Raw genomic sequence first — 57,671 nt, 5'->3', positions numbered from 1 at the left:
GCGGCGAGCGCGGTGGGGACGGACGGCCCGTAGGCGACGAGCGTGGCGTCTGTGCCGGGACGGGCAACAGCCGCGCGGCCCTCGGTGGAGGTTCCGGCGTCGTGCTCTGCTCGCAAGGCACCCAAGTCAACCTGGTCCTTGGACCAGTAGAGCTTCTTGGGTTCCATGAACATCACGGGGTCATCAGAGTCGATAGCTTCGCGGAGCATCCGGTATCCGTCGGCCACGGTGGCCGGCGTATAGACCTTGAGGCCGGCGGTGTGGGCGTAATAGGACTCGGAAGAGTCGCAGTGGTGCTCCACTCCCCCGATGCCGCCGGCGTAGGGAACACGGATCACCAAAGGCATTTTGAGCTTGCCCTTGGTGCGGTTGTGCATCTTGGCCACGTGGCTGACGATCTGCTCGAAGGCCGGGTAGGCGAAGGCGTCGAACTGCATTTCGATGACAGGGCGCATGCCGTTGATAGCCATGCCCACTGCCATGCCGACGATGCCGGATTCTGCCAACGGGGTGTCGAAGCAGCGCTGTTCGCCGAACTCGGCCATGAGGCCGTCGGTGATACGGAAGACGCCGCCCAGCATTCCCACGTCTTCGCCGAAGACCAGGACGGAAGAGTCGGCGCGCATGGCATCGGCCATGGCCGTGTTCAGCGCCTTGGCCATGGTGAGGCTTTGCGGGCCGGTGGCTTCGGCAGTGGCCGCGGCGGAAGCGGCGGCGCTGGCGGTGGCTGCGCTGACGTTGCCGTTAACGGTGGTGGTGACGGTCATTTTCCGCTCTCCTCTCGTGCGAGTTCGCTGGCGAGCATCTCGGACTGTTCTTTCAACTGCGGGGTTTGCTTGGCGAAGACGTACTTGAAGAGGTCAAGCGGCTGGACGGGGACGTCCTCGCCCAGGCCTTCGCGGAGCTGGGTGGCGACGGTTTCGGCGTGCTCAGCAATCCTGTTGCTGGCCTCATCGTCGAGGAGACCATTGTCCGTGAGGTACGACTTCATACGCGCCAGCGGATCCTTTGCCTGCCATTCGGCGACTTCGCTGTCCGGGCGGTAGCGGGTAGCGTCGTCGGCGTTGGTGTGGGCCTGCATGCGGTAGGTGTGGGCTTCGATCAGCAACGGTCCTGAGCCGTCGCGGGCCAGCTTCACGGCACGGTCCATCACGGCGAGCAGCGCCACGAGGTCGTTACCGTCAACGCGCTCACCGGCCATGCCGTAGCCAACAGCCTTGTGGGCCAGCGACGGTGCCACGGACTGGTGGCTGAGCGGTACGGAGATGGCGTATTTGTTGTTCTGGACGAAGAAGATGACGGGAAGGTGGAAGACGGCGGCGAAGTTCAGGGCCTCGTGGAAGTCGCCCTCGCTGGTGGCGCCGTCGCCGCACATCGCCATCACAACGGTGTTTTCACCGCGCAGCTTGGCAGCGTGGGCGACGCCCACGGCGTGCAGCAATTGGGTGGTGAGCGGGGTGCACTGGATGCCCACGTTGTGCTCGGTGGGGTCGTACCCGCCGTGCCAGTCGCCGCGGAAAATGGTCATCACCTCAACGGGGTCCACCCCGCGGGTCATGACGGCGACGGCATCACGGTAGGTGGGAAAAAGCCAGTCCCCCTCGCTAAGGCACATGGCAGCTGCCACCTGGCAGGCTTCCTGGCCGTGGCTTGAGGGGTAGACGGCCATACGGCCCTGCCTGACGAGCGCAGAGTTCTGGTCGTTAACGCGGCGGCCGACGACGAGCTGCTCGTACGCGGCCATCAGTTCAGCATCGCTGGGCGTGGGGTATTCATGGCCGGGTTCGGTGCCTTGCTCGTCATGGGAGCGGAGGGTGCCGTCCGGGTTCACCATTTGGATCTGGTGCCGGGCGGGAAGCATGTAGTCCTCAACGCTGATGCCGAATTTTGTCCGAACGTCAGCAGCTTGGTCCTCTACAACCGTTTCCGGCGCAGAGTGGTCTGCGTGGATCGTCATTGGTCCGTCCTTCTCTAGCCACTATGTGCTTCCAGTATGTTCCCCCGCGATATTTCGTATCCAGCTTTCGGCTGAATCATGGAAGACCTTGCCTAAAATGGGTATTCTGAAAGACAGATTGCAATTGTGAGCTGGGTAACGTGCCCTTGCTGTAGACGGTTTGGAGAGCGCATGAGTGAGGCCGAGGCGGAGCAGACTGCCATACCCCTGGACAACGTGGACCGGGACATCATCCGCGAACTCACCACCGACGGCCGCATGTCCATCACGCAGGTGGCCGAGAACGTCCACATCAGCCGCGCCCACGCGTACTCCCGCATTGCCCGGCTCACCGGCGAGGGCGTGCTGACCAAGTTCACTGCCTTGGTTGACCCCATCAAGGCAGGCCTACGGTCTTCTGCCTACGTGACGCTGAAGGTTCAGCAACATTCGTGGCGCGAACTGAAGGAACAACTGCGGGCCATTCCCGAGGTTCACCACATTGCACTGGTGGGTGGGGACTTTGACGTCATTCTTCTGGTGCGTGCTACGGACAACATCCATCTCCGCCGTGTGATCTTCGACCAATTGCAGTCCATGGACGGTGTGCTGGATACCCAGACTTTCCTTGTGTTTGAGGATGTTGACACCCGCTAGGCGCTCCCGGCGGCTCCTGGCTGGGAGAGGGCACCCATTTCCGAACCTTAGACTGTCCCCGTGCCCCTCAAAACTGCCCCCGCTACGCGCGTCATGGGCGTTGTTGTTGGGGCATGCTTCTTGGCGGTATTTCTCTGGCTGATCGCAGCGTTTCAATTCTTCTACAACCCGCCTCAGGCGACGCCCCACCGCACCGACGCGATCGTTGTCCTGGGTGGCATGAGCAAGGAACGGTTACCGGTGGCGTTGGAATTGCAGGAGAAACTGGATATACCCGTTCTGGTCGTCTCAACCACCGGCTTGGCCGGCAACGTGGAAGGGGACGCACTATGCCAGGAGAACGCGGGCGAAGGCGATCCTGATCTTGTGTGCTTCCGTCCGTCTCCGTTGAACACCAGGGGTGAGGCTGAGGCTTTGCGCGGATTGATTGCGGATCATGGCTGGAAATCCGTGACCGTGGTGACGTCTGAATATCACCTCATGCGTGCAGGCACCCTGATTGGCCAGTGCACGTCCGCCGAGGTGCAGATGGTTGGATCTAAGCCGGACCTTTCCTCGGGCGCGTGGATTGACCGGTTCGTGATCGAAACGGGCGGATTGATCGACACCTGGATGCGGCCGGAGTGCTCTTCTCACTAAGGTAGTGGAAGGAACAGTTCGATAACCGGCCTTACAGCCGCCATCCAGGGAAGGTACAAACGGTGAGTCAAGAACCCGCGCGTCCGCTTCCGGCTGGTCGCCATTTCAAGCGCCGCCGGTTCGGACTCCGGCTCTTTTCGGGTTCTGTCCGAGCAACAACCACCCATCCTCGACCATCGTCTGCCGCAACCCCGATAGTCCAGACAAAGGCCTACGAACTGCAGCAGTTTAAGCGCCGAGTGGCCCTGGTTCTCGTAGTCCTGGTCGTTGTCGCCGTCCCAACATTGATAGTTGCCTTGATTTTTGCCGGCTAGAGCCCAGACGGTTCCGAATCCGCTCGGATTCTGGCTCAGCGTTGCGCTCAGATAGGATGTGAAGGTCTCTGTCTGCCGCAAAATCGCTCTATGGGGGAAAATCGTGCCCAGCATCATGCCCATTTTTGGTACCCGTCCGGAAGCCATCAAGATGGCGCCCATTGTCCACGCACTCCACGAATCGGCAGAGTTCGATTGCATCGTCACGGTAACTGGTCAGCACCGTGAGATGTTGGACCAGGTCAACGAATTGTTCGGCATCACGCCCGACCACGATCTCGACATTCTTCAGCCCGGCCAGTCCCTCTCTGACATCATGACCCGCACCATCACCGGTCTTGACAAACTTTTCGCCGAAAAGAAGCCTGACGCTGTCATCGTTCAGGGTGACACGACGACTTCAACAGCTGGCGCCATCGCAGCGTTTTATCACGGCATCCCCGTAGTCCATGTCGAGGCTGGACTCCGCAGTGGCAATTTGTACTCTCCCTTCCCCGAAGAAGCCAACCGTAAGATCACCAGTCAGATCACGGCGCTCCACTTGGCTCCCACGTCGACCAGTCGAGCAAACCTTCTCGCTGAAGGTGTGCCTGCTAAGGACATCGTTGTCACCGGTAACTCTGTTATTGACGCGTTGTTCACCACGGTAGACAAGAAAATTCCCTTTACTGACCCCCAATTGGAGGAACTTGCGGCCAGTGGCCAAAAGATTCTCTTGGTCACGACACACCGCCGCGAAAACCAGGGCGACGCAATGCGCGGCGTTGGCCGTGCGCTTGCCCGAATTGCCGACGCCGAGCCAAACCTCGTCATCGTGCTGCCGGCTCATAAGAATCCCGTCGTGAGGGAAGCCGTTCTGCCTGCGCTGGATGGCAAGCCGAACGTGATTGTGACCGAACCACTGGCATACGGAGAATTCACTCGAATGCTCTCAATGGCCCACATCGTCCTCACGGACTCCGGTGGAGTCCAGGAGGAGGCACCCAGCCTTGGCAAGCCCGTGCTTGTGATGCGCGAAAACACTGAGCGTCCTGAGGCCGTTGTTGCCGGCACGGTTACCCTCATCGGTACTGATGAGGAAAAGATTGTTGCAGAAGTTGACCGCCTGCTGAACGACCCGCTTCACTTCGACGCGATGGCCAACGCGGTGAACCCGTATGGCGACGGTCGCGCTTCAGAACGCACTGTCGCCGCTATCGCTGAGCTACTCGGAGTTGGCCAGCGAATCGATGAATTCGGCATGACAGTTTCCGTCTAACACCACCATATTGGTGATAGGGCCGTCACACACTTTACTGTGAGTTGACGGCCCTTTCTTTTGCTTGAATATTTCTGTCAAGTCATTGAGTTTCGCCTGCTACCCCGTCATTCTTTTGCCATAGGTCCAAGGTCTCACCCTACGAGCCCAAGGATCCTCCGTGGAAAAGTTCAGGTCCAAAACATCCACTGCCAGCACACTGACCGCCCGTCATGTCGCCGCAAGCCTTCTGGCCGCATTTGTCCTGGTGGCAGGTTCCGTTCATGGAACAGCGGCCCAAGCGGCAGCACCCCCTGTATACCCCATTAGTGGCTATTTCATTTTTGGGAGCAGCAGCGACGCCATAAATGCACAAAAACTCTCTGACATCAAAGCCGTTGGCGGGGACACTGTCCTCACCTTTGGTTCGCGCATTAAGCCAGCCACTTTGAGCGATATCCCCGCCGATTGCACGATTAACGGAACGAACTGCGCTCAAGCTGCAGCATCGGGCATAAAGGTCAACCGGTACTTTACATACTCGGACAGCGCATTGTGGGGAACGCCTTCGCATGTTTGCCCTCGCGATGTTTCCCTCACGGGCAACGGCAAGCCATTCACTGTGCTCGTACTTCCAAACCAAGGCAGCAACTGCACGTCATCGAATGGACTCTACGATGTGGTGGTCGTTAGCGGTGCGACCGCAGCCGGTACTTCCGGCGTGAACATCTCATTAGCAAAAACAGCTACATCGCTGGGCATGAAATACTACGCCGGGATGCCCTTGCCGGTGGCACGCACCGACTACGGCTATCTGCCGGATGTCAGTTACCTTCCAGCGTTTACTCAGTTCACGGATCGTTTTCTGCGTTACCAATCCAAGGTGATCAATGTTTCAGGACTGGGTGGCTTCTACTTGTCCTACGAGATGCCAGTCACCAGCGGCTCAACATTTGACCCTATATTGAACATCTACCGAATCCAGAACCAAGCCATTGCCCGGCTACATCCGGATCGTGGCGCGATTGTGAGTCCCTATTTGGATGGAAGATATAACGTAGGTCTTACGACTACCCAAGTCCGCGATGGTGCTGAAAAAATTGCAAACACGGCCGGCAATAACCATCTCTCCATCGCTATCCAGGATGGAATGGGAACAGGCAAATCTGGGGCATTCTTCGGAAACGAAGCAAATAGCCCGGTGGATCAGTATGCGGCCTCCATCGTCGGAAGTGGGTCGTGGGGAAGCAAATACCAAGCGCCCATCCGCGACTACTTCGCGGCTGCTGCAGAAGGAGTCGACGGCACAGGCGCCGAGCTATGGGCGAATCTGGAGGGCATGGCCCCCCTGACCAGCCAAAACCCATGCGATACCAATACCAGGGGCCAGTCAACGAAAGCGCGAATTGACCGTCAACTCCAGCAACTGGGCAACGTTCCCATGAAGGTAATCTCTTACATGTGGGACGGCTTCTACACTTGCCAAGGCGTCTGGGGGCCTCTGTCCGATCGAATGAAGGCCGGAAACACCACACCCGTCATCACAGATTCGATCTTCTACGGCAATGGGAATGTTCTGGTCACGGGGCACAATTTGAGTGGCGGGACTGTGAACATTAAGTGGACGGACACCGCCGGCCGGACCTACGAAAAGACCGTTACCGCTTCCAGTTATAACCCAGATTATGGTGAGCAGCGCGGCATCAATCCACGGCTCGAGTCCGTAATTGCCAGCCTGGGTGCCACCTCTCTGGGTATCGGCAAGTACTACATGATTAACGTGACCAACGGTTCAGGCGTGAAGAATGACGCCTACTACTCCGACCGCGGTTAAATAGCAAAGGCGTCTTCTACCCTTAACAGGGTAGAAGACGCCTTTGTGGTACCAGCAGTAGAGACTAGTGGGAGAACGTGCCGTTCCCCGAGCCCCAGGCCGACGTAGAAACCGTCACCAACGAATTAACATTCTCCAAGGCGGCCACCCACTCCAAATTGCTGACCTCCGCCGAGGGAAATGCCCCCGGGCGGACCTTCAAAGACTTGGAAGCCGGAAGAATCGCGAAGGACACTTCAGGATTCTTCTGGTTCTTGGGAACGTGGATCCGCAAGTTCCGCGTTGCCGGAGACTGCTTGAGCACCTCAGTGTATGCGGTTGAACCGCCCACATTGACGATGAGCTTGTAAAGGCCCGCCGACTCCTCGCTTACACCGTGCGCGACCGTCGCCACCAAGTCCGTGCCCTTGCCCTTGATGCGTTCGTGCGTTACTGCCACGGATCTCTGGTCATGGCCCAAGGTCCAGCTAAGGTTCTGCTCGACGCAAGGAAATCCGCTCGTCTCTTGTTTGGTGTCGGGCGCAATTGTTTCCTCGACGAAGATCCGCTCCAGAAGTCCGGCGAACCTTTGTTCTGCATTCAAGGGTCCCAAGACCGTTGCCCGGGCCGCCGTTAGAATTCTTGAGGTGCTCGCATTGGAAGATGCAAGCCTGGCTAGTTTCATCGCCAGCTCGCCCTTCTCCCGCACAGACACCGATGCTGTTCCAGCGGGGCAGATATTCATGGTGCCTACACCGCGTGGAACTACCACCAAAGAGCCCGATGCCAGGGCAAACGGCAATGCCTCCGAAGGCAAGGGACCAGGAATGCTGGCATCGAATGGTGCGACAATAACCGTGGCCTTCAGGGCTGCGGCCAAGGCCTCAAGGTCATTGAATTCCTGCGGTGACTCCTCAATGAAGAGCTCCATCGAGGGCCAGTCGGACAAGTCGCGGAAAGCTGCGGCCTGCTTGGTGAAATGCAGCCGTCGCTTGCCTGCAACGACTACGCGCTGTTGGCGCTCGCGAACTCGGTCCGTTGCCATCCGGAATGAACGGTCTGCAAGATGCGGCAAGTACTCGACAGTCTCGAAACCGTCACCCAACAACCCGGCGGCAACGGTTTCGTTAAGGACGCCGAGGTAGTCCACTCTGGACGCCAAGCGCTTAACTTTCTCGCTGCTGTTGGAATACTCAGCACCAATCACTGCCAACCTGACGCCCGCATCGAGCAGTTGATCCCTCCCTGCCTGTGTTATGCCACAGTCAAGCCCAGAAACGATCAGTAGCTCAGGCAGGTCCTTCACGGACTGAATGAATTTTGCAGCGTTGATGACAAATTTGAACTCACCATTGGGGTCCGGCACCAAAACGCTCTTGTACTTGGCAAGGTCCAGCGCTTGCGCGTTGTGGCCCAACGTTTGGAGTGCGCGCATGGCAACGGAAGATGTTGAGGTTACTCTGCGGAAGCCGACGCCAAGAACTGCAATTGAGCGCTCCGTTGAAGGGGCACTGATTTCGATGTGCTCTCGCGCGGTTGAGACCTCCCCTGAACCTAATGGCTCGGCACTCTCGCGGCCAGCCTCGACGGCGTCAAACTGCGTAAACCAAAGACTACGCTCGGTGGCATCCAAGCCCGTCCACGAATCGTCCGAAAGCACGGACTCCAATGCCATGACCCGGGCAGCGGCAGAGTAGTTCCGAAGGAAACGATCGTGCGTCGCTCGGCTCAAATCCTCCAGTGAAGGAGACGCGAGCACAGACCTAATCTTGGAATCCAGTTCGGCAATAGAGTCAACGCAGATTATTTCAGGAAAGGACGCCAGGTCCTCAGCGTCTGGTACCACAGACACGATCGGAATACCCATCGCGGCGTACTGGATGACGCGGCTCGGATACTGGAAGAAGCCGAGCTTGTCCAGGCCGTCAAACCATGTTTCGAGGCCTTGGTGATCTCGGAAGTACTGAGGAATGTTGATAGCAAGAGCAGTTCTGGCACCGGCCTCAACTACTTCCTCATCGCTATCTAGGAAGCCACCACCGATGTGATAGTAGTCCCGCCCCACGTTGCCATGGATCCGAATACTTGACGACAGCGAACCGAGGTCGAAGTACCTTGTACGGCGAACTTCGTCGTGGACGTTGCCCAAGAACATCGCGTCCGATTCCCGTGGCTGTGAGCCGAATACGTACGGAAACGCCGTTTGATCTGTCCAGAATGGAAAGTTAACCCCCGTCGGACGCCCGAACATGGATTCGTAGAAGTCCAAGACCCTGGCGGTTCCGCAGTGCAGCACCACGTCGTAGCTTTCTACTACAGGACCATACGAAAGGTCCCACAGTACTGGGTCATCAGACAGCCATGCCACCAAGCGTGCACCGGTGCGTTTAGCCCGCTCCAACAAGGGCATGGGCAAACTGGCGGGACGGAACACAAAGATCACGTCGGGACGGAAGTCGATGACCTTGTCCAACGTGGCGTTGAGGACGTGCAGTTGGCCAGGACCAGTAGCGAATTTGTAACCGTGTCCGACCTTGCCGGTGTTCAGAACCGTATGACCGGCTGCCACCAAAGCCCGCTCAAGTGAGCTAGCAACGTGCGTTTCGACAATGCCATCAAACAAAGCAATTTTCATGATGTTTCCCTAAACCGTCCAGGACGGATCTGAACTGGTAGATGCCTCACGAACGTTGAACCGATCCGCAATAGCGACCAGTTCCGAAGACTCGTACACAGTGCCAGGTGCCAAGGCTTCCTGCACCAGCAGCGGTTTCCAGCCGGCAGATACAGGTGCAATCCAGGCCCCCGAGAGAACGCCGAAGCTTTCAGTGTCTTCTGGCCAACTATCACCGAGGTAATCGCTATCGGCTTTATGTGAACTCGCGGTGACTGCCTTGCCCGTAACGCGCGGCTGGGCATCGTGAAGTGTGTATAGCTTCAAGTCGCCGACGTAGTTGGGGGCGTAATCAAACGCTTCCGACAGAACGGCTATAAACCTCGTTTGTGGCTGGAAGTTCTCGATGTCTTGCGGAGTCCGCAGGATGATTGTCGCTTCAGACAGGCCTCGTCGCTGCAAAACGGCCCGGATTTGGCTGTCCTCTGGACCAACCCGGCAGACAACCACGATGCTGGAGAGCTCAACAGTCTGTTCCTTTGCTTGGCTGATGAGCCGTTCCAAGGATGCCAACGACGACGCGACCAAAACAGCGGTGACATCCTCTTGGGGCACCCTCCACTCAAGCCCGGCCATGCCGTAGATCTGCTGCATTCTGTGGGCGTAAGTGTGCTGCTGCAGGGTCCTACGCCATGCCCTATGGGTCGCCCGCTCGCGGAATACGTGGTCACCCACTAGCCGCCCGAGAACTTCCCGTGCCTCGGGCTGGGTCCGGACTGTGAAGACCTCGTCGGCAGCATATGCTCCTGAAATGGCCTCTGACTCGACGCTGACAACAGCCGTTTTGCTGCTGCTGAGCTCAAAGATTCGGCGCGCACACATGCTCTTCGATTGGGGGACGGAATTGACGTTAAGGAAGACCTTGTGGTGACCATAGGCCCGGACCATTGCCTCATAAGGCAGCGATCCCACCACGAAGTGGGCATAGGATTCGGGGAAGGCATAATTTGGATCGCCACCGAGCGCCCGAGAATATATCGAGAAGCCAAGTTCCGCCGAAGGGGGAAACAGCAGATCCATTTGTTCCCGGCGCTCCGGGAATTTGTGTGCAAAATACTGGCCGGCAAAAGCTATATTTCCGACACTCGACTGAGGATCGCGCAGAGGCCTGTGAATTCTCGGCTGCGCTGCGAAGGGTAGTGTTGCCACGTTGTCATGGCCCGCAGCGGACGAGTACGCCTCGATCAACGACTCCTCGGACGTGAGGATAACGTCGAACTCCTTTGCTGCTGGCAGGAATTCCTCAAAGTGGGGCGGATCCTCTTTATTCCAAAAAACCGTAGGAATTCCCTGCTGACGGCAGGCTTGGATCAACGCATAGAAGGCAGGCTTAGGACCGCTGGGCCCAGTGATCTGATAGGCCCAATCGCCGTCATTTCCATTCCAAGCCGACTCGATCAGCATGATATCGGGGCGAAGACGCTCTAGGGCTTCGGAGTAGTCCTTTGTGGAGATCGGCCAGAGGCGGGCTTCCGGAGCGAAGCACTGCGTGGAGAATTCATCCAGCACCACACCTACCGAGGGGAGCTCCCTTGTGGAATCAGGTAGGGCGTAGGAAATATCCAGACCAAATGAGGCATTAACGAGGTTAAACAGGCCATGGTGGACGTCGCTCGAGTTCATCACTTTCACGCTCCAATCAATTCTGCATGGTTGTACGATTTCGACAAGCTTTTGACAAAAAATCGGGGGTGGGCTTGCAAAAATGCCTGTACTGCGGGACGGACATCAATAGCTGTTGAGTCGACAATAATCACAGGCGTTTTGGGTCGGAGCCAGTTGAAGTAGAGTGCCGGGATGCTGTTAGCGAGTGTTTCACCGGAAGAAATTCCGCCGAAATCGATAACGACAATGTCAGCCGAGTGGGCAGTGATGCCTGAAAGTGAAGCGGCTGGGACTGGACTGGAAGGCAGGAGCTGGCAACTTGCCATTTCCTTGGCCTGGGCAGCACCAGAAACTGCGCGGAAAGCAGCCAATTCTCGGTCTGACTCCACTAACCCTGCTACACGGGAAGGGCGGGGCTGGAGATGAGCCAGGCAGTTTGCAATCCATGCCGTCGAGATTCCGGATCCCACGTGCACTGCAGTAGTCGGCAAATGATGACTAAGGGCCTCAAAAATGCCGTTCGCGGCGGCCACCGAGATGTTACGGCCATCGGTGTGTCGAGTCATCCCAACCCAGTCGCGAATCTGTTCCGTTGGAAAGTGGAACTCTGTTGCCGCCGAGTGCTTGGAGGGGCCCGCAGTGGTGGCCAGCTTAGCCACATCAGCTTCATTCAGACGAACACGCCTATCGATTGAGTCTGCCGATTTCGCGATTCCGGCCAGGTTCTGGGTCTGTTCCGATGTTTTTTGCGTACTCTGTCGTACAGCTGCAAGCGAACGGCGAAGAGTGAACGTTCCCTCAAAAAGGACTGGAACAGCGATAGCTATCCCCGTAACAACGATAAAAATGCCCAGGTTTTTGGTTTCAACGAAGTGGATCAGGCCTCCGGCAAAAATCAGAGCACCGATCGCCAGACCCAGGATCCCTCTGGGCGTTCGTAAAAATCTAGTTAGCGGTGAGTCACTCTTAGGTCTTAACATTCTGCAATGCTCCGTGAAGTCGTTTCGTGCATCGAACTGCTCTGGGACGTATTAAATTTTCTAAGCCAAACCGGCGACCGACAGAACGCGACTCGCGTCCGGCAACATCTGCCTGCAAGTCGTAGTCATGAACCGCGGCGTGCTGCCCCGGGGCAGGACAGCAGACTGGGCCAAGGCGACGTACAGCTATTCGCGTACGCGCCTTCCTCGACTGGTTGAGGCATCCATTCCATCAAGATTCGGCGCGGTAAATCCGAGTCCTTTAAGTCCAGCAGCCCAGTCATCGCTTACTGCAATATTCAAGACGTCGGTTATGAGTGCCTTAGGCGGAGCCGCGTGCCCGTCGCCCCAATCGTCCCCCATCAATTCAAATACAGCGTTACTGTAGTGCAAATTCTCAACAAATGGATCTCGGTGCCCATTGATGTGAAATGTGTCCATGCTGTTTTGCATGTAGGCAACGGTGTTGTCTACTGGTTTGCTGTACACCTCAACTAGATCCGTTGTAACGCTGTGAGGAAGTCTTTCCATGGCGTCGCTTCCCGTGACCTCAAAGCAGGTCGCAGCAAAATTGGCTACAGGATCCGGCTCATACCGAGCGATATTAGTCTGGGGATTGGCCACGATCGCGAGTGAGCCCGCGAACTGGGACGAATAGTAAAGAGAAGCGAAGCCGCCCCCAGAAGTGCCGAAGAAGACCAGCTTTTCGCTGCCAAAGGACGAAACGATCTTAGCGATGATGTCCTGCAGAATTTGCTGGAGGCGTTGCTTTGAGTTGCCTACATACCAACTGAGGTTCATTGTTGAACTAATGATCAGGCTGGGATCGGATATGAAGATCCTGTTGACGTCCACATCGCGGGAGACTCCCAACCCAGCAATCATTGGAAGTCTGTATTCCGGGCGGACGGCTCCATGCAAAAAAACCGCTGTCGTCTTGTGCCCACGGTTTTGGACCAAGACATCAATAGGAAGTCCGCCATGGTCAATCACGTGGTAGCCGCCACTTATGCTGCGGGCGGCTAGGAATGCGCCAATGGAGGGATAGCCTGTGATCGCATGAACTTTGGGATCAATATTTCTTGCGCGGGTCATTCTCTACTTTCATGTCTATCGCTCCTGGGGAAGGCAAGCAACTCGAACGGTTGTTGGATCCTAGACAGCCGCGGCGGCTGGAGTGGGTTCACGAGTCAGGGCACCCCGGGTATCAATGACAATTTTGCCGGCCAGAAGTTCGGGCGATATTGCTTTGACGTCATCGTGATCAACTAAGACAACCACTACGTCAGAACGCTTCACGGACTCTTCGATCGAGACAAGCTCCACGTTGTTGCGCCCAGCCAACTGCTTGGGCAATTCCTCGACGTGCGGTTCGGCGACGTTGATGCGGCGGTCCGAGAGAGCCTCGGCCAGGTGTGCTGCGATCTCAATTGCCGGCGATTCGCGGAGGTCGTCGATGTTTGCCTTGAATGCAAGTCCCAAGACCGAAACCTCGGCAGTAGCGGGAAGCGACTCGAGTGATGCCACGACCTGCTGGAAGACCCACTCCGGCTTTGCATCGTTGACTTCACGGGCAGTCCGAATGAGCCTGGACTCTTCCGGTGCAGCTGCAACAATGAACCACGGGTCAACTGCAATGCAGTGGCCGCCAACGCCGGGTCCCGGCTGCAGGATGTTCACCCGCGGATGGTGGTTGGCCAAACGGATGAGCTCCCACACATCGATGCCGAGCTTATCGCTGATAACGGAGAGCTCGTTGGCGAACGCAATGTTGACGTCACGGTAGGAATTCTCTACCAACTTTGCCATCTCCGCTGTAACAGCATCGGTGGTGAGGATTTCGCCTTGGCAGAACACCGCGTAGAGGTGTTTAGCTGTTTCGGCGGCCTCGGCCGTCATGCCTCCAACAATCCTGTCGTTAGTCACGAGTTCGATCATGACTCGTCCTGGAAGTACACGTTCGGGGCAGTGGGCAACCAGGATTGCAGGCTTCGAGTCGGCACCGTCAAGGCTCAAGTCCGGGCGCAAGTTCAAGATGTAGTTGGCCATGTGTTCGGTGGCGCCTGGAGGGGAAGTGGACTCCAGAATCAGAAGCTCCCCCCCTTGCAACTGGGGTGCAATACCGCGCGCCGCAGACTCAATGTAGCTCAAGTCCGCCGAACGGTCTTCCCTAAACGGTGTGGGTACTGCCACGATGTAGGCCTCTGCCTGCGGCGTCAAGGTGCTGGCGCTCAAGTTGCCTTGGCTTACCGCACCCGCCACATGCACACCTAGGTCGGGCTCGACGAAAGGAACCTGACCTGCATTCACGGCGTCCACCGTGCGCTGGTTGACGTCAACGCCGATGACCTCGACGCCATTTGTTGCCAAGATGGCTGCGGTTGGCAGTCCGATGTAGCCCAATCCGATGACGGCTACGCGATTAATGGTGTTCAACGCAATGCTCCCCACATTTGTGTTTATGATTTTTCTAAAGAGTGACGTGTTCTGTGGGATTCCCCCAGAACTGGATCTCCCCGGAGGCGAGGAGCTCATCGTCGGAGGCGGTCCAGGTGTGACCCGACCCACCCCGGTGTTGGTAGTAGTTATATCGGTCTGAGGAATAGATCTTTCCTCCGGACTCAACGATGGCCTTGAGAAACTCTGTGTCTTCCCCGCGGTTAATGTCGCCGAAACGATGCTGTTCGAAGACTTCGCGACGGGCCATAATAGTGGGGCCCATCACCATGTGGCTGAACCGGTGCTCCATATGGTCAAATCTGAATACTGCAGCGTTTCGGCTGGCTATGTACATGAAATGGGCCAGCTTGCCAACGACGTCGGCACCGGAATACATCAACGCGTGCAGTTGGTCCGACAGATAGTTGGGCCCGTAGTAGTCGTCGTCGTCCATCTTGGTCAATACGGCATGGTTCGCCGCACTGGCACAAACATTGAGGCAAGCTCCCAGACTGGTGGTCTCCGGTTCCTGAAGCAGGACCAGGTTCCTCACGTCGTATTTCTCCTGCAGAGCACGGATTTCACTCTTGCCAGGTGTAAATCCGTGAGTCAAAAGGACCAGCTCGACCTCGACTCCGCGTTGGGCCCCAATTGTCCTAAAGACGTGTTCCAGCTGATGCGGCCGAATGGTAGACACAAGGGCGCTAACGGGCTTGGCAATGATGGGTCGCCGGCGGTGTGGCAAGGCGAGCTCAAGGACGTGCTCGGCGCGGTGTGCATACGTGTGCTCAGCCCAAATCCGGCGTTGCGCCAAGTGGACAGAGCGGTCGTTAAGTTCCGGGCTGCGTATGAGCGCTTTAATGACATCTGCCGCTTGTTCGGACGTAGATACGCTGTGTATCTCTCCGTCGGGGAAGAACCGCGGAATGGCATGGCTCCCTGTCGTCACGACAGGAGTACCAGAAGCCGATATTTCGAAGATACGTCGGGCGCACATGCTCGGAGAATCCACAACGGAGTTAACATTTAGAAACACCTTGTAGGCCTTGTAAGCCGTGAGCATCCGGTCGTAGTCCAATGCCCCCACGACGTGCTTGTCATAGGGAGCCGGGAACTGATAGTTCGGCTCCCCGCCTAACTGGCGAGAGAAGATCTCCAGACCGGTCCTAAGTCTGTCCGAACCTTCGATGGCTCCGTCTAGAAGCAAGCGCATCTGTTCTCGACGCTCTGGATATTTATGCGCAAAGTACATACCAGCGAATGCTACGTCGCGGGCGTGCCTGCCCTCCGCCGGACGGACCGGATTGTGAATGACCGGCTGCGCAGCGAATGGAAGCACAGAGATTCGGTCATGCCCTAGAGCTTTGCGATACTCGGGAATTTTGTTCTCATCTGAGGTGAAGACGACATCAAACTCTCTGGCCGCTGGCAGGAAGTCCTCGAAGTGTGGTGGATCTTCCTTGTTCCAAAAGACCGTTGGTACGTCGTTTTCACGGCACCAACGCAAGAGACCGAGAATTTCGGTCTTTGGCCCTGAGGTGCCAGTCAACTGGTACTTCCAGGAGCCGCCATTGCCGTTCCAGGCGGACTCCACGAACAGGAAGTCAATGCGCTTCTCCTGGAGATCACTCAGCCAGGTGTCCTTCTTGAGAAGAACGATCTCCCACTCATACGCGAACGCTCGTGCGGAGAAATCATCCAAGATCACGCCTACTCTGAGATCTGCCCTGCGTGGGGACCAAGAGGGGAACTCGAATGGCTCAAAAGACAGCGAACGACCGTCCTTGTTGCGGACCATGGTTCCCTTAGCAGTGCCAAAAGTGCCAGCGGACTGCGCTTTCTGGCGCCGATACCACTGCCGCAGTTGCGAGAGGCCACCTTTACGTAGGTGCCATGCCGCCGTTCTTAGCGAGGTTGAACTCCGCGTCATGCCCGGCTCCTGCGCATCTTACTTCTAGCCAAAACTTCGGTCATCTGAAGATTCGCACGCGCTTCATCCCTAATTGTGGCAGCGGACAAGTTGTTGCCCTTCGCCAGTTGGCCAGTGAAATCCTGATAGGCCCTGACAGTTTCAGCAGGATCACCGTCCATGATGAGATGGCCTTTATCCAACCAGATAACCCGGGTACACATCTTGGTGATGGTGTCCAGCGAGTGGCTGACGAGGAAGACGCAGCCAGCCTGTTCTCGAAGTTGATCCATTCGTCGCTTGCTGCGGTCGCCAAACTGGGCATCACCGGTGTTCAGGGCCTCGTCCACGAGAAGAATCTCAGGGTCGATGCTCGCCGCAATTGCGAAGCGCAACCTTGAAGCCATTCCGGAAGAATATGACTTCATCGGCAAATAAATGGAATCTTCCAGCCCGCAGAGCTCGACGATGCTCGCAAACTTTTGGTCGATTTCCTGCCGACTCATCCCCATGGCAAGGCAGCCCAGCACAACGTTCTGGTGCCCGGACAAGTCAGGCATGAGGGCCGCGTTGACGCCCAACATGATAGGCGTACTGGAAGCAAAGACAGCGCCCGAAGATGGTCGGACCTGTCCGCTGATGAGCTTCATCAGCGTGCTCTTTCCGGAACCGTTCCGACCAATGATTCCCACGGACTCGCCTCGTTCAACAACTAGAGACAGCTCGTAGAGAGCACGCACAGTGACCGTGTTGGGTCTACGCCCCAACCTGCTCATGAAACTGGTATCCCGGCGTTCTTGGGCGACCGCCTCTGAATCCGTTGTGACCACCCTGTACTCCATGGCGGCCCGGTCCACCACTACACATGGATGCCCTTCAACGTCTAGGACCTGCTCAGCCGCGACCATAAGATTCCTCCCCCTGCCAGAAGAAGACGAGTCCGACCAAAAGCGCGCCCAGCGCCCAGACTGCGAGGGTCGCCCAGGACTGCCAGGTAGGAGGCTGGGCATAGAGAATGCAATTGCGAAGTATGTCAATGACGTTGAAGAGCGGATTCATCTTCAAAACAGCGAGCAATTCCGGATGCGTTACGAAGCGCTCGTACGAATAGAAAATGGCGGAGCCGTACATCCACGCACGCATGAAGAACGGCAGCAAATGCGTCGCGTCATGGACCCGCGAGATGATGCGCGCCAAGATCAACCCAACGCCAAGGTTGAAGAGCGCCTGAAGCAGTAGAGCCGGAATGATTAGCACCCACAGCCAGGTAATTTTCTCCACTGGCGGGATCAACACGATGATCAGGAGCATAGCTAGGATCAGGGGTACGTTTGCCATCATTTCCCTGATATTCAGGCCAATGGGCAACGTAGCGCGTGGGAAGTTGAACGCTTGAACCACGGACTTGTTGCTGTGAATGGATCTGGCGCCGCTGGTGATGGCACCAGAGGTTCCTTGGAAGATAAAAATTCCGATAACCAGGTAGCCAACGTAATTCTCAATGCCACCGCTTGTTTGTAGCAGCAACCCAAAGATCACGTAATAGGTCAGTCCGTTGAAAATCGGGTTGAGCAGGAGCCAAGCGCTGCCCAAGCGGTCACGACGAGTACCGCTCTGGACTCTCGCCCGGGCGTCGTAATAAATAAACTCCCGGAAGTCCCAAAGCTGTACAAGATAGTCCAAGAAGCCAGGGCGCGCGCCGACGCGCGTCAAGCGCCGCATATCCACAGCCAGCGGCTGCACCACTGCTGGCTCTGGCAAAAGTGCCTTTTTCGCCGACATCAGCGGACCCTCCTCCTATAGTTAGACGCCAAAGTTTCATAAGCTTGGCCGTACGCCTGAGCGTTGGCCTGCCACGTCCTCGTTGCTAATACGTACTCCCTGCCGGCGATTCCCATCCGCCGACGCATTCCTTCATCCTCCAGCAACTCCAACAGAACTTCCGCCAGCCGCTCAGGGTCCTCGGCCTTGGTCATCCTGCCGTTGACGCCGTCTTGCACTATTTCCCGGAGAGCATCCAGGTCACTGGCCACGACCGGCCGAGCGGAGGCGAGTGCCTCCACGGGCTTCAGCGGCGTTACAGCCTGGGTCACTGCCGAATTCTTCCGAGGCACTACGAAAACATCCAATGCCAAGTGAAAAAGACGCGCCTGTTCAGGACGAACCCGCCCTGTGAAGATGGTTCGATCTGAAAGTCCCAAACGCTGTACTTGGTCCTTGAGTCCAGGAGCGGCCGTGCCATCCCCTACCAAGACCAGCTTCAACTTTGGCAGCCGTGGCGCTAGCAGCGCAAATGCTGTGACGAGGTCGTCCAAGCCTTCGTAGCCGACAAGGCTACTGACGGTCCCTATATAGAGGTCGTCTGGTTCCAGGCCCAGAGCCTGCCGCGCTACTCCATGGTCCAGCGGTGTTGTGAGATAGGCGCCCCCAACAGCATTGGGGCTGATCAGGATCTTGTCCTCCGGAACACCGATGGCGGCGATGTTCTTCTTCATGGACTCGCCAAGGGTGACAACCAAGTCAGCCGTGTGCATTACATCGGATTCTCGTGCAGAAAAGAGCTCGTACCGTTCGCTGCTGCGGGCTGCTTCATCGCGGCTGGATGCCCACGTATCTGCCAACTGCCCACGGACTTCGTAGACCCACGGAACTTCCAGAGCATTGGCCACTTCCCGAGCCACAAGTCCGTTAACAAAGTGTGTAGTGGTGTGAATTATCGAAGGCCTGAATCCACGGGCAATGGTGAGAAGCGCGGACGCCTGCTGCTGTAAGCGGCCGTCCATGGTGCTGGCTATACGGCCAGGAAGAATCCGCTCGTATCGGACCCCGTCCACGATGTCCCGCTTCCTGGCGGTCAGCGCTCCAATCTGAACGGGGTACCCCAAACGAGTGGCTGCCAGAGTCTCCCAGCCGGCTTCCTGCTGTGCAATCAAGATGGAATGGGCCCGCCGCGCGTATCCGCTTCCCGTGTGGGGTACCGAGTTTGTCAGCAGGTGGAGCACTCGACGCGGTTCCGCTTCCACCGGCGCCGCCGGCAGTGCTGGACTCCAGCCGCTGAACACCTTGAGCTCCGACTCGAGCCGCCGCCGTTGTTTCTCCATGCTGCCTGTTCGCCCTTGAAGGACAGCGATAGCTCCGCTCATATCGCCGTCATACCATCTGCGTCTGGCCACGGCCGCTGGTGTCCGCGTAGAGCTGCCAGCCATCCTCAGGAGAGTGTCTGCCCATTGAGGCTGGCCCGCTGCGACAGCGACCTCAGCAGCTTTACGGGCGGGCTCTGCTTCGACGCCTGACGCTTGCAAGGTCTCAAAGCGACGGATAAGTCCCGCTTCCTGTCCCGCGGCAAGGCTGGCCAACAGGAAGAGAGGTCGACCTGACGACGGCGAAAGCCTTGAGAGGAAGCGTGCAACAGGCCTTGTGAAACCAGGCGGCAGCTTTCTCAAGAATTGAAGTACCAAGACAAACGGGGCCTCGGTTATGTGCTCAGAAATAGTTCCAGCAGTCAGCCTGACATTGCGAAGGAATTGGATCACGACGAGTGCTCCCGGTCTGGGATGGAGCCCGGACGCACAACAGCAGAGATTGCCTCCATGTATTTGACCGCTAGCTGAGCGTAATCTGCGTTGTCGCGAACCCACTCACGTCCACTGGCGCCGGACGCCAACCGACCACGGTCTGCTGCGAGCTCACGCCACAATTGCGCCACGGCCTCAGGGTTCGCGGGTACGACGTCGCCCCCTCCAGCCTCGAGGATGATCCGTTCAGCCTCACCCCGCACGATGGCTGTGACGTGCCTGCCGATAGCAAGGACTTCATACGTCTTGGACGGCACTGTGGTCTCAAAAGACTTCCAGTCGTCGCGGAGGGAAACGATGCACGTGTCCGCCGCACGGTATTTTTCCACCACTTCTGGCCCTTGAAGGGAGGGAAAGAACGTCACCGGTGCGTTCAGTTCACGTGCCAACTTCACCAACTGGGGGCGGCTGGTGCCATGGCCGACAAGAGTCAGATGGAAGGCGTCACCTAAGAGTGCGCTCGCGCGGATGAGTATATCCAAGCGCTGGCTTTTGCCGTGGTTGCCTAGGTAAAGGGCGTGGAAGGTGTCGCGCTGCGTTGCGGGCGGTTCCAGAAACGGTATTGAGTTGAGATCGAGTCCGTTGCTTACAGTGACCACATTTTGCAGGCCCCGATCCCGCAGCGTGTCCGCAAAGCCCTCTGTCACTGTCACCACCAGATCCGCCCGCTGTTGCACGTATTCCACAACGCGCTCAACTAGGCTTTTCACGCTGCCTTGGACCATTCGTGCATCTCGCGCGAGATCCGGCCAGGCGTCTCGCATCTCGACAATTAATGGCACCCTGCGCAATTTGGAGAGGACGTATCCAGTGGCCAGCGTAGGGAGACTCGGCGCAGTGGCAAGAATTGCATCTGGTTTCTTGCCACCCAGCCCTGCGGGAACGGACATGACAGCCGAAAAAAGCTGATCTACGAAACGCGCCAAGGACGATGTGCCCAAGTGTCGCAAGTACGGAACACGGCGGATCGTTTCCCCGTGGGGTCCGTTTTGATGTGAAAAGGCAATCCCAGCCTCCCGGCGGGGCAGGTTGCGTCGGCCGTTGGGATAATGCGCCACCGGAGCCACGACATCGACATCCCACCCAGCCCGCCGAAACTCCCGTGCCAAGGACATCCACCTGCGCTGTGGAGGACTGTGTTCGGGCCAGTACGAGTGTGTGAGGAGCATGAGGCGCATCGCGAATGCAGGATTTTCCGCGGCCTTTTTCCCGGGGAGGGAGTAACCCATCGGCCTACTTGCCGTTGAGGCGGGGTCCGGGGACTCCCTTAGATCGCAGAGCGCGGAAGTAGGCAACACCCAGAAGGATCAACACGAGGACGGTAAGGCCTTGGACAATAGGGTTATTATCAGCAACCGGTGCCAAAGCTACCTTCAGGGGGCCCGCGATGTCCGCGCTGACAACCGGCGGAGCGACCGTCTTTGTGGGCTCGGGTGTGGGAGTGGGCGTGGGCTCAGCGGAAGGCGTTATGGTCTCTGCCGGCGCTTCCGGTTCGACGAAGTAGCCTTGGACCTCAGCATCGGTGGGAGTGACAGGAACTGGTGAGTTTTGAGCCGGCGCGACTGGAACGACTGGTTCAACGACAGGCGGGACCGGGGGCTGCGTGACAGCCGGAACGACAGGTGCGGGCTCCTCGGAAGGCTGAACCGGGGCAGGCGTAGGCTCTGGGTCCAAGGGCGTCGGGGTCGGAACTGGTTCAACAATGGGAGGAACAACTACTGGAGGTATGACCGGCGGCGTCGTAGGCGTTCCCGGGTCGACTGGTTGCCCGGTTTCCTGCCCAGGTCCGGGTTCCGTTTCGGTAGCGATTGCAGGCTGGGTTCCAAGGAACCCAAGAATGGCCAGCATCAAAACCACAAGCGCGGCTCGAACACGTTTGATTCCGGTGCCCAACTTTCCCCCCGTTGAATATGTTTCAGAACGCTGTCAGTGTCCTGTCGAACGCAACCGCCTGAGACTTGGCGGCGCACGGACGTCCACCATCGGAGGGCGACCCGGATTAGTTTATCGTATGGATTAGAGTCGGCCCTTCTCCGCTACTTTACGGCCTTCCAGTTCGGGGAGCGCTCCTGGAGTCCTCATGTCCGTGGCGGTCCTTCGCCTTGCTAGAGTCGTACCTGCCCCCAGCCGAAACCAAGGAAGACATGCCGCTACGCAAGCTGCCTACGTGTGAAGCATCTCCCAATTGGTCCCAAAAACCAGTCTTCCCCACGAAACTCCGACGTTTGGTGGCCGCACTCGCTGGGCTCTCCGTTGCGATACTGGTTACCGCCGGGCCGAGTTCCGTCCAACACGACGAAGCAAAGCTTCAAACTGCTGAAACGCACAGCCCCGAGGCTTCAAACACGCCCAGCCCAAAGGTAGCCGACCCGACGTACCCGATCACCGGATACTTCATCTCCGCTAGCTCTCGAGACGCTACGAACTATAGGAAACTGGCAGACATCAAGGCATCCGGCGGCGATACTGTCATCACTTTCGGAATATCACTCCAGCCTGCCACCCTCGATTCGATTCCCCCCGACTGCCTGATTAACGGGAAGAATTGTGCCAGGGTCGCCGCTGGCTCCCTTAGCATTGATCGCTATTTCACATTCTTGGATGGAAGCAATTGGGGAAGTTCGGCTCTCAAGTGCCCGAACGATCGCAAAGTCACACACAAGGGACAATCCTTTTCAGTGCTGGTTCTGCCCAAACTGGGGCAAGGCTGCGTCTCCTCCAACGGCAAGTACGACGTTGTGGTTGTCGGTGGCAGCAGTTCATCCGCAATTGATCCATCTCATTCGCTGGCAAAAGCAGCCACCAAACTCGGCATGAAGTTCTTTGCTGGCATGCCCGCTCCAGCGAAAAGAACTGAGCTTCCATATCTTCCGGACATCTCCTACCAGGAGACGCTCGCTGCCTTTACTGAGCGGTTCCTGTCCTACCAAGCGACAACCAACGACACACCAGGACTGGCCGGCTTCTACCACCACACCGAGATGCCACTGACCGATAGTCCCGCCTTCGACTCGATCCTAGACATATACAGAGTCCAAAATCGTGCCATTCATCGCTACCTCCCCACACGTCAGGCGGTCGTGAGTCCGTACATCGACGCTCGAGTTGACGGGGGAATCAGTCCAGAAAAGGCGCGCAAGGGGATCCGCAGAATCGCCCAGACCGCGGGAGGCCTTGTGCTAAATATCGCGATCCAGGACGGCATGGGCACCGGCAAAGGCGGAGCGTTCAGCGGCAGCGATGCCAACTCCGCGGTTGATCCCTTCGCGGCGACTATCGTGGGCGAAGGTACATGGGGCAACAAGTACCTCGCCCCCAACAAGGACTACTTTTCCGCAGCGGCCTCAGGGATTTCAGGAACAGGGGCTGTGCTTTGGGCCAATCTGGAAGGGATGGCGCCAGCAACGACTGCAAACGGCTGCGCTGACAGTCTTCGCGGACAGACAACCAAGGCGAGGCTGGACCGCCAGCTTCAACAGATGGGTACAGCCAAGAAAGTCATTTCCTTTATGTGGGATGAGTACTTCACCTGCCAAGGAACTGGCACTTCCCTGACGAAACAAATCGAGGTGGGACTAACAACCCCCATCATCACCGACACGTATTTTTTCCCCGAATCTGGACGAGTCGAGATTGTCGGTTTCAACTTAAGAGGAAGTACAGCCACACTGAAGTGGTCCAGCCAAAAGGGGCAACCACTTGAGAAGTTGGTAAAGGCAAGCAGTCTAAACACCGCATACGGACTGCAGAAAGGAATGAACCCCAAGCTCCAAATGATCACGGTCAACGTCGGTGCCATAACCACCAAGGCCAAGGGGACCTATTCTGTCAAAGTAACCAATGGGTGGGGCGTGAAATCGACAGAGTTTCGTTCCCTGGTCTCCTAGCAACTCCCTCCAGCGACCGCGTCTGAACGGTCAATGAGCTGGCAACTTCTGCACCTTGATAGAATCATCACTGCTGATGCCAACATCAAGGAACACATGACGCTCCCGACAGACACCCAAACTCCCTCTGCTGAGTCCCGTCCCCGACGTCAGAAAAGCGGCAAGAAAACTGCGCGGAATGTACTCCTTGGCTTCGCCGCCGCAGTGCTGGTTGCTGGCCTCATAGGAGGCGCCTACATTTTCAATCTGGCGCAGACTTTCAACTCGGGCACTACGAAGATCGAAACTGCATTTCCTGAAGAATCGACACGACCGCAGAAGGCGGAACCTGTCAACGGCACGGCTGCGATGAACATCCTGGTGATGGGCAGTGACACCCGTGGATCTGCTGAACTCGATGTCGACACCCCTGTGTCTACTGACCAGCGGGCCGACACCCTTATGCTGGTTCACATTCCGGCAGACCGTAAGAACGTCTACGCCGTATCCCTTATGCGTGACTTATGGGTGGACATCCCCGGCAAGGGAGAGTCCAAGATCAACTCGGCTCTTGCCCAGGGCGGTGTCCCGCTCATGGTCCAGACTGTGGAGTCGCTTTTTCAGCAGCGCATTGACCACGTAGCCATGGTCGACTTCGAAGGATTCAAAGGCCTCACCGATGCCTTGGGCGGCGTAGAAGTTGACGTGAAGATTCCGTTTGCTCCGGCCAAGGGCCCCATGAAGGGCCATTATTACGAAGCAGGCAAGCAGACCCTGAACGGCGACGAGGCCCTTGCATTTGTGAGGGAACGAATGTCGTTCAATGACGGCGACTACCAGCGCGTGCGAAACCAACAGGCGTACATGAAGGCGATCATCAGCAAGACAATCGCTCGTGAGACACTAACCAACCCCGTGACTGTCAACAGTATGGTCAGCGCAGTTTCTCCATTTATCAGCGTCGACAAGAGTTTCGACGCCACAGCCATCGGTAGCCTCGCTTTGGGCATGAAGGACCTTCGAGCGAACGACACCGTTATGTTTACTTTGCCAACCCTCGGGACGGGAACTTCGACGGATGGTCAGTCGATCGTCGTCGCAGACACCACAGCCATCTCGGAGATCGCAACGGCTCTATCAAAGGACCAGCTGGGCGCCTACGTGACCGCACACGCACTCGAAAAGGGCAACTGATAGTCGAGTAGAACGCGTCCGAATGTAGCAAGCCCCTGCACTGAATATCAGAGGTGCAGGGGCTTGCTGCTTTACCTCCGGAACAGGAGCACCGTAACAGGTGCACCTGTAGGGGGGAATCGACGAGGGCCGCCCCGTACATCACCCAAGAAACCCCACCACATCCCCCGCCACCCGCTCCGGACATTCCCACAGCACCAGGTGCCCGGTCTCCTCATAGATCTTGAGACGGGATCCCTGGATGCGCCGTGCCAGGGTCTCTTCATGGTTCCGCGGCACCAGGTGGTCGTAGGCACCCCAGAGAATCAGAGTGGGCGTTGAAATACTGCCGGCTTCCGTCGGCGGGACGGCTTCGTAGAAGCCTCGCAGCGATTCCTTCCAAACAGACGCGGGCATGGCCAGACCGTCCTGTACACGGTCCTCTATATAGGAGGCGGGAACGGTGTGCAGCAGCCGGTACCAGGACAATGACCCGCGCACCCACTCCTCCGAGATCGGATCAGTCAGAGAATCCACTTCGGCGGCAAACGCCGGCGTGCCGTGGAGGCTCAACGGCGCCCCCACCAAAATCAGCGATGCCACAAGATCGGGCCGCGCCACCGCCAATTGCTGCGCCACATACCCCCCGCTGGACGAACCCAGCACGTGGGCACGAACAAGGCCCAGGGCATCAAACAGGGCCACGACGTCTTCGGCTACCTCCACCAACGAATAACCGCCCGGAGGTTTCTCAGCAAGACCATGTCCACGCAGGTCCGGTGCCACCACAACCACATCCGGGAGTGCGGCAATCAACCGCTCAAAACTCCGCCAGGACTCACCCCAGGCGTGCAACATAACCAACGGCGTGCCGCCGTCGTCGACCGTTTGCTCAAGGTGACCTCGGACAAAACAGGGAACACTGATGCCGGTCCGCAGAGCTACAGTCCTGACCTCGGACTCCATGGACCCAGAGTACGCCCGCCACGCTGGAGTCACGAGGTGACAAGGTTCCTGACGGAAGCCATCCCGCCTGTACGATCCCATGATGTATGCGCTGCTCAGAGCGCTCTAATCGAATATGGGGAACCCAGATGCCCAAGGCACTTTCGTGGTTGGCGATCCTATCGCTGACCGCGTCGGCGGCTGTCTTTTTGCCGCAAACCGCGATCGCTTCGGACAAAGCCAGCGTCGCTTCTCTTCTCTCATCATTGACCGTCGCGGCCGAATCAAATACCGGCTACAACCGCGACCTCTTCCAGCATTGGGTGGACTCCGATCAGGACGGTTGCGATACACGCTCCGAGGTCCTTCAACTCGAATCCTTGACACCCGTGACGTTCAATCCCGGTAACTGCACTGTGGCAACAGGTAAGTGGACCTCTTGGTATGACGGCGCGACATGGACAAACGCCTCCGACGTCGACATCGACCACTTGGTCCCACTCGCCGAAGCGTGGGGTTCCGGCGCAAGCGCCTGGACGGCCGAACAGCGCCGCGACTACGCCAACGACCTCACCTTGGACGTGGCCCTCGAAGCTGTGACCGACAACGTGAACCAGTCCAAGAGCGATCGCGACCCGGCCGAATGGATGCCGCCGCTGGCAGGAACAGCCTGCCAATACGCAACAGACTGGGTACTGGTGAAATACCGTTGGCAGCTGGCAATCGACCAAGCTGAATCGGCGGCCATCTCATCGGCCATCCAAGGCTCCTGTGCAACCACGCAGGTCACCATTCCCACAATCGCCGTGGACGCTCCTCCCACAGAGCCGATCACGTTCAGCGACGTCAACAGTTCCACCCAGTTCAATGCAGAGATCTCCTGGCTCGCATCGCAAGGGATCTCCACGGGTTGGGTAGAAGCCAACGGGACGCGCACCTACCGTCCGCTCAGCCCCGTAAACCGTGACGCCATGGCAGCGTTCCTGTACCGCCTGGCCGGCAAACCTGCCTTTACTCCCCCTGCGACGTCGCCGTTCACTGACGTGACGCCGTCGAGCCAGTTCTACAAGGAAATCACCTGGCTGGCAACGAGCGGCATCTCAACGGGCTGGACCGAATCGAACGGTTCCAAGACTTTCCGCCCCCTCACGCCCGTCAACCGTGACGCCATGGCAGCGTTCCTGTACCGCTTCGGCGGCAACCCGGACTTCTCCGAGCCGGGCACTTCCCCGTTCGAGGATGTCCCTGTAGGAACCCAGTTCTACAAGCAGATCACTTGGCTTGCCGCGCAGGGCATCTCGACAGGTTGGGACATCGGCTATGGCTGCCGCGCTTATAACCCGCTCCAGCCCGTGGCACGTGACGCCATGGCAGCGTTCATGTACCGCTTCGTCAACGGCGGCACAGGTGGAATCACAGGCAACACGTGCTCTCCTCCCCCTCCGCCCGTTGTAACACCTCCGCCCACGCCGCAGCCGCCCGTGACTCCCCCGGTCACCCCGCAGCCGCCGGCGAACCCTGGCAACACCAAGAACTGCACGGACTTTGCCACATGGCGTCAGGCCCAGGACTGGTTCGACTACTACTACCCGTGGTACGGCGACATAGCAGGTCTTGACAGCGACGGGGACCGCATCGCCTGCGAGAGCCGCCCGGGTCACCCGTAGCGGAAAGCACGACGGCGGTCCCTGGCTTCGAGAGCAGGGCCCGCCGTGGTAACGGGCCGGGCGCACGCACCAAGCAAGGCACTCGGTCAATTACCAGCTAGCGGCATTAGAGTTGAAGTGTCCCGCCTGATCCCCCATCAGGCGGGACACTTGCGTTGTAGCCGGGTCTTGGCCTAAAGGCTCCGTCCGGCTTTCCAACTCCGGAACCCCTCAGCGATATCCGTGGCGTGCGTGTGATGGAGGTAGTGCTCACCCGGGAGGGGCACCACGGTACCGTCCCAGACGCTCTCTGCTTGCCTCTCATGAAGTCCCAGCCAGTCCGGGTTCTGTGCGTTCTCAGACACAGCAAAGAGAAGAAGGGGCAGCGCCTCGGGGAAGACCGTTCCCTGGGCACGTTCGAAATTGGTGGCTATGTGGGTCATCTCGTTGAGGTAAGTGGGAGAGATGGAGTTGCGGTTGCTGAGCATCCGCATCTGCTCACGGGCATGTTCCGAGTACACGTCGCTGTAGCCATCATTTAGCGCGGCGACAATGCGGAGCAGACCGAGATTCTTCGCGGCGGAGAGCAACCCGGTAGGGAACCCGGCGTCCATGCCGGGCTGTCCGGGAACGCTGGAGTCGATGCCCACGAACGCTGATACTTCCTGCGGATAGCGGGCTGCGTACTCAATGCCGTAAATACCTGCGATGGAGTGTCCCATCAGGACGTACCGGTCAACACCCAGCGTCTCAAGGGCCGTGTGGACCTCCGCGACGATGTTCTCCGTGGTCCGTTCCCGATCAGTGCCGTCGCTGAGGCCGTAGCCGAAGGGTTCAACAACAATTACACGATGATCTGTGGCGAGGTCCCTGACCAACGGCGCAAAATCAAGGACGGGAGAAGAGGTACCAAACCCGGGCAAGAGCACAATGTTCTCCCCTGCCCCGCTCATGAAGACGTTCATCTTGCCGCCGTTAACCTCCACGCGCTGGCCATAGGATTCAATCCGGTGGCTCTCGGATTCACTGGCAACCACATTCACCACGGTGGTGGTCGCCAGGCCGACCGCCAGTACCGCCCCAACGGCAGCGGCCCCCATCAGCATTTTCCTAACAGACCTCTTCAACCGTGCCTCTCCACGGGCACACCATGCGCCCCCTATCTCCAGCCTTGTGGATAGTGGAGCCGCGCGCGTCACCCCTGGGTGTGCACTTATGTACTGCCTTGGTGGTACACGAAGATCGTCCTCACGATGAATCATCGTTCCGAGGGACCGGTTGAAGCGGAACGGCAGGGTCGGAAACAGGCAGGCAGAATCTCAACCTGGCTGGCCCCCGCTCAGTTACGTGCCGCAGAAAGTCCGGTACGGTCCGAAGCTTTCGGGCGCGGGGGCGGCAAACTTTTCCAGCCCAGGGCGTTCTTTGTACGGATCGAATATGGCTTCGAGCAACCGCTCCGATGGCACCACGTCCCCCTCTGTTGCGGCGGCGAGCGCTTCCTCCACCAAGTGGTTGCGTGGGATGTAGATCGGGTTGACCCTGTCCATGGCATCCGCATCCGGCTTCAGTGTCCGCCAACGATCCAGCCAGGCGTCGAACGCCGCCAGGTCGAGGATCATTCCGCGTGCGGGTTCAGCCTGCCCGCGGGCCGCCTTTCCCAGAACGCGGAAGAACGAGGTGTAATCCGCCCTCGCCTCCTGCACCAGCACAAGCAGGTTATCCACCAAGGGTGAGGCAACGTCGTCGTCAATTCGCTCCGGTAGCCCAAGCTTGGCTTTCATGCCCGCGAACCAGGCAGCGCTGTACTGCTCGCGGAACCCCTTCAGTGACTCGACAGCAAGGGACACCGCCTGCTCCTCATCCTCATGGATGAGAGGCGCGAGCGACTCGGCAAAACGCGCAAGGTTCCACTCTGCTACCAGCGGCTGATTGCGGTAGGCGTAGCGGCCTGTTTCATCGATGGAACTGTAAACCGCTCCCGGGTCGAAGCCCTCCATGAAAGCACAGGGACCGTAGTCGATGGTCTCGCCAGACACAGTCATGTTGTCCGTGTTCATCACCCCGTGCACGAACCCGACCAACATCCACTGCGCCACAAGTGTCGCCTGGACAGACACGACATCCTGAAGAAGGCCCAAGTAACGGTTGGGTTCACGGTCCGACGACGGGTGGTGACGTTCGATCGCATGATCGGCCAGCCGGCGCAACAGGCCCAGGTCGTTGCCGGCCCTGGCGTATTGGAAACTGCCAACTCGCACATGGCTGCTGGCCACCCGGGTCAGGACCGCCCCTGGAAGGAGCCTCTCGCGCTGCACCTGGCTCCCTGTCCTGACGACGGCAAGGCTCCTGGTAGTGGGAATATTCAAAGCATGCATGGCCTCACTGACGATGTACTCCCGCAGCATCGGACCGACCACAGCCCGGCCATCCCCGTTTCTTGCGAAAGGCGTACGCCCCGAACCTTTGAGGTGGATGTCGCGGAGCTTCCCGTCGGCACCGGAAATCTCGCCGAGGAGCAAAGCCCGCCCGTCGCCAAGACGCGGTGAGTACCAGCCGAACTGGTGACCTGAGTAGGCCTGAGCTACCGGTGTTGCAGCTTCCGGGACGGCATTTCCGATCAGCAGGCGGACGCCCTCCGGGCTCGAGAGAAAGTCAGGATCAAAACCGAGTTCGACGGCGAGTGGCCGGTTGAGTGCCACCAGCCGCGGTTCGGGAGCTTCGTCTGCCCGCCAAGGAACAGCCATCTCCGGGAAGTACCGGGCGAACTGCCCTTCGAAAGCAATAGTGGAACGCGCGACGTCACTCATCTCCCAAGGATAGCCATCCCGGCCCCGGCCCCGGCCGGCAACCGATAATGTGGGTGCCCAAGATCTACCAGATGGTTCCTCGTGACGAACACCTTTGGCTGGTGAGACAACCGGAGGCAACCATCCGGGTAGGTGAGCTGTATTCTCTATCTGAGCCACGCTTAGCTGGCCTTTTCTGGTTTGGAACTCCGCCCTGCAGGTGCTGAACCATTGATGTTCCTGGGGGAACCATGAATCACTCTCCAACGGCGCCTCTTTCTGCCCGCCTGAAGTCTGTGGGACTCGGTATCGTAGCCGTCGGTGCAGCGATCTTGCTGGCGTCGTGCACCGCATTCCCGATCCCCGGCCTGCCCGTTGCTACGACACCAGCGCCGAGCAGCCCTCCGCTGGAGCGAAACACGGAGATTGCGACGGCGGCCTGGGAGGTGGCGCTCGAACCGATCGGCCAGCCTGTGGTTGCCGACGGTGTTGCGCTGGTTTACGCCAAGAGCGCGACAGGCGTCTCTGCCCACGCCGTTTCCGTTGCCGATGGCAAACAACTGTGGACTCAGCCCGTCCATCCGGGCTACGAGGCACCTTCGGTTCCCTTGGAGCCCGTTGTCAGCAGGACAGCCGCGGGACGGAGCGCCGCGATCTTCCTGCAGGCCGCTTCTGCACCGGCTGGCCTCGACACTGACGTGGCATGGTGGACTGCGCCTGTTGCCTTTGATCTGAACACCGGCAAGGAACTGTACCGCGGACGGCCGGAAGTGGTCAGCACCCGCCCCTTCGCCTGCGATGGATTTTTCGATCTGTGCTTCATCGCCTATGACGAAAAGTCCGAGTCGGTTGAGCACTGGGTGGACCTTGAATCCGGAGAGGAGTCCGGAGGGGCTGATATCAACCCGCTTACCGGGGTCTTCGGGCCGGTGGGCAAAGAACTGTACTCAGTGGTGGAGGACGGCGTCGAAAAGCTGGCCCACGTCGCTTACGGCGAGGTCCTGTGGGAACTGGAGCTGGAAAAGGTATTTGGTAAAGGGGCCTCCACCGATTTCGGCCGGCACTTCGCCTACTCCGAAAAACTGGACCTCTATGTGGGCTCGGTCGGAATCAACCCAACGGGTGTTGAACCCCAAAATCTGACCAAACAATCGTTGTCGATGAACCTGCGCGAAACCACTAAGACGGTAGGCTTCCGGGCTTCCAGCGGGCAGGTGTTGTGGACGGCGGACGGCTCCACCCTGGATTGTTCACAGACAATCGGAACCGAGGCCACCACGTTGGAGGATGGGGATTCCTTTCCCGTCCGGTGCGAGTTCACGGAGGGTTTCATCGAGTTTCCCTCAGGCAAATACCGGAGCGCCAAATCGAAGCTGGTTGGCTACAAACCCCTCACCGGCGACGTCTCATGGGAGACCGAACCCGTGGATGTCGGATGGAATACCCGTGAACTTATTCCCACAGCGAGCCATGGCGACCTTGTCATTGCCGGCGTCCCGATGAGTCAGAATCTCCTTGATACCCGGACTGGAAAATTCCGCGGCACAAGCTTTGAAGATGTCTTTGTCTGTTTGGAGCAGGCAACGTATCCCATGCCGCCCGATGGACCCTATAAGGATGCTCCCGGTTCAGGCTCGTTCTGGGCATTCCCGTGCATGAAAAGTGGCTCCGCCGTACCTGCACTCACCTATGGCGCCCTCACCGATGTAACCACCACGGATCAGGACATGGCGGTCATATCCTTGGAAGGCAAAGTGGCCGGGTACAAGCTCCTGAAGGACTTCGTCTAGCCTTTGAAAACCGGCGCCCGTTTCTCCTGGAACGCACGGAAACCTTCGGCGTAGTCGTCGGTTTTGCACAGCCGCGCCTGCTCCGAGTTTTCCTCGGCCATGGAAGCCCACAGGCCCAGGCGCTGATCGCGAATGTGTGCCACGAGTTCCTTCGAAGCATTGAAGGCTTCGGTGGCACCAACGGCAACACGGGAAACGATGGCCCGCGTCTCCTCCAGCAAAACATCCGCCGGCATGGCCCTGCTGAACATCCCCTGCGCCACAGCTTCGGCGCCGCTCATGAGGTCGGCGGTGTAGATCAGGTCCAAAGTGCGGTGCATACCGAGCCGTTCGGCGAAGTACCAGTGCCCACCGGAATCCAACGTGGCTCCCAGCTTGGCAAAGGGTGAGCCGAACTTGGCGTTGTCCGCCACGTACACAACATCGGTGGCAAGCAACAATCCCAGTCCAACACCCAAGCAAGCACCGTGAGCGGCGGCGAACGTCGGTGCCGGGAACGCAGCCATCTTCTTCAGCAATGGCTCCACGAGTCCGCCGAGGTACGCCTGCGCGTCATCGGTTTCAGGAGTCACGGCGGCGATGTCGCGGCCGGCGCAGAAGGCGCGTCCCTCTCCGCGAAGCAGCAGTGCCCGCACCTCACCGCGGGAGGCGGCGGCAGCAGCGTCGTCGTACGCTTTGTCCAGTTGGGCAAGCGCGTCCTCGTTCAGCGAGTTCAGCTTGTCCGGGTAATTGAGGACGATTTCGGCAATGCCGTTGGCAATGGAGAGCTCGATCATGGGACTCCTTAGACGTCGAAGTCGACGGTAACTTCTTCGCTGGTGGGGTGGGACTGGCAAGTAAGGACGTAGCCCTTATCCAGCTCGTCCTGTTCAAGGGCGTAGTTCTCATCCATGGTCACCGTACCGGTGATCAGCTTGGCACGGCAGGTTCCGCAAACGCCGCCTGCACAGGCAAACGGAACGTCCGGACGGACGCGCAAAGCAGCGTTGAGGATGGACTCCCGGGCGTGGGTGGGGCTGGCGACATCGCCGGTCAGTCCGTCCAACGTGAACGTGATCTTGAAGGTGTCCTGTGACTCGTCCTCCACAACGGGACGGCCGGCGTTGCCCTCGGGACGGTCCGGACGGCCAGTGGTGAACAATTCAAAGCGCACGTGCTCAGGCTCCACGCCGCGCGCTGCAAGGGTGTCACGGCACAGCTGGACCAGCTCAAACGGCCCGCACAGGAACCATTCGTCAACATCCTCGGATCGAATGGCGCTGCTCAGCAGCGCTTGCAGCTTCTCCGAATCGATCCGACCAGTCATGAGCGGCGCAATGCGCTGCTCGCGGGACAACACGTGGTGCAACGCCAGGCGCGACGGGTACTTGTCCTTCAGGTCCGCCAGTTCCTCCAGGAACATCACGTCCATGGCGGCTTTGTTGGCATACACCAGGTCAAAGCGGGTCTCGGGGTTGGCGGCCAGCAGTGTCCTCGCGATCGCGATCACCGGCGTGATGCCCGAGCCTGCGGCGATGGCCACAAAGCTGCCGGGCTCCCCCGCCAACTCCTCCGGATGGTTCATGGAGTTCATGACGTTGTGCTGGACGGACGAGCCATCCTTGCCGTGACGCGAAATGAACGCGCCCTGCGGGCTCATGACATCCAGGACATCGCCGGCCTTCAGCTCAGCGTTGGCCCACGTGGAGAAAATACCGCCGAGGTCCTTCTTGATGGCCACCCGGATCTCACTGCTGCCGTCCTCGAAGCTGCGCGGCTCTGCGCAGATGGAGTAGCTGCGGCGGACCTCGTGCGGCTCACCGTTGTCATCAGGAAGCGTGGTGCGCAATGCCACGTACTGGCCGGGAAGGTAGTCATACTGGCCGGCGAGCTCGGCGGGAACACCGAACGTGACCTCGATGGCATCGTCCGTGAGGCGCCGGACTTCAGCCACGGTCAGGTTATGGAAAGACGCACGACGGCGGCTGGCCGTCTGTGTTTCGGTGGTCATGGCTGCTTCCTTAGAGAACTTTGAAGTAGTCGAACGGTTCCTTGCAGTCCTGGCAGACGAACAGTGCCTTGCAGGACGTGGAACCAAAGCGGGTGAGTTCCTTGGTGTTCAAGGAGTTGCACTGGGGACACTTCACGGCCAGGCTCAGGCGCACAGGACCGGAGTGGCCACCCGCGGCAGCCATGCCGCTGGGCGGAGCGATCCCGTATTCCTCCAGTTTGGCCTTGCCGGACTCGGTCATCCAGTCAGTGGTCCACGCCGGAGACAACACCAGGTTGATGTGGACGCTGGCGTAGCCCTCCTTCGCAAAAGCCGTCCGCAGATCGTCACCAATGGCGTCCATCGCCGGGCAACCCGAGTACGTGGGCGTGATGGTGACCTCGACGGCGGTACTTGAGGCGCCGCCGTCGGGCTGGTCTGCCGCTTGCGTCGGCAAGACGCGCACGCCGCGCAGGATCCCCAAGTCCTCGATGGTGAGGACCGGGATCTCCGGATCGCAGACAGTAGACGCGATGTCCCACGCCCGCTGCTCTTCAGTACGTTCCTGCGTCCTCATGATGGTCACCAGCTCGCGCCGGGATGCTCGCGGGCCAGGACCTGCATTTCAGCAAGGATGTAGCCCAGGAATTCGGAGTGCTTGCCCTTGCGGCCGCCGCCCAGGGACTGCGGGACGCCGGGGACTTCCAGTTCAGCCTCAGCCATGATCTCACCGGTAAGGCGGTCGAATTCGGCGCGGAGGCTGGAGGGCTGAACCGCGACGCCGGCCTCGGCCAGGCGCGTAGTGAGCTCATCGTCTTCGAAGAGTTCGTCCACATACGGCCACACCAGTTTGAAGCCTTGAATGATTCGTGCTCGGGACTCATCCGTGCCGCCGGCCAAACGCAGGACCCACTGGGCACTGTGGTCGCGGTGGTAATCCACTTCCTTCACAGCCTTCGCGGAGATGGCTGCGATGGTAGCGTCCGTGGACCCCATGAGCTTGGTGTAGAGCTCGTATTGGTAGAAGCTCACAATGAACTGGCGGGCGATGGTCACCGCGAAGTCCCCGTTGGGCTGCTCAAACAGGTGTGCGGAACGGAACTCGTGCTCACGGCGGAAGTAGGCGAGATCGTCTTCGGACTTGTCCCATGCGGCGCCCGCGTACGTGAGGAAGGAACGCGCGTGGCCCAGCTGGTCCAGCGCAATGTTGCCAAGGGCGATGTCTTCCTCGAGCTCGGGAGCACGGGAAATCCAGTGGCCCAGGCGCTGGGCGAGGATCAGGCCGTCGTCGCCGATGCGCAGCGCGAACTCGGCAACGTCTTCGGTGGGCTTGACCTGGCCGCGGCTGATTTCCAGCGCAATGTCCTCGGGCCGCAGTGCGTTGCCCGGAGTGATTCGGGTGGCGCTGGCCGAGCCGTCGCCGGACGCACCGGCTCCATGGACGCCAACGGAGATGTCGCCGTGGCCTTCGATGGCGAAGTCAGTGTCTTTGGTAGTCACAGGTGCTTCACGCCTTCGCTCTTGGTGTAGTACGTGGCATGCCGGTAATCCTTGCCCTGCGGGGACTCGAAGAAGGAGCCCTTGGAGTCAGGATCGCTGGAGGAAATAGCCTCGGCAGGGACCACCCAGATGGACACGCCCTCGTTGCGGCGGGTGTAAAGATCCCGCGCGTTCCGTAGCGCCATGGCGGCATCCGGTGCGTGCAGGGAACCTGCGTGCACGTGGGACAGGCCGCGGCTGGAGCGCACAAAGACTTCCCAAAGGGACCACGGGGATTCCTGGTGCTGTTCCGTAGTGGCCGCTACTTTGGGCGCTTCGCGGTTGATGTGGCTGGCGGCGCTGCCAGGTGCTTCCGGGTTTCCGTGGGGAGCCATTATGCTGCGTTCTCTTTCTGTGCTTGCTTGCGGGCGTACGCCACTGCGGCTTCGCGGACCCAGGCACCGTTTTCGTGTGCCTCGCGGCGGCGCTCGACGCGCTGCGAGTTGCAGGGGCCGCGGCCGGCCAGGACTTCCTTGAACTCGTTCCAGTCCAGGGGTCCGTGCTCCCACTTCTTGGTTTCTTCGTTGAAACGGATGTCCTTGTCAGGGAGCGTCAGCCCGAGGACCCGGACCTGCTCCACCATCATGCCGACGAACCGGCTGCGCAGCTCGTCATTGCTGAAGCGCTTGATGTTCCAGGCCATGGACTGCTTGGAGTTGGGTGAATCGTCATCCGGCGGGCCGAACATCATCAGCGACGGCGCGTACCACCGGTTCACTGCGTCCTGGGCCATCTGCTTCTGCGCAGGGGTGCCGTTGGACAGTTCCAGCAGGATCTCAAAACCCTGGCGCTGGTGGAATGACTCTTCCTTGCAGATGCGCACCATTGCGCGGCCGTAAGGACCATAGGATGCACGGCACAGGGGCACCTGGTTGCAGATGGCGGCGCCATCAACAAGCCAGCCGATGGCTCCCATGTCTGCCCAGGAAATCGTGGGGTAGTTGAAAATGGACGAATACCGGGCCTTGCCGGCAATCAGGTCTTCCATCATCTGGTCCCGGGACTGGCCCAGGGTCTCGGCCGCGGAGTACAGGTACAGGCCGTGGCCCGCTTCGTCCTGGACCTTGGCCATCAGGATGGACTTGCGCTTCAGGCTCGGTGCCCTGGTGATCCAGTTGGCTTCCGGCTGCATGCCGATGATTTCCGAGTGTGCGTGCTGCGAGATCTGGCGCAGCAAAGTCTTGCGGTAAGCCGCAGGCATCCAGTCGCGCGGTTCGATGCGCGAGTCCTCCGAAATGATGCGATCAAAATACGCCTGACCGGCGGCCTCCCGCTCCTGCTCCTCCGGGGACAGCTCAGCGGGCACTGACTGCAGATTCTGCGATGCCATGGTTGCTCCTAATAAATTACCGACCGTTCGTTCAGAATATGCGGAATGGACGTTTTCAGTCAAGCTTTTGGGCCGCCGCACAGATTCTGCTGGATCATTCCAATCTGCCCGGCCAGCCGCCCCCGCCACCACGCGGCGGACGTGCAAGCCCACAAAAATGATCCAGCAGAATCCTTCACCTCAGCCTCACTTTCCGTTCACGGAGGCTCACCAGAGTGGACGTATGACTGACCTTTCGCGCCGCACCCTCGTTAAGACCTCCCTGGCCGGATTGGCCCTGACCAGCCTCGCCGCCAACGCAGCCCCAGCATCGGCCGCCCCCTCCGCCATCCCCCTGGTCCGCAAGCGCCTCACGCTCCCCACCGGAATCGCTACCGGGGATGTCACCACTGACTCAGCCGTCCTCTGGTCCCGCGCGTCCAGCCCCGGCCGGCTCACGGCACAGCTCCGTGCCATAGACAGCGCCGGCGAAATCCTCCGCGGACGTTACGGCTTCAGTCGCACCATCCGCGGGCCCTTGGCCACCGAGGCCAGCGACTTCACGGCCAAGATCCACGCCCAAGGCCTCCCCGCTGGTACTCGCTTCGCCTTGGAACTGAACTTCGAGGACGAGAATGGAGCGGGGGAAGCAGTCCACGGTACGTTCAGCACGGCACCCGGAGCGGGTTCTGCAAAGGGTCAGCTGGACGACGCCGCTGATGACGCGCGTGGAGGCGGCGGGCCGGCGTCGTCCTCCCAGTCCTTCGTCTGGACCGGCGATACCGCAGGCCAGGGCTGGGGCATCAACGAGGACCTGGGAGGCATGCGCGGGTACAAAGCCATGCACGCCACAAAGCCGGACTTCTTCATCCACTCCGGCGACACCATCTACGCCGACGGCCCCATCACCTCCTCCGTCACGGAAAAGGACGGCCAGGTGTGGCGGAACATCGTTACCGAGGAAGTGTCCAAAGTGGCCGAAACGCTTAAGGAATACCGTGGCCGGCACCGCTACAACTCCCTGGACGCCAACATGCGCGCCATGTTTGCCGAGGTCCCCGTGATTGCACAGTGGGACGATCACGAGACCACCAACAACTGGTACCCCGGCGAGATCCTGGACGACCCCCGCTACACCGAGCGGAACGTCAATGTCCTCGCTGCGCGCGGCCGCCAGGCCTGGCAGGAGAACATGCCCATCGCCGACGCAGCGGCACTGTGGCGCCCGGGAACGTTCGACGCCGGGCGGTACCAACCCGCGCGTATCTACCGGAAGATTTCGCGCGGCCCGCAGCTGGACGTCTTCTGCCTGGACATGCGGACGTTCAAGTCCCCCAACACGGACGGCAAGGAAAGCTACGCCACCAACATCCTGGGGCAGGAGCAGGTGGATTGGCTGATCAAGGAAGTGCGCAAGTCCAAGGCGACGTGGAAGGTGATCGCCGCCGACCTGCCGTTGGGCATCATCGTCCCCGATGGCCCTGTCAACCAGGAAAGCCTGGCCAACCGGGACCACGGTGCTCCTCTGGGCCGTGAGCTGGAGATCGCCGCCGTGCTCAGCGCCTTCAAGAAGTACGGGGTGAAGAACACTGTGTGGCTCACCGCGGACGTGCACTACTGCGCTGCCCACCATTACTCCCCCGAGCGCGCCGCTTTCACGGATTTCGACCCCTTCTGGGAGTTTGTGGCCGGCCCCATCAACGCTGGATCATTTGGTCCGAATGAGATGGACGGGACGTTTGGACCGGAGGTGCTGTTCACCAAGGCCGGCCGATTCGCCGGCGAGTCCCCACGCGACGGCGAGAACCAATACTTCGGGCACGTGGACATAGCCACCGACGGGACGTTTACTGTAAGCCTCCGCAACGCCAATGGGGCCGTCCTCTACTCGAAGGAGCTCACCCCGCAGCGCTGACAGTTCCACTTCCCGGGTTGTTCAGGACTGTCCATGAACGGGATGTGCGCGCCTCCTCCATGGATCAAACTGATGCAGCACCCAGCTTGACCGGTGATTGCCACAGTATGCTGGGCCAAACCATCACTGCAGCCGCCGAAAACCAAGGAACACATGACGCTCCCGACAGAATCCCGAAATCCCTCTGCGGAACCGTCTTCACGCCCTCCCAAGAATGGTAAGAAGACTGCCCGGAATGTGCTCCTTGGCTTCGCGGCTGCTGTGCTTATTGTCGGCCTGGTTGCCGGTGCCTATGTCTTTAACCTGGCGCAGACCTTCAACTCAGGCACCACCAAGATCGATAACGCATTCCCTGAAGAGTCAACGCGCCCGCAGAAGGCTGCCGGGAACACGGCCATGAACATTCTGGTGATGGGCAGCGACACCCGCGGTTCCTCGGAAGTCGATGTGGAGACCGACGCTTCCACTGATCAACGTGCTGACACGCTGATGCTGGTCCACATTCCGGCCGACAGAAAAAAGGTCTACGCAGTTTCCCTGATGCGGGACCTCTGGATAGACATCCCCGGAAAGGGAGAATCAAAGATCAACGCCGCGCTTGCCTACGGCGGCGTCCCCCTGATGGTTCAGACCGTGGAGTCGCTCTTTCAGCAGCGCATCGACCACGTGGCCATGATCGATTTCGAAGGCTTCAAGGGGCTCACCGATGCCCTCGGCGGCGTGGAAGTTGACGTCAAGATCCCATTCGCACCCAACTCCGGCCCCATGGCGGGACACGTCTACGAGGCAGGCAAGCAGACGTTCAATGGGGACGAAGCACTGGCCTTCGTTAGGGAGCGCAAGGCCTTCAGCGATGGAGACTACCAGCGCGTGCGAAACCAGCAGGCCTACCTCAAATCCATCATCAGCAAGGTCATCGCCCGCGAAACGCTGACCAATCCGGTCACCATCAGCAACATGGTCTCCGCTGTTTCCCCCTTCGTCAGCGTGGACAAGAGCTTCGATGCCGCGGCGATAGGAAACCTGGCTTTGGGCATGAAGGACGTCCGGGCCCAGGACACCGTCATGTTTACCCTTCCGACCCTTGGCACAGGGACATCGGCGGATGGTCAGTCCATCGTCTTGGCAGACACGACTGCGATCTCCGATATTGCAGCTGCGCTCTCCAAAGATCAGCTGGACAGCTATGTGACTGCACACGCCCTGGAAAAGGGAAACTGAACACCGGTCGTTCAGCTTGGCGCCGGCACCTGGAGGAAACCTGCAGTTCCCCACTTGTGGAACGGGAACAGGAACCACTCAACCCGGCCAATGATGTCTGAGCGGGCAGCTGTCTTGGCGCAGCCGGCCGGCGCCAGGGTCCTCCGGCAGGCTGAAACGGAGTCGTCCGAATTGGAGCGGTGGTCACCGAGGAACAGGTACTGGTCCTCGCCCAGAATGAGGGGGCCGAAGCAGCGCGGCGACCTCGCCGCCGTCGAGCAGTCCATGACTCCGCCCGCGAACGTCAGATCCCTAAAGACGTACGGTTCCGCACGTGTTTCCCCGTTGACTTTGACGTGACCCGTGACGTCGCAGCATTCCACGGTGTCCCCCGGCAGCCCAATGACCCGCTTCACCAAATACTCGGTGTTTCCAGGACCGATGCCCGTCAGGTCCCCAAACCAGCCAACGGCCGTCCGCAGGGCGCCTCGTTGGGGCCCGGGCCCCCAGTCCGCTGGCTTTCGAAAGACGACGACGTCCCCACGCTTGGGCTCCGCACCGGCGTAGGCAGTCCGGTTCACCAGCATCCGGTCACCGACGTTGAGGGTCTGCTCCATGGAGCCCGAAGGCACCGAATAGACCCTCACGACGAAGCCTTGAACCAAGGACACAATCACCAGCGCCAGCACCAGGTGGATCCACGGAGATCGAAGGAAACGACGACGGCGCGTGGCGCCCGGAATCCGGCGGGCCATGATTCTTCTTTCCACTCGGAATGAACCATCCGGTGGGCAGGCTCAGTTGGTCCGACGTTACGACACCCGGCACGCAGGGCAACAGCAGTCGTCGTCGGAAGGGCTACGCCGCAGGGCGGCCCGTGTATCGCGCACTGCACGTCACTGCCGCCGTATCTGGGCCGCGCTGTGCACCTCTAAATCACTGAACGCAGAGCCGCCAGCCACTTCGCGAGTGCCAGGCCTGCCAGTGCTCCAAGGGTGTTCGCTATGACGTCGGACAGAGCCGTCACCCGGCCGGGTATGACCAGCTGGAGGACTTCGATGGCCACCGAGGACACGACTGCCAGAAGCGCCACCGGCCACCAGTTCCACAGCGTCGGCCGCAGCAGCCGGACCAAGAGTCCCAAAGGGACAAACAGGGCGATGTTGGCAACGAACTCCACACCAACGTCGGCGGCATTGCGTGGCAAACCGAGGGCAGACAACCAGCCGGCAATGACCCCCACGAACCCAGTGACGTCGCTGGCTTCGCGCGCCGGCAGAAACACAACGAAGGACAGCGAAACCAGGTACACGACAAGAAACGCTGAGAGCCACCGCGTGGTGTACTTCGGAGCAAACACCTCTCACCTTTCCTGACATCCGGGACGCCACACAGATGTCCACACCGCCGTCCGGCGGCAGCTATCGCCCTGACAACAACTATAGAAGTGAACCGGCCACCGGACTGGTGCGCCAATCAGCATGGGCTAGTCTTCCGCCGGTCACCCCCGACTGTTGGAAACACACTGTGACGACAACACCGTCAAAACGGCGTGATCTGCTACTCAACGGGCCTTTTCGGCGTATGCTCTCCTCAGCGCAGAGTCACGACGCGTTGTTCGCTTTTGGTGGGGCCACTTATGAAGGCAGGGGTTCAGTGGCAGGAGTGAAGCACGGGGTTCTTCCGGTGCGCTCGTCGGCGCGGCATGGATGGCCCCTCTTTCTGATTCCGGTTGGGTTCTGCTTGGTGCTGCTGGCCTATGGGCTGGCCAGCGGAGCAGGGACAACGACGGCGCAACTCGCCGGTGACTCGGCGATCCTCTTGGCTGCGCTCACGGCGCTGACCACCCACGCCATCGCAGCCCGGCGACGAGAGGACAACACCGCCGGGCGGTGGTTCATTGTGGCGGGCTTGGCAGTCTGGAGCGCCGGGCAAACCGTGTGGACCATCAACGGCATCACACTGGACCACCAATACCCCTTCCCATCCTTGGCAGACGTTGGCTTCGTTTGGTACGCCCTCCCAACCTCCATCGGCCTGGTGCTGCTGCTGCGCGGTCAAGGACTCCGGCTCTCCCTGCGCCGGACCATCCTGGACGCAGGCGTGGTGGCGAGCGCTACCTTCTTCATTGCGTGGAGCTCCGTACTGGGGCCCTTGGCCGGAGTCACAGATCAGGACGCCTTCGCCCAGATAACGCAGATGGCCTACCCCATCGCGGACGTTTTCATGGTCTCGGTGATCATCGTCCTGACCATGCGTGCGGCCCGTGGAAGGAGGCTGCCCTGGTTGAGCATGGCAATTGGCTTCTGGATCCTGGCCATTACTGACCTGACCTATATGCGGTTCACCCTCGAAGGCATCTCGGGTGTCACTGGATCCCCTTTGGCCTTGGGATGGGTGCTCGCCTTCCTCCTGGTAGGCCTCAGCCCGCTGCTCCCTGAAACAGGCAGCACGCGGAAGGATGGCCGAGCCTACGCCGCCGCCCTTGAACTGCTCCCCTACCTGCCGGTGTTCAGCGCCGTGTTCTTCTCCCGCAGCCGTCCCATTGGCCAGGATCCCATCCTCCTCATCACAGGGTTGGTGGTGGTGGCTTTTGTGATCGTGCGGCAGGTTCTGATCGTGGTGGAAAATGTGACGCTCACCCGGGAACTTGAATCCAAGGTGGCCGAACGCACGGCCCAACTGGAGGGGCTCGGGGCGATCGTCAATTCTTCCGGGGATGCCATTATTGGCGAAACTACCGACGGCGTGATTACCAGTTGGAACCCTGGAGCGGAGCGCATCTTCGGTTACCCGGCGTCGGAAGCCATTGGCAGGAAGGGCGACTTCTTCGTTCCGCGGAGCCTACTGGAAACCGAACGTCTGGCACTGGAAGGTACGGCCCGCAGCGGAGACGTGCAGAACTATGAGTCTGAACGTCAACGCAGGGACGGAGTAAACATCCCGGTGTCCGTCACCCTCTCCCCCGTTCGGGGCGAGTCCGGGATCCGCGGCGTCGCCACCATCTCCCGCGACATCACCGAACGAAAGGCAGCGGAGTCCGAGCTTCTCGCAGCACGTGAAGCCGCGCTCGAGGCAAGCCGCCTCAAGTCCGAGTTCCTGGCCACCATGAGCCACGAAATCCGGACTCCCCTCAACGCCGTGATTGGCCTGACCTCGCTCATGATGGACACGCCCCTGAGCGAAGGCCAACGGCAGTACGCCCAAGGCGTCAAAGGGGCCGGCGAGGTGCTCCTGACACTCATCAATGACATCCTGGATTTCTCGAAGCTGGAAGCCGGGAAAGTGGATCTGGACGTGAATGCGTTTGATCCCCGGGCGTTGGTTGAAGAGGTGGCGGGACTGGTTGCGGAAACCGCCCAGGGCAAGAATCTGGAGCTCATCTCCTACTGCCACCCCGACGTACCGGAAAGACTGATGGGCGATGCCGGGCGGATCCGGCAAATACTCCTGAACCTGTCCTCCAACGCGGTCAAGTTCACCCCCGCCGGCGAAGTCGAAATCCAGGTCTCGGTGGTCCGCAAGGATTCCGATGACGCGTCCCTGCGGTTCGAAGTCCGGGACACCGGAATCGGCATCAGCGCCGCAGACCACCACCGCCTGTTCGAATCATTCGCCCAAGCGGACGCCTCCACCACCCGGCGCTACGGAGGTACAGGGCTTGGCTTGGCCATCTCACGGCGCCTCACCGAGGTCATGGGCGGTGAAATCGGCCTGGACAGCCAGCCCGGAGTTGGCAGCAAGTTCTGGTTCGTGCTGGATCTGCCGGTTGGCCCGCCCGCATCAGACACCGCCACGCTCCCTGCCACACTCGCTGGACGCAAGGTGCTGGTGGTGGACGACAACGCCACCAACCGCCTCGTGCTGGAAACCCAACTGGCCAGCTGGGGGATGCTGCCGGTAGCTGTCGCCAATGCCGCGGACGCCCTGGACGAGTACCGCGCCGCTGCTGTGGAGCACCACCCCTATGACATTGCGGTGGTGGACATGTGCATGCCTGATACCGACGGACTGGAACTCGCGCGGCACATCAAGAGCGAAAGCAATGGCTCGGGCGCGCCGGGCATCATCCTGCTGACCTCCACCATGATGGTGGACAAGGGCGATCTGGCCGCGGCCGGAATCCGCGAGTACCTCACCAAGCCCGTCCGCAGCTCCGAGTTCTACAACCGTCTGCTGCGCCTCATGGCCACCAGGACCTCAGGGGTTACCTCCCCCGCGGCGCACCCTGCCATCCTTGCGCCGGAAGATCCAGTGCAACGGATCGGGAAGCTCCTGGTGGCCGAGGACAATGAAGTCAACCAACTGGTGGCGCGGGGCATGGCCAACCGTCTGGGCTACGACGTGGACATCGTGGACGACGGCGCCCAGGCGGTAGCAGCGGCCCTGTCCGGAGGCTACGCGGCCGTGCTGATGGACTGCCACATGCCGGTGATGGACGGCTTTGACGCAACCCGCGCCATCCGTGCCCGCAATGGCCATGGGGCCCGCATTCCCATCATCGCCATGACCGCCGGCGCACTGAACGAGGACCGCGAGCGCTGCTTCGCTGCCGGCATGGACGACTACATCAGCAAGCCCGTGGACCTGGCAACACTCGGCGCAGTACTTGGACGCTGGGTTCCGGAACAACGGCAAACCCCGACGACGGATGGCAGCTTTGCGGACCCAGCGGCAGATGGCGTCGGGCCACAAGTTGCGGAAGCGCCGCCGTCGGACGCGGTTGGGTCGGACGCTGTTGGTGTGGGCTTGGCTGATACGGACGCCGAAGCCGCAGACGCCAGCGTCCTGGACTCCGCGAGGCTGCAGATCCTCCGCGAACTTGGACCGGCGGACGGCCTGGGGCTGCTCCCGGAAGCTATCCGGGCTTTCCGGCAAGAAGCGCAGCTGGCCTTGGAATCGCTGCGCACCGCATTGAACTCCGGACAGGGCCCGGCCCTGGGAGCAGCCGGGCATAAACTCGCCGGCGCGGCATCGAACATTGGCGCGGTGGGTGCCGCCGCCCTGTGCAAGGATTTGGAACGGCTTGGTGGCGAAGCAAGCCCGGGCTGGGACGAACTCGCCACCCCTGTGTTGGCCCAGTTGCAGGCCGAACTCGCCCGTGTGGACCTGGCCCTCGAACGCACTCTTTTAGGAGCTTCATGAAAGTCCTGATCGCCGACGACGACCAGATCTCCCGGATGATCACCAAGGCCGCCGTTGAACAATCAGGCCACGAATGCATCGTGGCAGTGGACGGCGACTCTGCGTGGCAGCTCTACCTTGAGCACCAGCCCGAGGCTGTAGTGACCGACCTGATGATGCCCGGCCTCAACGGTCTGGACCTTTGCCGCACCATCCGGGCGGCCGAGGATGACAGTTACACCTACATCATCCTGGTGACCTCCCACGGATCGCGAAAGGATGTCCTGGCAGGCATGGAGGCCGGGGCGGACGATTACGTCACCAAGCCATTGGATCCCTTCAACCTGCATATCCGCCTCCTGGCTGCCCAGCGGATCACGTCCTTGCATGCGGACCTGGCCCGTTACCGCTCTGCCCTGACAGAGGAAGCCCGCACGGACCCCCTGACCAAGCTGCACAACCGTCTGAAGCTCACCGAGGACCTGGGCGCTTTGCATAACCGCACAGACCACAATTACTGCCTGGCGATGGTGGATGTGGACAATTTCAAGAGCTACAACGACATCTACGGGCACCAGGCCGGCGACGCCGCGTTGGTGGCCATTGCAACCACGTTGGCGCGCGAGGTCCGGAGGACGGACGCCGTGTACCGCTTTGGCGGCGAAGAATTCCTGTTGGTCCTCAAGGAGGAGTCCGCGGCCACTGCGGGGGTGGTGGTGGAACGTGTCCGGTCCGCTGTGCACTCCTTGAGGATCGAACACTCCGGTGACCCCGACGGTGTTCTGACCATCAGCGCCGGAGTCTCTGCTTCCACCGAGGGGCACCGCGCCGGGACTGAGCAACTCCTGCGCGAGGCCGATCTTGCCCTGTATGCCGCGAAGGCTTCAGGCCGGAACCGGGTGACCCTGGCAAACGCCCTCCCCCACGGATCCGACTGACGGGGAAGTCTCCCGGCGCTCTGAGCGAAATCACTGGTTGCCTGTCAGAGCCCGTCTATAGAGTTGCCCCATGAGCCACACATCTTCGGCCCCTGCCGCTACTCCGGAATCAGCAGTCCAGCCCCCAGTCGCCAAGCGGGTTCCCACTCGCCGCGAGCACCATGGCGACGTCTTCGTGGACAACTACGAATGGCTCAGGGACAAGGAGTCCGCCGAGGTCGTGGCACATCTCAAGGCGGAAAACAGCTACCAGGAAGCCGTTACAGCGCATCAGGAACCGTTGCGCGAGGCGATGTTCCAGGAGATCAAGGGCCGCACCCAGGAGACGGACCTGTCAGTGCCCAACCGCAAGGACGGCTGGTGGTATTACAACCGTTCAGTGGAGGGCAAGGAGTACAGCATCCAGTGCCGCGTCGTGGCCCGGAACACTGGCGACCCTGTGGCGGACTGGACTCCTCCTGCTGTGGAAGCCGGCGTGGACCTTCCCGGTGAGCAGGTGCTCCTTGACGGCAACATCGAAGCCGAGGGCCAGCCATTCTTCAGCGTAGGCGGCGCTGCAGTAACCGTGGACGGCAACCTCTATGCCTACGCTGTGGACAACTCCGGGGACGAGCGCTTCACTCTCCGGATCAAGGACCTGCGCACCGGCGAACTTCTCCCGGACATCATCGAGGACATCTTCTATGGGGTGGCCTTCTCCCCTGACGGCACCCGTCTCTTCTACACCGTGGTGGACGATTCATGGCGCCCGTACCAGGTAAAGGCCCACGTCCTGGGCACACCCGTCACTGAGGATGAGGTTCTTTACCAAGAGGACGACGTCGCCATGTGGCTCGGTTTCGACCTCGCCTCCGACCGCCGCCACCTGGTGCTCAGCATCGGCTGCTCGGAGTTCAGCGAAACCCGGCTGCTCCGCTTCGATGACTACGAGGCCGGGCTCAGCACGGTCATCTCCCGCGACCACCACGTTCTCTACGAGGCCGAGCCCTTCCTCCTGGACGGCCGGGAGACCCTGCTGCTGACCCACAACAAGGACGCCATCAACTCGATGGTGAGCCTGGTGGACCCGGCCGAACTCACCAAGCCGCTGGCTGAGCAGCACTGGCGCACCGTCGTCGGGCATTCAGACGACGTGCGGGTCAACGGTGCAGGGGTAACGTCCACGCACCTTGTCATCTCCGTCCGCAAGGACACCATTGAGCGCGTGCAGGTCCTTCCGCTGGCAGGCCTTGGCACTGCCGATCAGGGCGCACCCGTTGAGCCCGCCTTTGCTGAAGAGCTCTACACTGCCGGCGTTTCCGGCTCGGATTACGAGGCCCCCGTGATCCGTATGGGCTACACGTCCTACTTCACGCCGTCACGCGTCTACGACTTCGTCCTGCCCACCGCCGACCTTCCTGACGGCCAGCTGTTGCTCCGCAAGGAAAGCCCCGTATTGGGCGGCTACTCCTCCACGGACTACGTCGCCACCCGTGAATGGGCAACGGCCGACGACGGCACCAGGGTCCCGTTGTCCGTGCTGCGCCACGCTTCGGTCCAGCAGGACGGTACGGCTGCCGGGCTCGTGTATGGGTACGGCTCCTACGAGGTGAGCATGGATCCCGGCTTCGGGGTTGCCCGGTTGTCGCTCCTTGACCGCGGAATCGTCATGGTGATTGCCCACATCCGCGGCGGCGGTGAACTGGGGCGGCACTGGTACGAGGACGGCAAGAAGCTCACCAAGAAGAACACGTTCACGGACTTCATAGCGGCCACGGACTGGTTGGCAGGCTCAGGTTGGGTTGCGCCCTCCCGTATTGCTGCCATGGGCGGCTCGGCAGGTGGCCTGCTCATGGGTGCCATCGCCAACATGGCCCCGGAAAAGTACGCTGCCGTGGTGGCCCAGGTGCCGTTCGTCGACGCCCTGACCACCATCCTCGATCCCGAGCTCCCGCTGTCCGCCTTGGAATGGGAGGAATGGGGCAACCCGATCACGGATCCCGAGGCCTATGCCTACATGAAGTCCTATACGCCGTACGAGAATGTGGGGGCGGTGGCCTATCCCAAGATCGCCGCAGTGACCTCTTTCAATGACACCCGGGTGCTGTATGTTGAACCCGCCAAGTGGGTCCAGGCCCTGCGTTCCGTGGCCACCGGGTCTGAGCCGATCGTCATGAAAATCGAGATGGACGGAGGCCATGGCGGCGCGTCGGGCCGGTACGTCCAGTGGCGTGAGCGCGCGTGGGACTATGCCTTCGTGGCCGACTCCGTGGGTGCCACGGAACTGCTCCCTGGCGCCGGTCTCAAGTAGCCGGTCAGGACGGCTGGCGCGCCCGCAGCAGTGCGTAGTAGCCCGGGATCACGTCCGGGGCCGAGGGATTGCTCAGCGGGCGCGTCTCGATGCTCGCTGAGCCTTCCTCCACAAGGTTCCAATCCGCCGTCGGGAATGCCTTGGCGCGCTGCTTGGCGCCAAAGCGTCCCGGCATCGGCAGCCCACGAATAGCCCACTCGAGTGGTCCTGGGATTGATTTCCGGGTGGCTCCAAGATGGCTGACATAGTCCACGGGCGTGCCCGGGAAGTTGGTTTCTGCCAGGAACACGCTTCCGCGCGTCCCGACGACGGGCAGCAGGTTCGCCGCCAACGCGGAACGGCCGTCGCGATCCAGGACGTGCAGAACGCCGCGGATGAACACGTTCGCGTCTCCGGTCCAGCCTGACTCCTGGAGAGCCGTTGCGACGGTCTGCGCCGCGTCAGGTGCCGTCATGTCGCACACAGCGAAGGACGCCGTCGTGATGTCCGCGGCTTCCTGCCGTGCACGGTCAACGGCGTTTGCCGAGTAGTCGAGCCCCAGCGCGTGCGGGAAGTGCTGTGCCAGCAGCCGGGTGAAGCTGCCGTTTCCGCACCCCACGTCCACCACGGGCAGGGCTGGATCCAAATGCGCCAGCTTGGGGAGGTAGCCGTTCAGTTCGTGATCGCTGCCGGAATCCCACAGGACATCGCCCGTAGCGCCAGTGGAGCGGATATTGCCCCAAAACTGGTCCCACGCTGTGCGGGGATCCTTGGGAGCAGCGGAAGAGAGCCTGATGAGGCGCGGGATCAGCAGGTACTTCCTGAGGGCGGAGAACATTCTCCAAATATAAGTGGCCCTACGCCTCCACCAGCCACTCCAACGCCTCTGTTTCAGATGTAAAGAACTTGGTAGGGCACGGAGGCTTCATGATGCCAAGGAAGAAGTTGGCAATGACCCTGTCCACCGGAGACGATCCCCAGAGGGCGATCCTGTTGGCCTGGCATGGCTTCGCGAACACGGACCGTGCACCCCGCGTGACGTCGTCGGTGGTGGCCATGTCCACAATCATCGGATGGCGGTCCTCGCCACAGAGCTCGTTGACCCGGTCCATGGCCCGTTGGGCGTCCGGTTCCTGGATCCTCGCACCGCGCGGCCATGTCAGCCGAAGGATGCCCGATTCCTCGAGTTCCAACCGGAACGCCACTTGCTGATGATCCTGCGGTGCTGCTGGGTGGTCCACGTTGCTCCTCTTGCCTTTGGTACTGCAGGGGAGGCGGACACGGCTCCCAGTCGCTGATTCCCTCAAGGCTGTCTAATCCGTGGGCCAAAGTAAAGGTGTGGGCCACGACTCATCCAACCCATTTGACGCACGGCCACCCTTGTCCTCAAACCCGCTGATAGGGTGTTGCCACATCACGTAAACACCGTGAACGAACGTTGGAACGGAAGGGGCTCAGTGGGCGAGACCGTTGCCGCCATACAGCATGCCCGCTCTGCCGTGGTGGCGGATTCAAACAAGGACCGTCTGGCTGCCACCTCGGACGCCCTCGCCTTGGCGGGTTTCACCGTGCGCCCGGCTCCGGACCACGCGGCCTTGGTCCGGCACGTCCAGGAGCAAAGCCCCTCTGTGGTGGTGGCCGAGAGCTCCCTGGCTCATGGGCTCCGCAGTCCGGGAGTTCCAGTGCTGTTGATCCTTGAGGCACAGGATTGTGTGGACCTTAAGGAAGTGGAGTCCTGGCGTATAGCCGACTACGTCCTCAGTCCTGTGCGGCCCGGCGAGCTTGTTCACCGTGTTGAAACGCTGATCGGGCGCGCCAAGGAGCGTGCACGCTCCCGCAGCGAGATTGAAGCACTCCGGGAAAGCCTCAGGAACGTCTCGGCCGCAGTCCGGGAAACCAACGAGCCCCAACTCATCGCAGACCACGTGGTCCGTGGGTTTGGTCAGGCCCTGGGTGTGGACCACGTCTGGTTCGCTACGTTCCGTGACGAACGCGTCCCGAGCATCCGCGCGCAATGGAATGCCCCCGGCTTACCGATGCTTCCTGCCCGGCTCGGCGACAGCGAGAACATCATCGCGGATGTGGCCAACAAGCTATGGGCCGAAGCTGACGTCCTGGCCGTCACAGACCATAGAGACGATCCCGATTCCATCATTGCCCGGGAACTGCGCACGTGGTCCCACGAACTCCATCCTGTGTCCACGGTGCTCCTCCCGGTGGGCGAAGGCGCATCCGCCATGGGAATCATTCTCCTGAGCACCGTGCGTGAGCCACATGACTGGACCCGGCCGGAGATCGCTCTGATGCAGCATGTGGCCGGCAACGTGGCCCACGGCCTCATCCAAGGCCACCTCATCAGCGCACAGCAGCGCGTCCTGCACCAGCTACGGCAGTTGGACAAGGCAAAAACCGACTTCCTGGCAACCGTGAACCACGAACTTCGGACGCCCCTGACGTCCATCACGGCATACCTGGACATGATCCAGGATGGTTCCGGGGGCCCGGTCCCGGAAGGCATTGGCAAAATGCTTGATGTGATCGCCCGGAATTCCACCCGCCTCCGCAAGCTCATCGAGGACATGCTCACCGTTTCCATGCAGGACGGCAGCAACCTGGACCTCAAACCGGTGGATATCGCCAAACTCCTCCACGTGGTGGTGGCCACTCTCCGCCCGTTGGCAGATTCCCGCCATGTCTCCGTGTCCGTTACCGAAGGAACCGAGGACATCGAAGTCACCGCTGACGAAGCAAAACTGGAACAGGTGTTCACCAACATCGTGGCCAACGCCATCAAGTTCACGCCCGAGGGTGGCCGCGTGGGCATCACCAGCTCCGTGTCATCCTCCGAGCATGGCGGCCTGGCCCTGGTGCGGGTCGCGGACAATGGCCTGGGCATCCCCGAGCACGATCTGCCTCATATCTTCACCCGCTTCTACCGTGCCTCCAACGCCACGTCCGCTGCGGTTCCCGGCAGTGGCCTGGGACTCGCAATAGCCCACGACATCATCAGCCGCCACATGGGCCGCCTCCTGCTGGACTCCACGTTGGGATCCGGGACGACGGTGTCCGTAGAGCTGCCGGTGGGCGGACCGTAGTGGGCACGCGGGTGTGTGCATGCCGCTGTACCTGAGCTCCCGCACCCATGTCCTCTGCGTCCCCTGCCCCTGTGACAGTTGTGTCAAGCGGGCGTCCGGACATGTGGTCTGCGGTCACTAATGCGCGACATCCGGCGAAACAAAAACTGATGCCCCGGGCAGCGGCCCAGGGCATCAATTTACGTCATATGGCCTCGAGAGGCACTCCCCCAATGTTTAGTTCGGCCACCAACCGATGCTGGTGGTGTTCGTCTTTGTGGAAGTGACGCTGTTAGGCCACCAACCGATTGCCGTGCTGTCCTGCGAAGGCTCGGCATTAGCCGGAGCAGCGAATCCCGTTACTGCCAGAACCGCCGCCATGAGCAGGGTTGCCGCAAATTTTTTCATCCGCTATGCCCTTTCGTACTGATGCGAATTTGTTGAGTGTGACTTGAATAAAGTCACGGTGCAAACTATACGAGCTTTTCTTCCGCAATGACATGGATAATGGGCACATGCAAAGTCCCCATCTCGCATCCCACCTTGTTGCCGGTCTCACGGCACGCGCCAAATGGAAGGAACGGGACTTCGATGAAGCCTTCCGCTTGGCAGGAGAGGCCGCACAGCTCGCCACGGCGGCCGGGGACGAAGAAGCATGGTGGAACATGCGGTACCTGCAGGCCGAATGCCTCCGGGACCAGGGCCGGATCGAGGAGTACCTCAGCCTGGCCTTCGAGCTGAACGATCACAGCCTTACCTCCTCTTCGCCGGAGCTGGGGGCCAAGGCAGGAACCATGGTTGCCATTGCGTTCCAAGGGCTGGGCCGCCTCGCCGAGGCAGCAGCCATGGCCGCCGACGCTGCCAAACTGGCGGCCCGCGACGCCGACCTGCTCTACGTCCAGATCCTTGCCCAGCGTGCACTGATCGCGGCCTTGGCTGAAAGCCGGCTCCTGGACGACGCCTGGCGTGAGTGCTTGGTGCTGGAAACCCTCCTGACCGACGACGTGGATGAAGACACTGCCGGAAAGGGCTATTGGGTGATTGGCAACGTTGCTTTCCTTGCCGATCGGGTTGCTGACGGCGGGCGTTATCACGATCTCGCTGCCGAACGGCTGTCACCGTCAAAGGACGTTGATTTGTGGGCGCGTTTCAACCGGGCTTCCGCGGAAATGCGGCTTCAGGCGAAACTCAGCGACGCCGCTACCCTCCGCTGCATTGAAAGGGCCGAACTCGCCACGGACATTGTGGGCGGCTCAGAACGCGACCATCTGGAAATGTCCTTGGTCCGCGCACATTGGTATTTTCTCAGCGGCGATATGGAACAAGCCACCGGAATCCTTGAACCGCTCTGCGCCCGATCCTCAATTTTGGCGACGCAAACCTCCGCGGAGGCACATTTCCTCTTGGCCCGAACGTTGCTTGAGTCCGGCAGGCGCGATGATGCACTGGCCACCTTCGAGGAAGCATCAAGCCTGTTCGATCAAGCAGCATTGCCTGACCGCAGCGCGGCAGTCCGGCAGCATCTGCTCCATACCGATCCACAACGAGGCCGGCCACACGGGGAGTGAGCATGTCCGAAGGAAAAATGTACTCCGGCAACGATCCCCGCCTGGGTTTGCTGCTGGAAGGTATCGTCAGGCTGGCCGCCGGCGACCTCAACACCAGGATCGAAGTTTCGGACGCGCGCGACGAAATTGATGCTGTGATCATGGGGACCAACCTCCTGGCCGAGGACCTCCAGATTGTCTACGAAGAGTTGGAACAACGGGTGCAGGCCCGGACCCAACAGCTCAACGAAGCCCATTTGGCGATGCAGCACATGGCAATGACGGATCCCCTGACGGGTTTGAACAACCGCTCAGCTTTTGCCTCCGCCCTCAGCGAGGCCCAGGCCGGCGGAGTGACAGGCGGGCGGGCAGCCATCCTCCTGCTGGACATGGACGGTTTCAAGGCCATCAACGACTCCCTGGGCCACACCATCGGGGACAAAGTCCTGGAGACCGTGGCCAACCGGATCAGCGGCGCGGTCAGGGAACAGGACATGGTGGCCCGCATGGGTGGGGATGAATTCGCCGTGCTCATCCCCGACGTGACCCCTGCAGTGGCCGCTTCCATTGGCAACCGCATCCTAGCTGCCGTAGTGAGCGTCATGGAGGTTGAGGGCCAGCATCTCCGCTGCGGGGCCAGCATGGGCCTCAGGATGGCCGATCCCGGGCATCGCGCCGAGGAGCTGATGATGGAAGCGGACATTGCCATGTACGAGTCCAAGGCTGACGGACGCGGCAAGCTCAAGGTGTTTGAGCCGGCCATGCTGCATGCGAGGCAGATGCGGAACCAACTGGTGGGCGAGCTCAAAGAGGCAATAGCCGGATCCCAACTGGTGCTCTACTACCAGCCCATCATCCGGCTGGATACCCGCGGAATTGAAGGCGTGGAGGCCTTGGTCCGTTGGAATCACCCCACCCGGGGACTGATCATGCCGGACGAGTTCATTCCCATCGCCGAGGAAACCGGCATGATCTCAGAGCTGGGCGGCTGGGTGCTCCGCACCGCCGTCGAGCAGTTGAAGCAATGGCGCACCGACCCCCTGACGGCGGGCCACGACTTCAGCATGCGCATCAACGTATCAGCCGCGGACCTGCAGCGTCTTGAATTCATCGAAGATGTGCGGGAGGCCCTGGCCTCAGCCGGGCTTGACCCCTCGCTGCTGGTCCTGGAGCTGACCGAAAGCGCGGTCATTCTGGGCAACGACCTGGACCGCTACACGCTCAACAGCCTGCGCCGCCTGGGGGTGGGACTGGAAATTGACGACTTCGGCACCGGCTACTCCTCCATCAGCTATCTCCGCCAGCTGCCCGTGGACACCGTCAAAGTGGACCGGACGCTGCTCTCCGCCTTGGGCAGCGACCCGTCACAGCCCGCGCTGCTGGCTGCTGTGCTGCAACTGATCCGTGCGTGCGGTCTGGCGGCCGTATGGGAGGGCATTGAAACCGTTGAGCAGGCCGAATATCTCCTCAGCATCGGCTGTACCAGCGGACAGGGTTACTACTTCAGCCGGCCACTGCCCGAAGAGCAGCTCACGGAGCAGCTGAAGCACCACAAGACGTGGCCTGTCAGCTGATGGTCCGCGTCCACGGGTGGTGCCGCGTGCGCCATTCCGAGTCCAGAATGGCGTAGATGCACTCGCTGGCCCACTGCCCTTTGTAGTGCCAGTTATCCACCAAAGTGGCCTCCAACCGCATGCCCAGCCGCTTGGCAATCCCTGCCGAGCCTTCGTTGAGGGCATCCAGTTTGGCGTCCACCCGGTGGAAGGACAGTGTCTCGAACGCCAGCCGCAGCACGGCTTCCGCCGCTTCCGTGGCGATGCCGTGGCCCTGGGCGTCAGGATGGAGTATCCAGCCCACCTCGGCTTGCCCTGTGCCCTCCAGCCACTTCAGCACAACCTCGCCCATGAGGCCGGGCTGGTCTTTGCGTTCAATGGCCAGGCAAACCCAGTCCCCCTCTTGTTTGAACTCGAAGTTCGCGTACCGGCCCAGGACCTCCATGGACTTGGTCCTGGTCAGCTCATTGCGCAACAGGAAGCGGGCAGTTTCGGGCAGGGACTGATAGCCGTGGAAGCGATCGAGGTCCTCGGCCTCGAAGCGGCGCAGGATGAGTCGATCGGTGATGATGGGAAGCTCAATTTCGGGCATGACATCGAGGCTACTAGGTACGGCCGATTCGTGGCCCAGTCTTGACACGTGGCGCGATCTGGGATTACCTAATGAACATTCGGTAAATAAAGCTGGAGGCAATGACGCATGGTTGAAACAACCCTCTCCGGTGCATCGCACCACATCCTGACGAACGATTACGCGTCCGAATGGATGGGCATCGAGGTCCTCAAGCTCGACGACGGCCACGCCACCATCCGCATGCACCTCCGCCAGGAGATGCTCAACGGTTTCGGCATGGCCCACGGCGGAATGATCTTCGCCTTCGGAGACACCGCCTTCGCCTTGGCCTGCAACCCGGCCAACCCCACGCCCAAGCAAGCCGCCAACATCACGGTGGCCTCCGGCGTCGACATCAACTTCATCAAGCCGGCGTTCCAGGGCCAGGTGATCACCGCCGTCGCAAACCGCCGCGCGAGTACCGGCCGAAGCGGCCTGTATGACATCCAGATCTATGCGGCCAATGCCGATGCCGCCCCCGACACCGAGCCCGGCGAACTCATTGCAGAGTTCCGTGGCCGCAGCCGCACCATCTCCAAGAAGTAGGAAACTGATGACTCAGAACACCGTGGCAGCGCCCGCCACCTCCCAGGCCAGCGCCCCTGTGCTGGACCGCGAAGAAACCATCTCCCGCGACGAACTGGAAGCACTCCAGCTCACCCGCCTCCAGCACACCGTTGCTTACGCCTACGATCGCGTGCCGCTCTACAAGCGCAAGTTCGATGAAATCGGCGTACACCCCTCCGACCTCCGCGAGTTGAGCGACCTCGGAAAGTTCCCCTACACCACCAAAGAGGACCTCCGCCTGGAATACCCGTTCGGCATGTTCGCCGTCCCGCAGGACCAGGTGGCGCGCATCCATGCCAGCTCCGGCACCACCGGGCGCCCCACGGTGGTGGGCTACACCAAGAACGACCTCGCCAACTGGGCAACCCTGGTGGCCCGCTCCTTCCGCGCCTCCGGCGTCCGCCCCGGCATGAAAGTCCACAACGCTTACGGCTACGGCCTGTTCACCGGCGGCCTCGGCGCGCATGCAGGCGCTGAAGCACTTGGCTGCACGGTCATCCCCATCTCCGGCGGCCAGACCGAACGCCAGATCCAGCTCATCCAGGACTTCAAGCCGGACGCCATTCTGGCCACGCCCACGTACTTGCTCACCATCGCCGATGCCATGCAGCACCAGGGCATCGACCCCAGGTCCACCTCGCTCAAGTACGCCGTCCTGGGGGCCGAGCCGTGGACCGAAGAAATGCGCCACGAGCTCGAAACCACCATGAACATCAAGGCCTCGGACATCTACGGACTCTCCGAAGTCATGGGCCCGGGCGTCGCTGGCGAAGCGGTGGAGACGCAGGACGGCTGCCACATCTGGGAGGACCACTTCCGCCCCGAGATCATCGACCCCTTCGATCACTCCACGGTCCTGGCCGACGGCGAACCCGGCGAACTCGTCTTCACGTCGTTGACCAAGGAAGCGCTGCCCATCATCCGCTACCGCACCAAGGACCTCACGCGCCTGCTGCCCGGAACCGCGCGCCCCGCGCACCGCCGCATGGGACGCATCACCGGCCGCAGTGACGACATGATCATCCTCCGCGGCGTGAACCTCTTCCCGTCACAGATCGAGGAGATCGCCCTCCGCATCCCCGAGCTGAGCCCGCACTTCCAGCTCGAAATCACCCGGCCCGAAGGCAAACGCATGGACTCGCTGACCGTTCGTATTGAGCGGCGCGAGGCGGTGTCCCCCGAGGCAGGTACGACGGCGGCACACACCTTGCGCGAGCAGATCAAGATTCACGTGGGGTCCTCTTGTGTTGTTGATGTTGTGGAGCCGGGTTCGCTTGAGCGCTCCAACGGCAAGCTCCGCCGCATATACGACATGCGCCCCAAGGGCTGACCTTGGGTGAGATCGTGAGAAAATGCCAGCATGCCTACTGAGACCACCACCAAGCGCGGACGGCCCGGTTACGACCAGCAGTCGGTGCTCCGCATCGCCGTCGACGTCTTCAACCGCCACGGGTACGACGCAACGTCCATGGGCATCCTGGCTGAAAACCTCGGGATCTCGAAGTCAGCCATCTACCACCATGTGCCGTCCAAGGGCGATCTGCTGAAGCTCGCCCTGGACCACGCGCTGGGCGGCCTGGAAGCGATTCTGGAAGAGCCTTCGGCTACCTCCGGGCCCGCCGATGCGCGGCTTGAGTTCGTGCTGCGGCAGACCATCGCTGTGCTGGTGGACAGGCTGCCGTTCGTCACGCTCCTGCTGCGTCTTCGGGGCAACACGGAAATCGAGCGGAATGCCCTGGAACGCCGCCGCGCGTTCGACCACAGGGTGGCCGAGTTGATCTCGGCCGCCCGTGAGGACGGCTCGCTCCGCCAGGACATCGATCCCCGCACCGTCACGCGACTGCTGTTCGGCACCATCAACTCGATCGTGGAGTGGTACAAGCCCGGGGGCTCGCTATCCCCGGAAAAGCTCGCAGACGATGTCATCACCATGGCCTTCGACGGGCTTCACACGGCCGCCTGACCTCGTCTCCCCGGCGAACCCCCCTCACCTAACGGGCCCCACCAGCGGACCCTCTCTCACCTAACGAGCCCCACCAGCGGACCCTCTCTCACCCACCGGGCCCCACC

At 60.5% G+C, this 57,671-nt stretch carries 46 protein-coding genes (1 of these 46 running past the window's edge); 19 read left to right on the top strand and 27 right to left on the bottom strand.

All coding sequences use genetic code 11. The features are described from left to right. On the bottom strand, positions 1-767 hold the 5' portion of the coding sequence (locus tag BLW08_RS16445) for an alpha-ketoacid dehydrogenase subunit beta (RefSeq protein ID WP_091326464.1). Its footprint begins 322 nt before the window's first position; the window shows 767 of its 1,089 coding nt (coding positions 1-767); the start codon lies at positions 765-767; its stop codon lies beyond the left edge, outside the window. Then, the gene (gene pdhA / locus BLW08_RS16440) at positions 764-1,957 is read right to left on the bottom strand and encodes a pyruvate dehydrogenase (acetyl-transferring) E1 component subunit alpha (protein WP_091326462.1); all 1,194 of its coding nucleotides are present in this window, start codon (positions 1,955-1,957) and stop codon (positions 764-766) included. The genes BLW08_RS16445 and pdhA overlap by 4 nt, the downstream gene beginning before the upstream one ends. 171 nt (positions 1,958-2,128) lie before the next feature. Here pdhA and BLW08_RS16435 point away from each other — a divergent pair, with 171 nt between their 5' ends. The 4 genes from BLW08_RS16435 to BLW08_RS16415 all read left to right on the top strand — a co-directional run bounded on the left by BLW08_RS16435 (position 2,129) and on the right by BLW08_RS16415 (position 6,617). Next, complete coding sequence (locus BLW08_RS16435; protein ID WP_091326460.1) at positions 2,129-2,593, top strand: Lrp/AsnC family transcriptional regulator; 465 nt, start codon at positions 2,129-2,131, stop codon at positions 2,591-2,593. Between the two features lie 60 nt (positions 2,594-2,653). Further along, positions 2,654-3,232, top strand: coding sequence for a YdcF family protein (locus tag BLW08_RS16430; protein WP_254779919.1), 579 nt, complete (start codon positions 2,654-2,656; stop codon positions 3,230-3,232). Between the two features lie 417 nt (positions 3,233-3,649). After that, on the top strand, positions 3,650-4,804 hold the full coding sequence (wecB, locus tag BLW08_RS16420) for a non-hydrolyzing UDP-N-acetylglucosamine 2-epimerase (RefSeq protein WP_091326456.1): 1,155 nt from the start codon (positions 3,650-3,652) through the stop codon (positions 4,802-4,804). Positions 4,805-4,964: 160 nt separating this feature from the next. Further along, positions 4,965-6,617 (top strand): hypothetical protein, encoded by a 1,653-nt coding sequence (locus BLW08_RS16415; protein ID WP_091326455.1) that lies wholly within the window; start codon positions 4,965-4,967, stop codon positions 6,615-6,617. A 64-nt stretch (positions 6,618-6,681) separates the two neighbouring features. On the opposite strand, the gene BLW08_RS16410 is transcribed toward BLW08_RS16415, so the two are convergent. The 10 genes from BLW08_RS16410 to BLW08_RS16365 all read right to left on the bottom strand — a co-directional run bounded on the left by BLW08_RS16410 (position 6,682) and on the right by BLW08_RS16365 (position 20,893). After that, a complete protein-coding gene (locus BLW08_RS16410) occupies positions 6,682-9,231 on the bottom strand; it encodes a glycosyltransferase family protein (protein ID WP_091326453.1) in 2,550 nt (849 codons plus the stop codon). Positions 9,232-9,240: 9 nt separating this feature from the next. Beyond that, complete coding sequence (locus BLW08_RS16405) at positions 9,241-10,893, bottom strand: CgeB family protein (protein WP_254779941.1); 1,653 nt, start codon at positions 10,891-10,893, stop codon at positions 9,241-9,243. Between the two features lie 5 nt (positions 10,894-10,898). Beyond that, the gene (locus BLW08_RS16400; protein ID WP_139244916.1) at positions 10,899-11,855 is read right to left on the bottom strand and encodes a hypothetical protein; all 957 of its coding nucleotides are present in this window, start codon (positions 11,853-11,855) and stop codon (positions 10,899-10,901) included. A gap of 186 nt (positions 11,856-12,041) precedes the next feature. Next, a complete protein-coding gene (locus BLW08_RS16395) occupies positions 12,042-12,950 on the bottom strand; it encodes a hypothetical protein (protein ID WP_139244915.1) in 909 nt (302 codons plus the stop codon). A gap of 60 nt (positions 12,951-13,010) precedes the next feature. Then, positions 13,011-14,291 (bottom strand): UDP-N-acetyl-D-mannosamine dehydrogenase, encoded by a 1,281-nt coding sequence (gene wecC / locus BLW08_RS16390; protein WP_254779917.1) that lies wholly within the window; start codon positions 14,289-14,291, stop codon positions 13,011-13,013. Between the two features lie 34 nt (positions 14,292-14,325). Then, on the bottom strand, positions 14,326-16,002 hold the full coding sequence (locus BLW08_RS16385; protein WP_368086892.1) for a glycosyltransferase family protein: 1,677 nt from the start codon (positions 16,000-16,002) through the stop codon (positions 14,326-14,328). A 218-nt stretch (positions 16,003-16,220) separates the two neighbouring features. Beyond that, entirely contained in the window at positions 16,221-16,979 is a 759-nt protein-coding gene (locus BLW08_RS16380) for an ABC transporter ATP-binding protein (RefSeq protein WP_254779940.1), read from the bottom strand. A 118-nt stretch (positions 16,980-17,097) separates the two neighbouring features. Next, complete coding sequence (locus BLW08_RS16375) at positions 17,098-17,985, bottom strand: ABC transporter permease (protein ID WP_175538736.1); 888 nt, start codon at positions 17,983-17,985, stop codon at positions 17,098-17,100. After that, positions 17,985-19,346 carry a glycosyltransferase gene (locus BLW08_RS16370; RefSeq protein WP_254779915.1) on the bottom strand — a complete coding sequence of 454 codons (1,362 nt, stop codon included), beginning with the start codon at positions 19,344-19,346 and terminating at the stop codon, positions 17,985-17,987. The genes BLW08_RS16375 and BLW08_RS16370 overlap by 1 nt, the downstream gene beginning before the upstream one ends. 386 nt (positions 19,347-19,732) lie before the next feature. Next, positions 19,733-20,893, bottom strand: coding sequence for a glycosyltransferase family 4 protein (locus tag BLW08_RS16365; RefSeq protein ID WP_254779938.1), 1,161 nt, complete (start codon positions 20,891-20,893; stop codon positions 19,733-19,735). 1,113 nt (positions 20,894-22,006) lie between these two features. On the opposite strand from BLW08_RS16365, the gene BLW08_RS16355 reads away from it, so the two are divergent. Both BLW08_RS16355 and BLW08_RS16350 read left to right on the top strand, forming a co-directional pair. Further along, positions 22,007-23,665: a hypothetical protein gene (locus tag BLW08_RS16355; protein ID WP_139244914.1), complete on the top strand. Its 1,659-nt coding sequence runs from the start codon at positions 22,007-22,009 to the stop codon at positions 23,663-23,665. A gap of 33 nt (positions 23,666-23,698) precedes the next feature. Then, positions 23,699-24,838: an LCP family protein gene (locus BLW08_RS16350; RefSeq protein ID WP_254779914.1), complete on the top strand. Its 1,140-nt coding sequence runs from the start codon at positions 23,699-23,701 to the stop codon at positions 24,836-24,838. A gap of 141 nt (positions 24,839-24,979) precedes the next feature. On the opposite strand, the gene BLW08_RS16345 is transcribed toward BLW08_RS16350, so the two are convergent. Next, on the bottom strand, positions 24,980-25,783 hold the full coding sequence (locus tag BLW08_RS16345; protein WP_091326629.1) for an alpha/beta fold hydrolase: 804 nt from the start codon (positions 25,781-25,783) through the stop codon (positions 24,980-24,982). A gap of 128 nt (positions 25,784-25,911) precedes the next feature. Here BLW08_RS16345 and BLW08_RS16340 point away from each other — a divergent pair, with 128 nt between their 5' ends. Further along, entirely contained in the window at positions 25,912-27,429 is a 1,518-nt protein-coding gene (locus BLW08_RS16340; protein ID WP_091326436.1) for an S-layer homology domain-containing protein, read from the top strand. 173 nt (positions 27,430-27,602) lie between these two features. Here BLW08_RS16340 and BLW08_RS16335 read toward each other — a convergent pair whose 3' ends face one another. Both BLW08_RS16335 and BLW08_RS16330 read right to left on the bottom strand, forming a co-directional pair. Further along, positions 27,603-28,508, bottom strand: coding sequence for an alpha/beta hydrolase (locus BLW08_RS16335; RefSeq protein ID WP_091326434.1), 906 nt, complete (start codon positions 28,506-28,508; stop codon positions 27,603-27,605). Between the two features lie 243 nt (positions 28,509-28,751). Continuing rightward, positions 28,752-30,215 carry a protein adenylyltransferase SelO gene (locus BLW08_RS16330; protein ID WP_091326432.1) on the bottom strand — a complete coding sequence of 488 codons (1,464 nt, stop codon included), beginning with the start codon at positions 30,213-30,215 and terminating at the stop codon, positions 28,752-28,754. A gap of 230 nt (positions 30,216-30,445) precedes the next feature. Between BLW08_RS16330 and BLW08_RS16325 the strand changes: the two genes are divergently transcribed. After that, positions 30,446-31,984: a PQQ-binding-like beta-propeller repeat protein gene (locus tag BLW08_RS16325; RefSeq protein WP_091326430.1), complete on the top strand. Its 1,539-nt coding sequence runs from the start codon at positions 30,446-30,448 to the stop codon at positions 31,982-31,984. Here BLW08_RS16325 and BLW08_RS16320 read toward each other — a convergent pair. Genes BLW08_RS16320 through paaA form a run of 6 tightly spaced genes read right to left on the bottom strand, consistent with a single transcriptional unit; the run spans position 31,981 to position 36,822 of the window. Beyond that, positions 31,981-32,760: an enoyl-CoA hydratase/isomerase family protein gene (locus BLW08_RS16320; protein ID WP_091326428.1), complete on the bottom strand. Its 780-nt coding sequence runs from the start codon at positions 32,758-32,760 to the stop codon at positions 31,981-31,983. The two genes, BLW08_RS16325 and BLW08_RS16320, sit on opposite strands and share 4 nt — an antisense overlap. A gap of 8 nt (positions 32,761-32,768) precedes the next feature. Next, positions 32,769-33,974 (bottom strand): 1,2-phenylacetyl-CoA epoxidase subunit PaaE, encoded by a 1,206-nt coding sequence (gene paaE, locus BLW08_RS16315; protein WP_091326426.1) that lies wholly within the window; start codon positions 33,972-33,974, stop codon positions 32,769-32,771. A gap of 10 nt (positions 33,975-33,984) precedes the next feature. Then, on the bottom strand, positions 33,985-34,530 hold the full coding sequence (gene paaD / locus BLW08_RS16310; RefSeq protein ID WP_091326627.1) for a 1,2-phenylacetyl-CoA epoxidase subunit PaaD: 546 nt from the start codon (positions 34,528-34,530) through the stop codon (positions 33,985-33,987). Between the two features lie 5 nt (positions 34,531-34,535). Next, positions 34,536-35,453, bottom strand: coding sequence for a 1,2-phenylacetyl-CoA epoxidase subunit PaaC (gene paaC / locus BLW08_RS16305; RefSeq protein WP_091326425.1), 918 nt, complete (start codon positions 35,451-35,453; stop codon positions 34,536-34,538). Further along, complete coding sequence (gene paaB / locus BLW08_RS16300; RefSeq protein WP_090817001.1) at positions 35,450-35,827, bottom strand: 1,2-phenylacetyl-CoA epoxidase subunit PaaB; 378 nt, start codon at positions 35,825-35,827, stop codon at positions 35,450-35,452. Before paaB ends, paaC begins: the two co-directional genes overlap by 4 nt. Continuing rightward, positions 35,827-36,822, bottom strand: a complete 996-nt coding sequence (paaA, locus tag BLW08_RS16295) for a 1,2-phenylacetyl-CoA epoxidase subunit PaaA (protein ID WP_024817856.1) — start codon at positions 36,820-36,822, stop codon at positions 35,827-35,829. Before paaA ends, paaB begins: the two co-directional genes overlap by 1 nt. 223 nt (positions 36,823-37,045) lie before the next feature. On the opposite strand from paaA, the gene BLW08_RS16290 reads away from it, so the two are divergent. Next, positions 37,046-38,716 carry an alkaline phosphatase D family protein gene (locus tag BLW08_RS16290; RefSeq protein ID WP_091326423.1) on the top strand — a complete coding sequence of 557 codons (1,671 nt, stop codon included), beginning with the start codon at positions 37,046-37,048 and terminating at the stop codon, positions 38,714-38,716. Between the two features lie 153 nt (positions 38,717-38,869). Next, complete coding sequence (locus BLW08_RS16285; protein ID WP_091326421.1) at positions 38,870-39,937, top strand: LCP family protein; 1,068 nt, start codon at positions 38,870-38,872, stop codon at positions 39,935-39,937. Between the two features lie 11 nt (positions 39,938-39,948). Here the strand turns inward: BLW08_RS16285 and lepB are convergent, their stop codons facing one another. Together lepB and BLW08_RS16275 are read right to left on the bottom strand one after the other, a co-directional pair. Beyond that, positions 39,949-40,671: a signal peptidase I gene (gene lepB, locus BLW08_RS16280; RefSeq protein WP_091326420.1), complete on the bottom strand. Its 723-nt coding sequence runs from the start codon at positions 40,669-40,671 to the stop codon at positions 39,949-39,951. Positions 40,672-40,847: 176 nt separating this feature from the next. After that, the gene (locus BLW08_RS16275; RefSeq protein ID WP_091326418.1) at positions 40,848-41,276 is read right to left on the bottom strand and encodes a VanZ family protein; all 429 of its coding nucleotides are present in this window, start codon (positions 41,274-41,276) and stop codon (positions 40,848-40,850) included. 296 nt (positions 41,277-41,572) lie between these two features. Between BLW08_RS16275 and BLW08_RS16270 the strand changes: the two genes are divergently transcribed. The 3 genes from BLW08_RS16270 (at position 41,573) to BLW08_RS16260 (ending at position 48,268) form a co-directional block, all read left to right on the top strand. Continuing rightward, the gene (locus BLW08_RS16270; protein ID WP_091326416.1) at positions 41,573-45,061 is read left to right on the top strand and encodes a hybrid sensor histidine kinase/response regulator; all 3,489 of its coding nucleotides are present in this window, start codon (positions 41,573-41,575) and stop codon (positions 45,059-45,061) included. Further along, positions 45,058-45,978 (top strand): GGDEF domain-containing protein, encoded by a 921-nt coding sequence (locus BLW08_RS16265; protein ID WP_090816984.1) that lies wholly within the window; start codon positions 45,058-45,060, stop codon positions 45,976-45,978. The genes BLW08_RS16270 and BLW08_RS16265 overlap by 4 nt, the downstream gene beginning before the upstream one ends. A gap of 70 nt (positions 45,979-46,048) precedes the next feature. After that, positions 46,049-48,268: a S9 family peptidase gene (locus BLW08_RS16260; RefSeq protein ID WP_091326415.1), complete on the top strand. Its 2,220-nt coding sequence runs from the start codon at positions 46,049-46,051 to the stop codon at positions 48,266-48,268. 4 nt (positions 48,269-48,272) lie between these two features. On the opposite strand, the gene BLW08_RS16255 is transcribed toward BLW08_RS16260, so the two are convergent. Both BLW08_RS16255 and BLW08_RS16250 read right to left on the bottom strand, forming a co-directional pair. Further along, the gene (locus BLW08_RS16255) at positions 48,273-49,085 is read right to left on the bottom strand and encodes a class I SAM-dependent methyltransferase (protein ID WP_090816978.1); all 813 of its coding nucleotides are present in this window, start codon (positions 49,083-49,085) and stop codon (positions 48,273-48,275) included. Between the two features lie 19 nt (positions 49,086-49,104). Next, positions 49,105-49,488 (bottom strand): DUF7793 family protein, encoded by a 384-nt coding sequence (locus tag BLW08_RS16250; RefSeq protein WP_090816974.1) that lies wholly within the window; start codon positions 49,486-49,488, stop codon positions 49,105-49,107. Positions 49,489-49,704: 216 nt separating this feature from the next. Here BLW08_RS16250 and BLW08_RS16245 point away from each other — a divergent pair, with 216 nt between their 5' ends. Next, complete coding sequence (locus tag BLW08_RS16245) at positions 49,705-51,342, top strand: ATP-binding protein (RefSeq protein WP_091326413.1); 1,638 nt, start codon at positions 49,705-49,707, stop codon at positions 51,340-51,342. 216 nt (positions 51,343-51,558) lie between these two features. Here the strand turns inward: BLW08_RS16245 and BLW08_RS23915 are convergent, their stop codons facing one another. Next, the gene (locus tag BLW08_RS23915) at positions 51,559-51,729 is read right to left on the bottom strand and encodes a hypothetical protein (protein WP_175538735.1); all 171 of its coding nucleotides are present in this window, start codon (positions 51,727-51,729) and stop codon (positions 51,559-51,561) included. Positions 51,730-51,836: 107 nt separating this feature from the next. On the opposite strand from BLW08_RS23915, the gene BLW08_RS16240 reads away from it, so the two are divergent. After that, positions 51,837-52,889 carry a hypothetical protein gene (locus BLW08_RS16240; RefSeq protein ID WP_091326411.1) on the top strand — a complete coding sequence of 351 codons (1,053 nt, stop codon included), beginning with the start codon at positions 51,837-51,839 and terminating at the stop codon, positions 52,887-52,889. A gap of 2 nt (positions 52,890-52,891) precedes the next feature. Then, entirely contained in the window at positions 52,892-54,442 is a 1,551-nt protein-coding gene (locus BLW08_RS16235; protein ID WP_090816965.1) for a putative bifunctional diguanylate cyclase/phosphodiesterase, read from the top strand. On the opposite strand, the gene BLW08_RS16230 is transcribed toward BLW08_RS16235, so the two are convergent. Then, on the bottom strand, positions 54,435-55,013 hold the full coding sequence (locus BLW08_RS16230; RefSeq protein ID WP_090816962.1) for a GNAT family N-acetyltransferase: 579 nt from the start codon (positions 55,011-55,013) through the stop codon (positions 54,435-54,437). The two genes, BLW08_RS16235 and BLW08_RS16230, sit on opposite strands and share 8 nt — an antisense overlap. 108 nt (positions 55,014-55,121) lie before the next feature. Between BLW08_RS16230 and BLW08_RS16225 the strand changes: the two genes are divergently transcribed. Genes BLW08_RS16225 through BLW08_RS16215 form a run of 3 tightly spaced genes read left to right on the top strand, consistent with a single transcriptional unit; the run spans position 55,122 to position 57,564 of the window. After that, a complete protein-coding gene (locus BLW08_RS16225; RefSeq protein WP_090816959.1) occupies positions 55,122-55,580 on the top strand; it encodes a hotdog fold thioesterase in 459 nt (152 codons plus the stop codon). A gap of 7 nt (positions 55,581-55,587) precedes the next feature. Beyond that, on the top strand, positions 55,588-56,931 hold the full coding sequence (gene paaK / locus BLW08_RS16220; RefSeq protein WP_090816957.1) for a phenylacetate--CoA ligase PaaK: 1,344 nt from the start codon (positions 55,588-55,590) through the stop codon (positions 56,929-56,931). A gap of 30 nt (positions 56,932-56,961) precedes the next feature. Continuing rightward, entirely contained in the window at positions 56,962-57,564 is a 603-nt protein-coding gene (locus BLW08_RS16215; RefSeq protein ID WP_090816954.1) for a TetR/AcrR family transcriptional regulator, read from the top strand. The last annotated feature ends 107 nt before the right edge of the window (positions 57,565-57,671 follow it).

It is taken from the genome of Arthrobacter sp. cf158 (genome assembly GCF_900106835.1).
Lineage (GTDB): Bacteria > Actinomycetota > Actinomycetes > Actinomycetales > Micrococcaceae > Arthrobacter.
The sequence above is the reverse complement of the archived record's forward strand: the minus strand, read 5'-3'. Positions and strand labels throughout refer to the sequence as shown.

Bases quoted from the DNA above. Each gene is read 5' to 3' on its own strand.
- pdhA (WP_091326462.1), bottom strand. From the start codon at position 1,957: ATGACGATCCACGCAGACCACTCTGCGCCGGAAACGGTTGTAGAGGAC.
- BLW08_RS16435 (WP_091326460.1), top strand. From the start codon at position 2,129: ATGAGTGAGGCCGAGGCGGAGCAGACTGCCATACCCCTGGACAACGTG.
- BLW08_RS16410 (WP_091326453.1), bottom strand. From the start codon at position 9,231: ATGAAAATTGCTTTGTTTGATGGCATTGTCGAAACGCACGTTGCTAGC.
- BLW08_RS16405 (WP_254779941.1), bottom strand. From the start codon at position 10,893: ATGAACTCGAGCGACGTCCACCATGGCCTGTTTAACCTCGTTAATGCC.
- BLW08_RS16400 (WP_139244916.1), bottom strand. From the start codon at position 11,855: ATGTTAAGACCTAAGAGTGACTCACCGCTAACTAGATTTTTACGAACG.
- BLW08_RS16395 (WP_139244915.1), bottom strand. From the start codon at position 12,950: ATGACCCGCGCAAGAAATATTGATCCCAAAGTTCATGCGATCACAGGC.
- BLW08_RS16380 (WP_254779940.1), bottom strand. From the start codon at position 16,979: ATGAGCAGGTTGGGGCGTAGACCCAACACGGTCACTGTGCGTGCTCTC.
- BLW08_RS16375 (WP_175538736.1), bottom strand. From the start codon at position 17,985: ATGTCGGCGAAAAAGGCACTTTTGCCAGAGCCAGCAGTGGTGCAGCCG.
- BLW08_RS16370 (WP_254779915.1), bottom strand. From the start codon at position 19,346: ATGAGCGGAGCTATCGCTGTCCTTCAAGGGCGAACAGGCAGCATGGAG.
- BLW08_RS16365 (WP_254779938.1), bottom strand. From the start codon at position 20,893: ATGTCCTTGGCACGGGAGTTTCGGCGGGCTGGGTGGGATGTCGATGTC.
- BLW08_RS16350 (WP_254779914.1), top strand. From the start codon at position 23,699: ATGAGCTGGCAACTTCTGCACCTTGATAGAATCATCACTGCTGATGCC.
- BLW08_RS16345 (WP_091326629.1), bottom strand. From the start codon at position 25,783: ATGGAGTCCGAGGTCAGGACTGTAGCTCTGCGGACCGGCATCAGTGTT.
- BLW08_RS16340 (WP_091326436.1), top strand. From the start codon at position 25,912: ATGCCCAAGGCACTTTCGTGGTTGGCGATCCTATCGCTGACCGCGTCG.
- BLW08_RS16335 (WP_091326434.1), bottom strand. From the start codon at position 28,508: ATGGGGGCCGCTGCCGTTGGGGCGGTACTGGCGGTCGGCCTGGCGACC.
- BLW08_RS16330 (WP_091326432.1), bottom strand. From the start codon at position 30,215: ATGAGTGACGTCGCGCGTTCCACTATTGCTTTCGAAGGGCAGTTCGCC.
- BLW08_RS16325 (WP_091326430.1), top strand. From the start codon at position 30,446: ATGAATCACTCTCCAACGGCGCCTCTTTCTGCCCGCCTGAAGTCTGTG.
- BLW08_RS16320 (WP_091326428.1), bottom strand. From the start codon at position 32,760: ATGATCGAGCTCTCCATTGCCAACGGCATTGCCGAAATCGTCCTCAAT.
- paaE (WP_091326426.1), bottom strand. From the start codon at position 33,974: ATGACCACCGAAACACAGACGGCCAGCCGCCGTCGTGCGTCTTTCCAT.
- paaD (WP_091326627.1), bottom strand. From the start codon at position 34,530: ATGAGGACGCAGGAACGTACTGAAGAGCAGCGGGCGTGGGACATCGCG.
- paaB (WP_090817001.1), bottom strand. From the start codon at position 35,827: ATGGCTCCCCACGGAAACCCGGAAGCACCTGGCAGCGCCGCCAGCCAC.
- paaA (WP_024817856.1), bottom strand. From the start codon at position 36,822: ATGGCATCGCAGAATCTGCAGTCAGTGCCCGCTGAGCTGTCCCCGGAG.
- BLW08_RS16290 (WP_091326423.1), top strand. From the start codon at position 37,046: ATGACTGACCTTTCGCGCCGCACCCTCGTTAAGACCTCCCTGGCCGGA.
- BLW08_RS16285 (WP_091326421.1), top strand. From the start codon at position 38,870: ATGACGCTCCCGACAGAATCCCGAAATCCCTCTGCGGAACCGTCTTCA.
- lepB (WP_091326420.1), bottom strand. From the start codon at position 40,671: ATGGCCCGCCGGATTCCGGGCGCCACGCGCCGTCGTCGTTTCCTTCGA.
- BLW08_RS16265 (WP_090816984.1), top strand. From the start codon at position 45,058: ATGAAAGTCCTGATCGCCGACGACGACCAGATCTCCCGGATGATCACC.
- BLW08_RS16260 (WP_091326415.1), top strand. From the start codon at position 46,049: ATGAGCCACACATCTTCGGCCCCTGCCGCTACTCCGGAATCAGCAGTC.
- BLW08_RS16255 (WP_090816978.1), bottom strand. From the start codon at position 49,085: ATGTTCTCCGCCCTCAGGAAGTACCTGCTGATCCCGCGCCTCATCAGG.
- BLW08_RS23915 (WP_175538735.1), bottom strand. From the start codon at position 51,729: ATGAAAAAATTTGCGGCAACCCTGCTCATGGCGGCGGTTCTGGCAGTA.
- BLW08_RS16240 (WP_091326411.1), top strand. From the start codon at position 51,837: ATGCAAAGTCCCCATCTCGCATCCCACCTTGTTGCCGGTCTCACGGCA.
- BLW08_RS16235 (WP_090816965.1), top strand. From the start codon at position 52,892: ATGTCCGAAGGAAAAATGTACTCCGGCAACGATCCCCGCCTGGGTTTG.
- BLW08_RS16230 (WP_090816962.1), bottom strand. From the start codon at position 55,013: ATGCCCGAAATTGAGCTTCCCATCATCACCGATCGACTCATCCTGCGC.
- BLW08_RS16225 (WP_090816959.1), top strand. From the start codon at position 55,122: ATGGTTGAAACAACCCTCTCCGGTGCATCGCACCACATCCTGACGAAC.
- paaK (WP_090816957.1), top strand. From the start codon at position 55,588: ATGACTCAGAACACCGTGGCAGCGCCCGCCACCTCCCAGGCCAGCGCC.
- BLW08_RS16215 (WP_090816954.1), top strand. From the start codon at position 56,962: ATGCCTACTGAGACCACCACCAAGCGCGGACGGCCCGGTTACGACCAG.